Origin of the sequence: Aeromonas sp. R10-2 (assembly GCF_040908445.1) — a bacterium.
GTDB lineage: Bacteria > Pseudomonadota > Gammaproteobacteria > Enterobacterales > Aeromonadaceae > Aeromonas > Aeromonas veronii.
Window position 1 is genome coordinate 1 of sequence record NZ_JBFODS010000075.1, and the last position, 45292, is coordinate 45292.

Annotated in this window: 38 protein-coding genes, 1 tRNA gene and 1 riboswitch; of the genes, 16 read left to right on the top strand and 23 right to left on the bottom strand. The window is 59.9% G+C overall.

The features are described 5' to 3' along the window. The first annotated feature begins 71 nt into the window (after window positions 1–71). The 3 genes from AB5Y97_RS15100 (at window position 72) to AB5Y97_RS15110 (ending at window position 2776) form a co-directional block, all read left to right on the top strand. Window positions 72–1159 (top strand): IS3-like element ISAs22 family transposase gene (locus tag AB5Y97_RS15100; RefSeq protein ID WP_088821966.1). Its coding sequence is split into 2 segments (ribosomal slippage): window positions 72–324 and window positions 324–1159, totalling 1089 coding nucleotides; the frame shifts between segments, so codons are not numbered across the junction. 244 nt (window positions 1160–1403) lie between these two features. Next, the gene (locus AB5Y97_RS15105) at window positions 1404–2168 is read left to right on the top strand and encodes an EAL domain-containing protein (RefSeq protein ID WP_368158336.1); all 765 of its coding nucleotides are present in this window, start codon (window positions 1404–1406) and stop codon (window positions 2166–2168) included. A gap of 113 nt (window positions 2169–2281) precedes the next feature. Beyond that, window positions 2282–2776, top strand: coding sequence for a DM13 domain-containing protein (locus AB5Y97_RS15110; RefSeq protein ID WP_368158338.1), 495 nt, complete (start codon window positions 2282–2284; stop codon window positions 2774–2776). A 73-nt stretch (window positions 2777–2849) separates the two neighbouring features. Here the strand turns inward: AB5Y97_RS15110 and AB5Y97_RS15115 are convergent, their stop codons facing one another. Together AB5Y97_RS15115 and AB5Y97_RS15120 are read right to left on the bottom strand one after the other, a co-directional pair. Beyond that, complete coding sequence (locus tag AB5Y97_RS15115; RefSeq protein ID WP_368158340.1) at window positions 2850–5114, bottom strand: methyl-accepting chemotaxis protein; 2265 nt, start codon at window positions 5112–5114, stop codon at window positions 2850–2852. Window positions 5115–5365: 251 nt separating this feature from the next. Further along, on the bottom strand, window positions 5366–6370 hold the full coding sequence (locus tag AB5Y97_RS15120) for a substrate-binding domain-containing protein (protein ID WP_005355925.1): 1005 nt from the start codon (window positions 6368–6370) through the stop codon (window positions 5366–5368). A 434-nt stretch (window positions 6371–6804) separates the two neighbouring features. Here AB5Y97_RS15120 and AB5Y97_RS15125 point away from each other — a divergent pair, with 434 nt between their 5' ends. The 8 genes from AB5Y97_RS15125 to AB5Y97_RS15160 all read left to right on the top strand — a co-directional run bounded on the left by AB5Y97_RS15125 (window position 6805) and on the right by AB5Y97_RS15160 (window position 13344). Beyond that, a complete protein-coding gene (locus AB5Y97_RS15125; RefSeq protein WP_005339442.1) occupies window positions 6805–7926 on the top strand; it encodes a branched-chain amino acid ABC transporter substrate-binding protein in 1122 nt (373 codons plus the stop codon). A 66-nt stretch (window positions 7927–7992) separates the two neighbouring features. Beyond that, entirely contained in the window at window positions 7993–8919 is a 927-nt protein-coding gene (gene livH / locus AB5Y97_RS15130) for a high-affinity branched-chain amino acid ABC transporter permease LivH (protein ID WP_005339439.1), read from the top strand. Beyond that, window positions 8919–10187: a high-affinity branched-chain amino acid ABC transporter permease LivM gene (locus AB5Y97_RS15135; RefSeq protein ID WP_005355922.1), complete on the top strand. Its 1269-nt coding sequence runs from the start codon at window positions 8919–8921 to the stop codon at window positions 10185–10187. The genes livH and AB5Y97_RS15135 overlap by 1 nt, the downstream gene beginning before the upstream one ends. Further along, complete coding sequence (livG, locus tag AB5Y97_RS15140; protein ID WP_005357323.1) at window positions 10184–10957, top strand: high-affinity branched-chain amino acid ABC transporter ATP-binding protein LivG; 774 nt, start codon at window positions 10184–10186, stop codon at window positions 10955–10957. Before AB5Y97_RS15135 ends, livG begins: the two co-directional genes overlap by 4 nt. A 10-nt stretch (window positions 10958–10967) precedes the next feature. Next, the gene (locus AB5Y97_RS15145; protein ID WP_368158342.1) at window positions 10968–11669 is read left to right on the top strand and encodes an ABC transporter ATP-binding protein; all 702 of its coding nucleotides are present in this window, start codon (window positions 10968–10970) and stop codon (window positions 11667–11669) included. A gap of 122 nt (window positions 11670–11791) precedes the next feature. Beyond that, window positions 11792–12115 (top strand): thiosulfate sulfurtransferase GlpE, encoded by a 324-nt coding sequence (glpE, locus tag AB5Y97_RS15150; RefSeq protein WP_005355913.1) that lies wholly within the window; start codon window positions 11792–11794, stop codon window positions 12113–12115. Next, on the top strand, window positions 12112–12945 hold the full coding sequence (glpG, locus tag AB5Y97_RS15155) for a rhomboid family intramembrane serine protease GlpG (protein ID WP_368158344.1): 834 nt from the start codon (window positions 12112–12114) through the stop codon (window positions 12943–12945). Before glpE ends, glpG begins: the two co-directional genes overlap by 4 nt. A 141-nt stretch (window positions 12946–13086) precedes the next feature. Continuing rightward, window positions 13087–13344: an accessory factor UbiK family protein gene (locus AB5Y97_RS15160; protein WP_005339429.1), complete on the top strand. Its 258-nt coding sequence runs from the start codon at window positions 13087–13089 to the stop codon at window positions 13342–13344. 54 nt (window positions 13345–13398) lie between these two features. On the opposite strand, the gene AB5Y97_RS15165 is transcribed toward AB5Y97_RS15160, so the two are convergent. The 6 genes from AB5Y97_RS15165 to trxA all read right to left on the bottom strand — a co-directional run bounded on the left by AB5Y97_RS15165 (window position 13399) and on the right by trxA (window position 19875). Continuing rightward, window positions 13399–14412 carry a GGDEF domain-containing protein gene (locus AB5Y97_RS15165; RefSeq protein ID WP_368158346.1) on the bottom strand — a complete coding sequence of 338 codons (1014 nt, stop codon included), beginning with the start codon at window positions 14410–14412 and terminating at the stop codon, window positions 13399–13401. Window positions 14413–14629: 217 nt separating this feature from the next. After that, window positions 14630–15328 (bottom strand): NAD(P)H-flavin reductase, encoded by a 699-nt coding sequence (gene fre / locus AB5Y97_RS15170; protein ID WP_368158348.1) that lies wholly within the window; start codon window positions 15326–15328, stop codon window positions 14630–14632. A gap of 146 nt (window positions 15329–15474) precedes the next feature. Next, window positions 15475–16944 (bottom strand): 4-hydroxy-3-polyprenylbenzoate decarboxylase, encoded by a 1470-nt coding sequence (gene ubiD, locus AB5Y97_RS15175; RefSeq protein ID WP_005357294.1) that lies wholly within the window; start codon window positions 16942–16944, stop codon window positions 15475–15477. 33 nt (window positions 16945–16977) lie between these two features. Beyond that, entirely contained in the window at window positions 16978–17970 is a 993-nt protein-coding gene (locus AB5Y97_RS15180; RefSeq protein ID WP_151286472.1) for a hypothetical protein, read from the bottom strand. Window positions 17971–18078: 108 nt separating this feature from the next. Next, window positions 18079–19344 (bottom strand): transcription termination factor Rho, encoded by a 1266-nt coding sequence (rho, locus tag AB5Y97_RS15185; protein WP_005339417.1) that lies wholly within the window; start codon window positions 19342–19344, stop codon window positions 18079–18081. A gap of 204 nt (window positions 19345–19548) precedes the next feature. Further along, window positions 19549–19875: a thioredoxin TrxA gene (trxA, locus tag AB5Y97_RS15190; protein ID WP_005339416.1), complete on the bottom strand. Its 327-nt coding sequence runs from the start codon at window positions 19873–19875 to the stop codon at window positions 19549–19551. Between the two features lie 113 nt (window positions 19876–19988). Here trxA and rhlB point away from each other — a divergent pair, with 113 nt between their 5' ends. From rhlB to AB5Y97_RS15205, 3 genes are read left to right on the top strand one after another with little or no spacing between them, the layout of a single operon-like run. Beyond that, window positions 19989–21278 (top strand): ATP-dependent RNA helicase RhlB, encoded by a 1290-nt coding sequence (gene rhlB / locus AB5Y97_RS15195; protein ID WP_005339414.1) that lies wholly within the window; start codon window positions 19989–19991, stop codon window positions 21276–21278. Between the two features lie 12 nt (window positions 21279–21290). Then, window positions 21291–22781 carry a guanosine-5'-triphosphate,3'-diphosphate diphosphatase gene (gppA, locus tag AB5Y97_RS15200; protein ID WP_005355894.1) on the top strand — a complete coding sequence of 497 codons (1491 nt, stop codon included), beginning with the start codon at window positions 21291–21293 and terminating at the stop codon, window positions 22779–22781. A gap of 30 nt (window positions 22782–22811) precedes the next feature. After that, window positions 22812–23066, top strand: a complete 255-nt coding sequence (locus AB5Y97_RS15205; RefSeq protein ID WP_368158351.1) for a Rho-binding antiterminator — start codon at window positions 22812–22814, stop codon at window positions 23064–23066. 70 nt (window positions 23067–23136) lie between these two features. On the opposite strand, the gene AB5Y97_RS15210 is transcribed toward AB5Y97_RS15205, so the two are convergent. From AB5Y97_RS15210 to prlC, 3 genes are all read right to left on the bottom strand, one after another. Beyond that, window positions 23137–23889: a class I SAM-dependent methyltransferase gene (locus tag AB5Y97_RS15210; protein WP_368158366.1), complete on the bottom strand. Its 753-nt coding sequence runs from the start codon at window positions 23887–23889 to the stop codon at window positions 23137–23139. A gap of 63 nt (window positions 23890–23952) precedes the next feature. After that, window positions 23953–26502, bottom strand: coding sequence for a putative bifunctional diguanylate cyclase/phosphodiesterase (locus AB5Y97_RS15215; protein WP_368158354.1), 2550 nt, complete (start codon window positions 26500–26502; stop codon window positions 23953–23955). 207 nt (window positions 26503–26709) lie between these two features. Further along, window positions 26710–28752 (bottom strand): oligopeptidase A, encoded by a 2043-nt coding sequence (gene prlC / locus AB5Y97_RS15220; RefSeq protein WP_368158357.1) that lies wholly within the window; start codon window positions 28750–28752, stop codon window positions 26710–26712. 438 nt (window positions 28753–29190) lie between these two features. Continuing rightward, window positions 29191–29276: riboswitch (cyclic di-GMP riboswitch) on the top strand. Between the two features lie 50 nt (window positions 29277–29326). Between prlC and AB5Y97_RS15225 the strand changes: the two genes are divergently transcribed. Both AB5Y97_RS15225 and AB5Y97_RS15230 read left to right on the top strand, forming a co-directional pair. Next, window positions 29327–31516, top strand: a complete 2190-nt coding sequence (locus tag AB5Y97_RS15225) for an immunoglobulin-like domain-containing protein (RefSeq protein ID WP_368158359.1) — start codon at window positions 29327–29329, stop codon at window positions 31514–31516. Window positions 31517–31684: 168 nt separating this feature from the next. Beyond that, entirely contained in the window at window positions 31685–35191 is a 3507-nt protein-coding gene (locus AB5Y97_RS15230; RefSeq protein WP_368158360.1) for a hypothetical protein, read from the top strand. An 82-nt stretch (window positions 35192–35273) separates the two neighbouring features. On the opposite strand, the gene hemB is transcribed toward AB5Y97_RS15230, so the two are convergent. The 12 genes from hemB to AB5Y97_RS15290 form a co-directional block, all read right to left on the bottom strand. Then, window positions 35274–36290: a porphobilinogen synthase gene (gene hemB, locus AB5Y97_RS15235; RefSeq protein WP_201948271.1), complete on the bottom strand. Its 1017-nt coding sequence runs from the start codon at window positions 36288–36290 to the stop codon at window positions 35274–35276. Window positions 36291–36293: 3 nt separating this feature from the next. Then, window positions 36294–37079 carry a TatD family hydrolase gene (locus AB5Y97_RS15240; protein WP_179902839.1) on the bottom strand — a complete coding sequence of 262 codons (786 nt, stop codon included), beginning with the start codon at window positions 37077–37079 and terminating at the stop codon, window positions 36294–36296. A 188-nt stretch (window positions 37080–37267) separates the two neighbouring features. Then, on the bottom strand, window positions 37268–38023 hold the full coding sequence (gene tatC, locus AB5Y97_RS15245) for a twin-arginine translocase subunit TatC (protein WP_201948272.1): 756 nt from the start codon (window positions 38021–38023) through the stop codon (window positions 37268–37270). Next, window positions 38020–38484 carry a Sec-independent protein translocase protein TatB gene (tatB, locus tag AB5Y97_RS15250; RefSeq protein WP_201948274.1) on the bottom strand — a complete coding sequence of 155 codons (465 nt, stop codon included), beginning with the start codon at window positions 38482–38484 and terminating at the stop codon, window positions 38020–38022. Before tatB ends, tatC begins: the two co-directional genes overlap by 4 nt. Before the next feature lie 3 nt (window positions 38485–38487). Then, window positions 38488–38739 carry a Sec-independent protein translocase subunit TatA gene (tatA, locus tag AB5Y97_RS15255; protein ID WP_005339385.1) on the bottom strand — a complete coding sequence of 84 codons (252 nt, stop codon included), beginning with the start codon at window positions 38737–38739 and terminating at the stop codon, window positions 38488–38490. Window positions 38740–38781: 42 nt separating this feature from the next. Further along, on the bottom strand, window positions 38782–40422 hold the full coding sequence (gene ubiB / locus AB5Y97_RS15260; RefSeq protein ID WP_201948276.1) for a ubiquinone biosynthesis regulatory protein kinase UbiB: 1641 nt from the start codon (window positions 40420–40422) through the stop codon (window positions 38782–38784). Next, window positions 40422–41030 (bottom strand): SCP2 domain-containing protein, encoded by a 609-nt coding sequence (locus AB5Y97_RS15265; RefSeq protein ID WP_005339380.1) that lies wholly within the window; start codon window positions 41028–41030, stop codon window positions 40422–40424. Before AB5Y97_RS15265 ends, ubiB begins: the two co-directional genes overlap by 1 nt. 8 nt (window positions 41031–41038) lie before the next feature. After that, the gene (gene ubiE, locus AB5Y97_RS15270; RefSeq protein WP_005342396.1) at window positions 41039–41791 is read right to left on the bottom strand and encodes a bifunctional demethylmenaquinone methyltransferase/2-methoxy-6-polyprenyl-1,4-benzoquinol methylase UbiE; all 753 of its coding nucleotides are present in this window, start codon (window positions 41789–41791) and stop codon (window positions 41039–41041) included. A gap of 65 nt (window positions 41792–41856) precedes the next feature. After that, window positions 41857–42234, bottom strand: a complete 378-nt coding sequence (gene crcB, locus AB5Y97_RS15275) for a fluoride efflux transporter CrcB (RefSeq protein ID WP_005339378.1) — start codon at window positions 42232–42234, stop codon at window positions 41857–41859. Between the two features lie 95 nt (window positions 42235–42329). Then, window positions 42330–43595, bottom strand: coding sequence for a cytosine deaminase (locus AB5Y97_RS15280; protein WP_201948277.1), 1266 nt, complete (start codon window positions 43593–43595; stop codon window positions 42330–42332). Then, entirely contained in the window at window positions 43589–44833 is a 1245-nt protein-coding gene (codB, locus tag AB5Y97_RS15285) for a cytosine permease (protein ID WP_042054700.1), read from the bottom strand. Before codB ends, AB5Y97_RS15280 begins: the two co-directional genes overlap by 7 nt. A gap of 251 nt (window positions 44834–45084) precedes the next feature. Beyond that, window positions 45085–45160, bottom strand: a tRNA-Thr gene (locus AB5Y97_RS15290). Window positions 45161–45292: the final 132 nt, after the last annotated feature.

Sequence of the window (45292 nt, forward strand, 5' to 3'; positions counted from 1 at the left end):
GGTAATCCCCCCGAAAAACTGAGGTGCTCATAAGTAGAATTTTCTCGTATCTTGAACGCAGGAGGTTCTACATGAAAACATCACGCTTTAGCGATGCACAGATCATCGCCATCCTCAAGCAGGCCGAGTCTGGTTCACCCGTCCCTGAGCTCTGCCGTGAGCATGGCATCAGCTCCGCCACCTTCTACAAGTGGCGCTCCAAATTCGGTGGCATGGATGCCTCTCTCATGGCGCGCCTCAAAGAGCTGGAAGAGGAAAATCGTCGCCTTAAGAAGATGTATGCCGAGGAGCGCCTAAAGGCTGAGATCATCTCCGAGGCGATGGCAAAAAAGTGGTGACGCCATCTGCCCGCAGGGAGATGGCGACCAAGGCTGTGGCTCATTACGCCATTTCTATCCGTCTGGCTTGCCAGGTGTTCAAGGTGAGCGAGGGTTGCTACCGTTATCAGCCCGTGCTGGCTGATGAAAACCAGGAGATTGCCGACTGGCTACTGCGCCTCACCGCCAACCAGCGCAACTGGGGTTTCGGACTGTGCTTCCTGTACCTGCGTAACGTCAAAGGCTTTGGCTGGAACCACAAGCGGGTCTACCGGATCTATCGGGCGCTAGAGCTCAATCTGCGGATAAAACCCAAGAAGCGGCTAGTACGCGCCAAGCCGGAGCCGTTGGCAGTCCCTGACCAACCGAATCACTGTTGGTCGATGGACTTTATGCATGACCAGCTCAGCGATGGTCGTTCGGTGCGGTTGTTTAATGTGATCGATGACTTCAATCGCGAAGCACTGTGCATCGAGGTGGATTTTTCCTTGCCTGCCTCGCGAGTCAAACGGGTGCTGGAGCAGGTCATCGAGTGGCGGGGCAAACCAGCCGCAATCCGCTGTGATAATGGTCCGGAATACATCAGCGAAGAGCTCAAGCAATGGGCGCAGCAGAAGAGGATTGCGCTGAGGTATATCCAGCCAGGCAACCCGCAGCAGAATGCCTACATAGAGCGATTTAACCGCACTGTGCGTTACGACTGGTTGGGCCATTACCTGTTTGAGTCACTGAATGAGTTACAGGAATTTGCCACGAACTGGCTGTGGGTTTATAACCATGAGCGGCCCAATATGGCGCTGGGCGGCTACACGCCGAAACAGCGCTTGGCACAGGCCGCATGACCTCTACTTTTGAGTGCTCCAAAAAATGGGGGGATTACCATCGGACGTTCGCGTCAATGGACTCTCCCACCATAACGGCCAGCCGCACTTCCCCCTCCAGCTGGCCGATCCTGTTTCACGGCAACAACCGTAATCAAAGCCTCTCGTTCGTCCGATTACGCTTCGCTAATCGAACCTACAGGGGGGTGATCAGCTGTTATCATTTGAGTCAGTCCCCAGCGCCACCACGCCCAAGAGGAAAGTCATGGATATACCTGCCGCCCCGTCCCCCGCCATCTGCCAGCAGTGTCAGGAGCAGGTCGATCTCGACTTCGACTTCACCATGGCCTTTCAGCCCATCGTCGATTGCAGCCAGCACACCGTCTTCGGCTACGAGGCGCTGGTGCGGGGGATCAACAACGAACCGGCGCAGAGCGTGATTGCCCGGGTCAACGATGGCAATCGCTACCGCTTCGATCAGCTGTGCCGGATCAAGGCCATCGCGCTGGCCGCCCGGCTCGGGATGAAGGGGATGCTGAGCATCAATTTTCTGCCCAACGCGGTCTACCGCCCGGAGCGCTGCATCCGCACCACTCTGCAGGCGGCCCGCGAGCATCTCTTTCCCATCGAGCAGATCATGTTCGAGCTGACCGAGGTGGAGCAGGTGCAGGACAGCCAGCATCTTCGCGGCATCGTCGATCACTATCAGGCGCTCGGCTTCAAGACGGCAATCGATGACTTTGGCGCCGGTTACTCGGGCCTCAACCTGCTGGCCGATTTTCACCCCAACATCGTCAAACTCGATATGCACCTGCTGCGGGGCATCGACCATGACCCGACCCGACAAGCCATAGTGCGCCACTGTCTGGCACTGTTTGCCGAGTTGCAGATAACCCCGCTGGCGGAAGGGATCGAGACCCGCGAAGAGATGGCCTGCCTGCGGGAGATGGGCATCAGCCTGATGCAGGGCTATCTGTTTGCCCGCCCCGGCTTTGAAACCCTGCCCGAGGTGGATTTCGCCAGCCTCTAAGCCATATCGGCCAGGGCTGCGCAAACATCCGGCTCCATAGCGCTGGACGACAAGCAGTTTAGCCAGCACCACTGCTATGATGCTGGCACCTGTTCATCAACGACCGAGATATCATGAAGCGCAAAACCATGGCCCTGCTGCTGGGCACCCATCTGCTGGTCGCGGCGGCAGGCTTTGCCGCCGGTGTCTACACCCTGCCGATCCTGATCGCGCCACCCGCCCCTGATACCGAGCAGGTAGCGGCCAGCCAGCAGCAAGCGAGATTCCACGGCACCTTTCGCCGGGATCTGAAAGACAGCGATCGGCTGCACTGGGGGGAAGGCAAGGTGAGCATAGGGCCGGATGCCGTCAGCCTGATGGGCAAGCTGGCCCCCGGGCCGGACTACCAGCTCTACCTCTCCCCCGAGTTTGTCGAAACCGAAGCCGATTTTGCCCGTCTCAAGGATCAAATGGTGCGAGTCGGGCCGGTGAAGACCTTCGACAACTTTATCGTGCCGCTGCCCGCCACCATCGATCCGGCCCGCTACAGCAGCGTGATCGTCTGGTGTGAAACCTTCGGCAAGTTCATCACCGCCGCCCGTTATCAGGATCTGCGTCCGGAGCAGTAACCTCGCCCCAGACCCGCACCATGAAAAAGGGCTGACATCGCTGTCAGCCCTTTGGCTATCCGCCTGCTCGTCATTAACGCTCCGGCTTGGTCATCTCCCGCAGCAACTGATCGATGCAGCCCACTACCTGCTCTGAGTTCTGCTCGATCTCGCGGTAGAGCGCCTCCGCCTCTTCATGCTTGTGCTGATTTTTCAGCTCGATAATCTGCTGGATCACCTGATGCAATCTGGCGTGGGGGGCGGCCATCGCCCTGAAGGCGGGTTGATCGCCACAGCATGCCTGCCCTTCGCTAAAGTACCAGTGGCCAAGGCGGCACTCCTTGTCACTGACCGCCTCGCTGCGCGACAGCCCCTCCTGCCCATCCAGATAGGAGCGCACCCGGGTCTTCCAGCCCATGTGAGCGGCGCGGGCGCGACTCAGCACCATCCGCACGTTGGAACCATCCTGGAACTGCCCGGCCAGATCCCCCAGCTTGTCCACCAGGGTCGCCACATGGCTGGCGATATGGGCGGTATCCCGCGCCACCAGCGTGGTGGCCTGGGAGATCTCGTGGACGCTGACGATATTGCGGGTGATCTCGTCGCTCACCGACGATTGCTCCTCCGAAGCGGCAGCGATCTGGGTGTTCATGTCGCGAATGCTGTTGACCGCCCCCTTGATCCGGCCGAGGGCTTCTCCCGCCTGATTAGCCCGCTCCACCGACTCCCCCGCTCGCGAGACGCTGTGTTCGATCATGGTCACCGTGGTGCCCACCGCCCGCTGCAACTGCTCTATGGTGCCGCGGATCTCGGCGGTGGAGTGCTGGGTGCGCCCGGCCAGCGAGCGCACCTCGTCGGCCACCACCGCAAAACCGCGACCCTGTTCACCGGCCCGGGCCGCCTCGATGGCGGCGTTGAGAGCCAGCAGGTTGGTCTGCTCGGCGATGGACTGGATCACCGCCAGCACAGAGCCAATCTGCTCGCTGGCCTTGGCGACCTCTTTCACCGTGTTGCCCGCGCTGGCGATCTCCTCGGCCAGCTGTTCGATCATGTTGACGCTCTGCTGCACCACCTCATCGCCGGTGACCGCCTGATTGTCCGCTTCGTTGGCCGCTTCGGCCGCCTGTGCCGTGTTGTTGGCCACCTCGTGTACCGTGCTGGTCATCTCGGTCATGGCGGTGGCGAGCTGGGTGGTCTGCTCCTGCTGGCGCGTCATGCTGCCAAGGTTGCCCGCCGCACTGCGCGACAGCCGCTCGCTCTCGCCAGCCAGTTCGCCCAGAGTGGCGGTGAGCTGGCTGATGGTGTCGCGGATCTTGGCAACAAAGCCATTGAACGCCGACCCGAGGCGGCGGATCTCCTCTGGCCCCGCCACCGGCAGCTTGCTGCCGAGATCGCCAGAGCCATTGGCCAGCGCCTCCAGCGCCTTGACGCTGTCGAACAGCGGTCGATTAATGCGATTGAGTGCAAACGCCATCACCATGGCAATCACCAGAACCCCGACCAGAGAGATGATCGCCATCTGCCAACCCTGACGCGCCAGATCGGCCGCGACCAGACTGTGATCCCGGGTCAACTCGATGATACCGACCACCTTGCCGGAGTAATCGCGCAGGGGCGCCGCCATCAAAAGCAAATCACTCCCCTGCTGCGTCATATTGACGAAACGTTCCTCACCGGCCAGTACCGGCTGATACCACTCCATCGCCTCACCAAGCCGGGATGTGCCAACCAGCGTCACCAGTTTGCCCTGCTCAAACAGATAGATGGCGAGCTGCACCTGCTTGTCCAGCAGTTGGCCAAACAGCTTTTCATCCAGAGCACGACCGAACTCCACCGAACCGACCGGCTGCCCGCTGAAGGTGACCGGCACGACCCCGCGCAAACCGGTACCAGCCACGCCAATCTCCAGCCCGCCAACGGCATGATGCTCACGATTCACCTCAACCACAGTGGGGCGAATGGCAGAGAGGTCATCACCGTGTTTTTCCGGCTTGTGTACCCGATAGAGGGAAGTGGCTGGCGGCAGGTGGAACTGGAACTGCTCGATCCCCTGCGCCTTGATGGCGGGCCAGAGCGGATCAAACAGATTGGCGAGGGTCTGCCAATCCTTGTCGGCCACCGCCCTGGCTGCATCCGGCCGCTGGGCGATCAGGGTCGCCGCCAGCACGGTTTCATGGCTGGTGTTTTTGATCACCGCTTCCACGTTCTGGAGCTGGCTCCGCAGTGCAGCCTGCTCGGCCGCGAGCGCCCGCTGGCGATTTTCAAACAGATTAAAGGTAAGCAGCACCACGGCGAGCAATACGATGCCGCCAATTGCCAGCAGCGTGATCTGGTGACCCAGCTTGCGAGGGGGGAACATAAGACACCATCCTTGACAGTCATACCCAACCTACAGGATGGAACGGTTAAGTCGGGAGTCCATCAGAACTTAACCCTTTGTTGATATTGATCAAACGATTAACAAGCAAAATGCGAGGTGGGTCAAACGGGGGGAATATTCACTCACAAGGCCGAGATCGGCACTGCGAGCCACAGGTTGAAAGTAACCCGCCCATAAACAAAAACCCCCTCGTGACAGAGGGGGTTTTTCGTGTTGGCAACGGGTGCGGATTAACGCAGCGGTTTGACCGAGCGACGGACGATCAGCTCGGGCTGTACCGTCATCGATTCCACTTCCAGCTCCTTGTTGCGGATCCGGCTGACCAGATGCTTCACCGCCAGCTGGCCCAGTTCGGCCTTCGGGTGACGGATGGTGGTCAGCGGCGGGCTGGAGAAGCGCGCCATCTCCACATCGTCGTAGCCGATGATGGAGATATCGTCCGGCACCTTGACTCCCGCTTCCCAGGCAGCGCAAATAGCGCCGATCGCCATGGGATCGTCGAAGGCAAAGACCGCGGTCGGACGAGGCTGCAGGGCCAGGATGCGCTGCATAGCATCGAAGCCGCTCTGGCTCTCGTAGTCCCCTTCAAAGACCTGTTCATCTTTGAGGGTCAGACCGTGCTCGCCCAGCGCATCACGTACCCCGTCCAGTCGCTGTTGAGTGGTCGGCTTGGAGAGCTGGCCAGTGATGCAGACGATGTCGCGGTGCCCCAGCTCCAGCAGATGGCGAACGGCCATGCGGGCGCCGATGCGGGCGTTGTCGTTGATGACGTTGGCGAAATCGCACTCCGTGCCCCAATCCAGTACCACCTGCGGCACATTCTTGTGGATGCGCAGCATGTCGCGCAACGGGGTGTCGATATCGGTACCCAATACCAGCAGGCCATCCACCCGTTTTTCCATCAGCATTCTCAGGTAATGCTGTTGGCGAGGCGGCTGGTTTTCGGTGTTGCAGAGGATCAGGCTGTAGCCCTGTTCGAAGCAGTACGCTTCAACCCCTTGCACCACTTCTGCGAAGAAGGGGTTTACGCTGGTGGTGACCAGCATGCCAATGGTCTTGGTCGAATTTATTTTAAGACTGCGCGCTACCGAGTTGGGCGCGTAGTTGAGTTCTGCCACCGCCTCAATCACTTTCTGGGTCGCGTCTTCGCTGACCCGCCGAGTGTGGTTGAGCACATGTGAGACGGTGGAGATGGATACGCCTGCGCGCGAGGCGACATCCTTGATAGTGGCCATCTCTGTCTCCTGACTGTCAAAGGCGGAACATTAGCAGATTTCCCGAATAAAGGCTTGGTTTTAACGAGCTCTGCCACGGAATTGTCAATGCCGGCTAATTTAGGCGCTCATTTCTGTTTGCGCAAATGGATTGTGGTCAAAATGGGAGCGCTGTCAGAGTAAAATATCGCCAGATTAATCCTCTGGCGTTTGTCAGAATCGCATCTCGTTACCAAGATGTTAAGTCAACAAATCAAAATTAAGCTCTGATTAGCTGAAAATAACAGGTCATTTATTTCAAAATCCGCCCATCCAACCCCCTCTGGTTAGTATCTTTAACAGCTTGTTATTGCCCCGTGAGGAATGATAGAACCATACCTATAGCCGGATGCACGGGATGTAGATCCGGAATGGCACACGGAAATGAAACAATCCACTGATTAAGGGACGAATCAATGCATAAGTTGAGCAAAATCACAGTTGGCGCAGCGGTTTCTTTGGCTCTGTTTGGATCGATCTCCATCGCTCACGCGGCAGACACCATCAAGATCGGTATCGCAGGCCCGGTCACCGGTCCGGTAGCCCAGTACGGGGACATGCAGTTCACCGGCGGCAAGATGGCGGTCGAGCAGATCAACAAGGCTGGCGGCATCAATGGCAAGCAGATCGAAGCGGTCGTCTATGACGATGCCTGCGATCCCAAACAGGCGGTGGCCGTCGCCAACAAGGTGGTGAACGATGGCGTCAAGTTCGTGGTCGGCCACCTCTGCTCCGACAACACCCTGCCCGCCTCCGACATCTATGAAGACGAGGGGATCCTGATGGTCACCCCCGCCTCCACCAACCCCAAGATCACCGAGCGCGGTTACCAGCTGACCCTGCGCACCATCGGCCTGGATAGCGATCAGGGCCCGACTGCCGCCAAGTACATCATCGAGCAGGTCAAACCCCAACGCGTGGCCGTTATCCACGACAAGAAGCAGTACGGCGAAGGGATCGCCTCCAGCGTCAAAGCGGCGCTCGACAAGGCTGGCGTGAAAGTGGTGGCCTTTGAAGGGATCACCGCCGGTGACAAGGACTTCTCCGCCCTGATCGCCAAACTGCAGAAAGAGAACGTCGATTTCGTCTACTACGGCGGCTACCACCCGGAGCTGGGTCTGATCCTGCGTCAGGCTGGCGAGAAGGGGCTGAAAGCCAAGTTCATGGGCCCGGAAGGAGTGGGTAACAAGGATATCTCCGCCATCGGTGGCCCGGCTTCCGAAGGCCTGCTGGTGACCCTGCCGAACAAATACGATCTGGTACCTGCCAACGCCCCGCTGGTCGCTGCGTTCAAGGCCAAGGGTCAGGACTCCTCCGGCCCGTTCGTCTGGACTACCTATGCCGCGGTGCAAACCCTGGCAGCCGGTATCGCCAAGGCGGGTGAAGATGACCCGGCCGCCGTGGCCGCCGCCATCAAGGCTGCGCCGATCGATACCGTGATGGGCCCCCTGACCTGGGCACCGAACGGTGACCTGAAAGGCTTCGAATTCGGTGTGTTCCAGTGGCACGCTGACGGTACTTCCAGCCAAGTCAAATAATCTGCCGATCGGGGGTGAGTACGCTCACCCCCTCCTCTCTTTGCGGGCAAGTACAGGGAACGCAGTATGTCCGAACACCTCCTCTATCTGGTTCAGCAACTGCTGAACGGATTAACCATAGGCAGCACCTATGCGTTGATCGCCATTGGCTACACCATGGTCTATGGCATCATCGGCATGATCAACTTCGCCCACGGCGAGGTGTACATGATCGGCTCCTATGTCGCGTTTATGGTGATGGCGGGGCTCATGATGATGGGCATCGACAGCACCTTTCTACTGCTGGGAGGCGCCTTCCTGGTCAGTATTATCATCACCGGCACCTATGGCTGGAGCATCGAGCGGGTCGCCTACCGGCCACTGCGCGGTGGCAACCGGCTGATCCCCCTCATCTCCGCCATCGGCATGTCGATCTTCCTGCAGAACATGATGCGGATGGCACAGGGCTCACGGGATATCGCCATGCCCAGCCTGATCTCAGGTGGCTGGACCCTGGGGGGTGAGGATGGTTTTCAGGCCAGCCTCTCCTATATGCAGCTGATTATCTTCGTGGTGACTTTCATCACCATGCTGGCGCTGACCCAGTTCATCGGCCGCTCCCGCATGGGCCGCGCCTGCCGCGCCTGTTCGGAAGATATCAAGATGGCCAACCTGCTGGGCATCGACACCCACGTAGTCATCTCCATCACCTTCGTGCTGGGGGCCGCGCTGGCTGCCGTCGCCGGGGTGCTGCTCGGCATGTATTACGGCGTCATCAACCCCTACCTCGGCTTTATGGCCGGTCTGAAGGCCTTCACTGCCGCTGTATTGGGCGGTATCGGCAGCATTCCGGGCGCCGTACTGGGCGGCCTGCTGCTCGGCGTGGTTGAAGCGCTCACCGCCGGTTATCTCAGCACCGAGTACAAGGATGTGATGGCGTTTGCCCTGCTCATTTTTGTGCTGCTCTTTATGCCGACCGGCATTCTGGGTCGTCCGGAAGTGGAGAAAGTGTGATGAAACATCAATTTATCCACGCCTGTATCGCCAGCCTGGTGCTGCTGGTGCTCTCTTTCTGGCTGCTCGGCTTCAAGCTGGAGACCGATGGCTCCAGCCTGCAGGTAGTGAGCCGCCTCGATGTGTCGCTGGCCTGGCTACTGGGGGGCGCCACCCTCGTTTTCTGGTTCCAGATGCTGCGCGGCCAGATCGCCAAGCTGTTTCAGGCCTCCATCAGCGGCTTCTCGGTCGGCTTTACCAAGCTGGTGCTACCGAGCCCGGAAGAGGCGCCCAAGCTCTATAACCTCACCGCCGTGCTGGTGCTGCTGTTCGCGGTGAGCTGGCCCTTTATGGCCTCCCGCGGCGCCATCGATCTCGCCACCCTCACCCTGATTTACATCATGCTGGGGCTGGGGCTGAACGTGGTGGTCGGCCTCGCCGGCCTGCTCGATCTCGGCTATGTCGGCTTCTACGCGGTCGGTGCCTACAGCTATGCCCTGCTCAACACCTACTTCGGACTGAGCTTCTGGGAGTGCCTGCCCATCGCCGGGCTGATGGCCGCTACCTTCGGCTTCCTGCTCGGTTTCCCGGTGCTGCGGCTGCGGGGGGACTATCTGGCCATCGTCACCCTGGGTTTTGGCGAGATCATCCGCATCCTGCTCAACAACATGACCACCCTGACCGGCGGCCCGAACGGGATCTCCGGCATTCCCAAACCGACCCTGGGGGGGCTGGAGTTCAACCGCACCGTCAAGGATGGGGGCTTTGATACCTTCCACAACTTCTTCGGCATTACCTACAACGCCAACCACAAGGTGATCTTCCTCTACCTGATGGCGCTGGTGCTGGTGGTGGTGACCCTGTTTGTCATCAACCGTCTGCTGCGCATGCCCCTTGGCCGCGCCTGGGAAGCGCTGCGGGAAGATGAGATCGCCTGCAAATCGCTGGGGCTCAACCCCACCATCATCAAGCTGACCGCCTTCACCATAGGCGCCACCTTCGCGGGCTTTGCCGGCAGCTTCTTTGCCTCCCGGCAGGGCTTTATCAGCCCGGAATCCTTCGTCTTTATCGAGTCGGCCATAGTGCTGGCGATTGTGGTGCTGGGCGGTATGGGCTCCCAGATCGGGGTGGTGCTGGCTGCCATCGTGATGACGGTGCTGCCGGAGCTGGCCCGCGAATTCAACGAGTACCGCATGCTGATGTTCGGCCTCTTGATGGTGTTCATGATGATCTGGCGGCCACAAGGATTGCTGCCGATGACCCGTCCGCATCTGGAGTTGAAGAAATGAGTACACATCAGAAGTTAATGGAAGTCTCTGATCTGTCGATGCGCTTTGGCGGCCTGCTGGCCGTCAACGGGGTCAAACTGGATATCGACAAGGGCGAGGTGATCTCCATCATCGGCCCCAACGGCGCGGGCAAGACCACCATCTTCAACTGCCTGACCGGCTTCTACAGCCCGAGCGGCGGCACCATCCGCTACAAGGGTGAGGAGATCCAGGGGCTGCCCGGCCACCTCATCGCCCGCAAGGGGATTGTGCGTACCTTCCAGCACGTGCGGCTGTTCAAGGAGATGACGGCGGTGGAGAACCTGCTGGTTGCCCAGCACCAGCACCTCAACACCAGCTTTATCGCCGGTCTGTTCAAGACCCCGGCCTTCCGCCGTGCGGAGCAGGAGGGACTGGAGCGGGCCGCCTTCTGGCTGGATAAAGTGGGCCTCAAGGATCTCGCCAACCGCGCCGCCGGTAATCTGGCCTATGGTCAGCAGCGTAGACTCGAGATCGCCCGCTGCATGGCGACCCGTCCCGAGCTGCTGATGCTGGACGAACCGGCCGCCGGTCTCAACCCGAAGGAGACCGACGAGCTGGACGAGCTGATCATGAGCCTGCGGGACGAATTCGGGGTCTCGGTGCTGCTGATCGAACACGATATGAAGCTGGTGATGGGCATCTCCAACCGTATCTTCGTGGTCAGCCAGGGCACCCCGCTGGCCCATGGCAAGCCGGATGAGATCCGCAATAATCCGGCAGTGATCAAGGCCTATCTGGGCGAGTCGTAAGGACAAAAAGATGTTAGAACTTCGCAACGTATCGACCCACTACGGCAAAATTCAGGCACTGCACGATGTCAGCGTCGAGGTGAAAGAGGGGGAAATCGTCACCCTGATCGGCGCCAACGGCGCTGGCAAAACCACCCTGCTGATGACCCTCTGCGGTGAACCCAAGCCCAGCAGCGGCTCCATCTGGTTTGAGGGGGAACAGATCAGCTCCCTCACCACCGCCCGCATCATGCGCAAGGATATCGCCGTAGTGCCGGAGGGGCGTCGCATCTTCGCCCGCCTGACGGTGGAGGAGAACCTGCTGATGGGCGCCTTTTTCGTCGACAAGGCAGAGCAGCATGGCCTGCTGGATCAGGTGTTTACCCTGTTCCCACGCCTGCACGAGCGGCTGGAACAGCGCGCGGGCACCATGTCCGGCGGCGAGCAGCAGATGCTGGCCATCGGCCGTGCCCTGATGAGCAAACCGCGCCTGCTGCTGCTGGATGAACCCTCGCTGGGGCTGGCCCCCATCGTCATCCAGCAGATCTTCGACACCATAGAGCTGTTGCGGCAGAAGGGGATGACCATCTTTCTGGTGGAGCAGAACGCCAACCAGGCGCTCAAGCTGGCCGACCGCGGCTATGTGCTGGAGAACGGCCACGTGGTGCTGCAAGACACAGGAGCCGCCCTGCTGGCCAACCCGGCAGTGCGGCAGGCCTATCTGGGCGGTTAACCCACTGACCAGCATGCCATATCGACAAGGGAGCCGCAGGCTCCCTTATCTTTTGTGGGGTTAGTTTGCGCCCAAGCTTGCGGTACACTGGCCCGTAATCAACCTATTCGCAGGACATCCCGATGGACCAGTTTGCCCATATCAATGCCCATGATGCCCACCAGAAACTGAGCGCGGGTGAAGCCCGTCTGGTGGATATTCGCGACCCGCAATCCTTTGAAGCGGCCCACGCGGTCGGCGCCTTCCACCTCACCAATGGCACGCTGGTGCGCTTTATGAATGAAGTGGATTTCGATACCCCGGTCATCGTGATGTGCTATCACGGCAACAGCAGTCAGGGGGCGGCCCAATACCTGCTGCAACAGGGTTATGACGAGGTCTACAGTCTGGATGGCGGCTTCGAGGCGTGGCGCCGGGAGTTTCCCATCGAGGCAGGCGAGGCATGATCCAGCTGCTGGTGCTCGACAACGCCCGCATGGCGCAGGCGCTGGTGGACTATCTGGCGACCCTGGGCATCTCCTGCGAGCTGACCCAGTCCGAGCTGGGGGTCACCATCTGGCTGGCGGACGAGCAGCGCCTCGCGCAGGCCCAGCTGGAGGTGAAGCGCTTTCTGGCCGAGCCTGGCCACCCGCGCTATATGGAAGCCTCCTGGCAATCCGGCCGCGCCGATGCCCGCATCGACTACAGCAAGGGGATGACGGATCCCATCACCGATTTCCTTCATCAGGCGGGGCCACTGACGCTGGTGGTGATCATCGCCTGTCTCGCCATCTACGGGCTCGATGCCATCGGCCTGCCAATCTACGATGAACTGGCATTCCACCCGACGCTGGCCCAGTTCACCGACTGGCAGGCGTGGCGTTATTTCACCCCCGCCCTGATCCACTTCTCGGTACTCCATCTGGTGTTCAACTTGCTGTGGTGGTGGTATCTCGGCGGCCAGATCGAGCAGCGCCTCGGCAGCGGCAAGCTGCTGATCCTGCTGCTGGTGGGCGCCGCCCTGCCCAATATCGCCGAGTTCTTTGCCAGCGGCCCGCTGTTTGGCGGCCTCTCCGGCGTGGTCTATGCCCTGCTAGGCTACTGCTGGCTGCGCAGCAAGCTGCAACCGGCCTGCGGCCTGACTCTGCCACCGGCGCTGATGGGCTTTATGCTGTTCTGGATGGTGCTCGGCTTCTTCGACATGCTCGGCACCAGCACCGCCAACATCGCCCACCTGACCGGCCTGCTGGTCGGCCTGCTGCAAGGCTGGCTGGATCGCAACCACCAACCGGACTGATTTTTCAGCAGCCGCAGAAACGAGAACGCCGCCCCGAAGGGCGGCGTTTGCTTGCCAGCACAAATGGTAAAAAGCCGCCGCGATCTCGGCAAAGTGAGGGAATTGTCGGTAGAATGTCCGCCAACGCTTAAGGAGGACATCATGATCGACCCGAAGAAACTGGAAGAGATCGCCAAGCAGGTGCACAACTCCCTGCCGCCCGGCATTCGCAGCATGGGTGAAGAGGCCGAGAAGAAGATGCGTCAGGTATTGCAGGCCCAGCTGGGCAAGCTGGATCTGGTCAGCCGCGAAGAGTTCGACGTGCAGACCAAGGTGCTGCTGCGTACCCGTGAAAAACTGGCCGCCCTCGAAAGCAAGCTGGCTCAGCTCGAGCAGCAGCTCGGCGCCAAAGGCGAATAACGAAAACCCCAGCTCGGCTGGGGTTTTTGCTTTGAATTGAACCTGTAAAAAGCATCACACCTGAAGCAGATACCAGGCTCGCTTGCCGCGTGCCTTGGCCTCATACATGGCACGGTCGGCCACCTCCAATGCCTGCCGGAAGCTCAATGGCTCCTCCTCCCACAGGGCGATTCCGATACTCAGCCCCACCCGTTGCGGGCAACCGGGTTTGGGCACATAGCCGTGCATCCGGCTGATCAGGGCGTCAGCCAGTTGCACCAGGCCATGGCTCGACACATCCCGGTGCAGATGCACCACAAACTCGTCGCCGCCGTAACGGCCACATAGCGCCGAGCCAGGCATAATAAGGCGCAGCCAGTCCGCCATCTGCTGCAACACCAGATCGCCGCAGGCGTGGCCCAGCTGGTCGTTGATCCCCTTGAAATCATCCAGATCGATAAAGAGCAGCGCCCCCGCTCCTTGCGGCTGCAGCTGGGCAAACGCCTTGCCAAACCCCTGCCGGTTGAGCAAGCCGGTCAGCGCGTCGCTGTTGGCACGCTCCGCCAGTCGCTGCTCATAAGCCTTGCGCTGGGTGATATCGATATGGGAGCCCATGATCCGCAGCGGCTTGCCATCGCCATCCCGATCGACGACCCGTCCCCTATCCCACAGCCAGGTGACCTCGCCTTGCGGATTGATGGTGCGGTATTCGGCTTCATAGAAGGGGGTTTTCCCCTCAAGGTGGGCAAAGTAGCTGCCCATGGCATGGGCGCGATCGTCGGGATGGAGCTTGGCGCTCCACTGATCGAAATGAGGGGCCATGTCACCGGCCTGAAAGTTCTGCAGATTGAAGACCCGCAGCTCGCCGGTGGGAATGGTGCCCTGCCAGAGACAGATGCCGGTGCCATCGAGGGCGGCATTGAGCTTCTCCTGCAACAGGCCGTTTTCATGCTGCAAAGCGGCGATCTCTGCCTGCAAACGAGCCATTTCACCGCCATGAGGGGACGGGATCAGCGTTGCGACCCGCTCGACAGAGCCGGTCTCTCCCCTGTCATCCTCCGCAGATGCCCTGCCCTCTTCACTCAACACTGCGCCTCCTTGTGCTTGCTCTATGGATGCTCTTGTCAATCTCTCACAAAGATGCCATCAGCTACGTTTGATTAGTAGCCATTCATAGTCAAAATATTGAAAAATAATGGGATAACGCCGCGATAATCCAACCATTCAGGGCGATCCGATACTGCGGCAGCCACAAAAAAAAGCCCCCGGCAAAACCGGGGGCTGCGTCATCCAAGCGGGGATCCCGTCAGATAAATTCGTAGGCATCACCAAAGATGCGCTCCGGCTCGGCGCCGAGGATCTTGAACTCCTCCCGCGCGGCACCCGCCATCTCGAAACGGCCGGCGACATAGATGTCGTAGTCGTGGAGGCTGACGAAGTCATCCATGATCGCCTTGTGCACCAGCCCGCTCTTGCCAGTCCAGTCAGCGTCAGGCTCCTGCACCACCGGGATAAAGGTGAGCGGCGCATAGTCACGCTCCCACTGCTGCATCTGCTCCAGTTCGTAGAGCCAGTGAGTCTGACGCACACCCCAGTAGAAGAACACCGGACGCTTGCTGCCCGTGTCGATCAGGTACTCCAGAATGGAGCGGGCGTAAGAGAAGCCGGTGCCGCCCGCCATCAGGATCAGCGGACGGGGAGATTCATCGCGCAGGAACGCCTTGCCAGCCGGCAATTCGACCTCGATCTCCCCCTGCTCGCGCATGCGGGCAAGCACCTGACCGGCGTAGGCGTTTTCGGGAGTGGCACCAATTTGCAGCTCCAGCACGCCCGGGCGGGTCGGCGAGTTGGCGATGGAGAAGGGGCGCTTGTCCGAATCGCTCATCACCACCAGCAGATACTGGCCCGGCTTGAAGCTGATAGCTTGCTGCGGCGTCAGGGCCACATGCCAGATGGTGTCGACATATTCGCGCAGTTCCTCTACGCGGCATTTGATACGTTGCATTCTTGTCCTTGTGGCGGGCTCGCTCGGCCCGCTTCGCTCATTGTTTCACTATGGAGTGACGACCAGCAGCCCTGGCCCCGTCAGTCGAGAATACTCAAATCAGTGCGGATCGCATCACTTTTTGCAGCAAAGCTGTCATGTTTGCCTCATCCGAGGATATTGAGCTCATCCCAGATGGCATCAACCTTCTGCTTCACCGCCTCATCCTGAACTATGGGCTGACCCCACTCCCGATTGGTCTCGCCCGGCCACTTGTTGGTGGCATCCAGCCCCATCTTGGAGCCGAGGCCGGAGACCGGCGAGGCGAAGTCCAGATAGTCGATCGGGGTGTGCTCGATCAAGGTGGTGTCCCGTGCCGGGTCCATCCGGGTGGTAATGGCCCAGATCACATCCTTCCAGTCGCGGGCGTTGACGTCGTCATCACACACCACCACGAACTTGGTGTACATGAACTGGCGCAGGAAGGACCAGACCCCCAGCATCACCCGCTTGGCGTGGCCCGGGTAACGCTTCTTGATGGTCACCACCGCCATCCGGTAGGAGCACCCCTCCGGCGGCAGATAGAAGTCCACAATCTCGGGAAACTGCTTCTGCAGCAGCGGCACGAACACCTCGTTCAGCGCCAGACCCAGCACCGCCGGTTCATCGGGCGGACGGCCGGTGTAGGTGCTGTGATAGATGGCATCGCGCCGCTTGGTGATGTGGGTGATGGTGAAGACTGGGAACTCGTCCACCTCGTTATAGTAACCGGTGTGGTCGCCATAGGGGCCTTCCGGCGCCATCTCACCCGGCTCCAGATACCCTTCCAGCACAATCTCGGCGCTGGCGGGTACCTCCAAATCGCAGCTGATGGCCTTGATCACTTCGGTACGGCTGCCGCGCAGCAGACCGGCAAAGGCATATTCGGAGAGAGTATCCGGCACCGGCGTCACCGCGCCGAGAATGGTCGCCGGATCGGCACCGAGCGCCACCACCACCGGGAATCGCTCACCGGGATGGGCCTCCTGCCACTCGCGAAAATCGATGGCACCGCCACGGTGATCCAGCCAGCGCATGATCAGCTTGTTTTTGGCGATCTTCTGCTGGCGATAGATGCCGAGGTTCTGGCGCTTCTTGTAGGGGCCGCGGGTGATGGTGAGGCCCCAGGTGACCAGCGGCGCCACATCGCCGGGCCAGCAGTGCTGGATCGGGATCTGGTCGAGATCGACCGCCTCTCCCTCCTGCACCACCTGCTGGCAGGGGGCGGAAGAGAGGCGCTTGGTCGGCATGTTGAGCACCTGCTTGAAGATCGGCAGCTTCTCCATCAGCTCCTTGAATCCCTTGGGCGGCTCGGGCTCCTTGAGATAGGAGAGCCAGACCCCGACCTGACGCAGGGCGCCCACATCGGGCTGGCCCATGCCCATGGCAACCCGATCCGGGGTACCGAACAGGTTGGTCAGCACCGGCATGGTGTAGCCTTTGGGATTTTCGAACAGCAGAGCCGGGCCACCCGCACGCAGGGTGCGATCGCTGATCTCGGTCATCTCCAGATAGGGATCTATCTCGCGGGTGATCCGCTTGAGTTGTCCGTTTTGTTCCAGCTGCGCGATGAAATCACGCAAATCCTTGTATTTCATGCAAGTTCCCAACCGGGTTCAGGAGGTCACGCATTATAACCCTGGCTGCCCATCGGGTGTACCCGAATCGGGTAGCAGACTCGGTGCAATGGGTGGCACGTCACGATGGCCGAGGCGTCTGGCCAGTGCAGAGAGCAGCTGGGGCTCGTCCACCTCCATCAACAGACCGGCCACCAGCGCCCCGTATTGACGGTTGGAGAGTTCCGCCAGCAGGTATTTCTGGGCTTGCGGCGGCAAGGGGGAGAGTGCGCTCAGCTGCCGCAGGGCGGCTCCCTTCAACCCCTCGTTGCCACTGGCGGCAATCAGCAGATCGCTGGCAGCACTGCCGTGATGAAAGCGGTTAATGGTGGAGAGTGCGCGCAGCGCATCCTGATCTGCCGGCCGCCGCCACAGCATGCTATAGAGCGCCGGTTCGCCGGTGCGCTGCAACAGATGGAACAACAGGTGATTGTCGGGCAGATAGATATTCTGGCTGGCCAGCGCTTGCGCCTCCCGCATCCAGATCGGCTGCGGCAAGGTGTCGAGGGCCAGCAACAGGGCTTGCTGCTGCATGGCGAGATCGGGGTTACTGCTGTAGTAGATGGACTTTAGCTGGAAGCTGCCCTGGGCAAGCAGCTGCCGATAGCGATGCATCAGTGATTGCAACTGCCACTCCCCCAGCAACTGACGGGCCTGCGCGGCAAAATCATAGACAGGTTGCTGCACCAGAAAACCGTCGACCTGCTGCTCCATGAGCCACTCGGGGGCCTTGTCGGCCTGAGCCTCGACCCACTGTTGCAACGCAGGGGATGCAGGGGTGGTAGCGGGAATATCCCGCAGCAGCTGCAACAGCAGGAACTCCCGCCGCTCGCGACTCAGGGTCGCCAGCAGAGAGTCGATGGCTGCAAATTGCCCCTCCTGCAGACGGCCCGCCAGATAGCGCTGGTGCGTCTGCAACGTCTCGGCTGTCACCCCGACCGGTGCACTCTGCGCGCAGGCTGGCATTGCACTCAGCAACCCCAGCAATAACCAGAAAACAGGCTTCATGACGTCTCCATCCATGTGACATCGGGATCTCATACTACTAGGGCGACCGGAAAACAGATAAACAAAAACCGCGACCAGGGCCGCGGTTTCGTCATTTTCTGACCGGACTTACTTCTGCTGGCGCCGCATGGCGTCGAAGAACTCGTCGTTGGTCTTGGTCATCGCCAGCTTGTCGATGAGGAACTCGATACCGTCGATCTCGCCCATCGGGTGGACAATCTTGCGCAGGATCCACATCTTCTGCAGCTCGTCACCGGAGGTGAGCAACTCTTCCTTACGGGTGCCTGAGCGGGTGATGTCGATAGCCGGGTAGACGCGCTTCTCGGCAATCTTGCGCGAGAGGTGCAGTTCCATGTTGCCGGTACCCTTGAACTCTTCGTAGATAACCTCGTCCATCTTGGAGCCGGTATCGATCAGCGCGGTGGCGATGATGGTCAGGCTGCCGCCCTCTTCAACATTACGCGCGGCGCCGAAGAAGCGCTTGGGACGGTGCAGGGCGTTGGCATCCACACCACCGGTCAGTACCTTGCCGGATGACGGGATAACTGTGTTGTAGGCGCGAGCAAGACGGGTGATGGAGTCCAGCAGGATCACCACATCTTTCTTGTGCTCGACCAGACGCTTGGCCTTCTCGATCACCATTTCGGCAACCTGAACGTGACGGGAAGCAGGTTCGTCAAAGGTGGAAGCGATCACTTCACCTTTCACCATGCGCTGCATCTCGGTCACTTCTTCCGGACGCTCGTCGATCAGCAGAACGATCAGTTCACAGTCCGGGTGGTTGTAGGCGATGCTCTGGGCGATGTTCTGCAGCAGCATGGTCTTACCGGCCTTGGGCGGCGCCACGATCAGGCCACGCTGGCCTTTACCGATGGGGGAAGCCAGATCCAGTACACGGGCGGTGATATCTTCAGTAGAGCCGTTACCCCGTTCCATACGCAGACGTTCGTTGGCATGCAGGGGGGTAAGGTTTTCAAACAGGATCTTGTTGCGGGAGTTTTCCGGACGGTCGTAGTTGACCTCATTGACCTTGAGCAGTGCGAAGTAGCGTTCGCCCTCTTTCGGTGGCCGGATCTTGCCGGAGATGGTATCGCCGGTACGCAGGTTGAAGCGGCGGATCTGGCTCGGGGAGACGTAGATATCGTCAGGGCCTGCCAGATAGGAGCCGTCTGCACTGCGCAGGAAGCCGAAACCATCGGTCAGGATTTCCAGCACACCGTCGCCAAAGATATCTTCACCACCCTTGGCGTGCGCCTTGAGGATTGCAAAAATAATATCTTTCTTGTGCGCCCGAGCCAGATTTTCCAACCCCATGGATTCGCCAAGCTTGACCAGCTCGGACACAGGAGTGTTCTTTAATTCAGTCAGATTCATAGTGGTGAAAGTCTGTAAGCAAGGATTGAAATGAGGAGACAGTCTGCTGGATTGATGCTGATCGGATTTGATTGCCAGGCTGTGGTTAGCAAAGAGTCAGGCAAAAAGGTTAGCAAACGAGCGATAAACTAGCACCAATCGGGATGAGCGTCTAGGTGATAAAACACAAGGAGCGCATTATTGCAATGCGCTCCTCTTTAATTATTACAGGTTGCCGTCCAGGAACTCTTTCAGCTGAGTCTTGGACAGTGCACCGACCTTGGTCGCTGCCACTTCGCCATTCTTGAACAGCAAGAGGGTCGGGATACCACGAATGCCGTACTTGGGCGGAGTATCAGAGTTATGGTCGATGTTCAGTTTGGCTACGGTCACGCGACCTTCGTACTCTTGGGCAACTTCTTCCAAGATCGGGGCAATCATCTTGCACGGACCACACCACTCGGCCCAGAAGTCGACCAGAACGGCGCCATCGGCTTTGATTACATCTGCCTCGAAGCTGGCATCGCTCAGCTGAACAATCTTGTCACTCATCTCCAACTCCAGTCAGTAATTAAGGCTTTATTGACATATCAACAAAGGCAATAGTTGCCCTATTTGAAATGATCCTGTTTATTATTGCAAGCCTAACCTGATAACCTACCGCCATGAGCAAAACACACTTAACGACCGACAAATTCGCCCAAATGGGCCTCGAACCCGAAGTTCTGGCTGGTCTGGAATCAAAGGGATTTCACTATTGCACGCCCATCCAGGCACTGTCTCTGCCACTGCTGGTAGAAGGTCATGACCTCGCCGGTCAGGCCCAGACAGGAACCGGCAAGACCATTGCCTTCCTGGCCGCGACATTCAACTATTTGCTGACTCACCCGCTGACCAAGCCCCGTCTGGTTAACCAACCCAGAGCCATCATCATGGCACCCACCCGGGAGCTGGCAGTACAGATCTATAACGATGCCGACAGCATCGCCGCCTCTACCGGCCTGAAACTCGGCCTCGCCTACGGCGGCGAAGGTTACGACAAGCAGCTGGCCGTGCTGGAGCAGGGTGTCGACATCCTGATCGGCACCACTGGCCGCATCATCGACTACTTCAAGTCCAAGGTGATCGATCTGAGCAACATTCAGGTCGTGGTACTGGACGAAGCGGATCGCATGTTCGATCTGGGCTTCATCAAGGACATCCGCTTCCTGTTCCGCCGCATGCCGCCCGCGACCGAGCGTCTGAGCATGCTGTTTTCCGCAACCCTCTCCCTGCGCGTGCAGGAGCTGGCCTACGAACATATGAACCACCCGGAACATGTGCAGGTAGAGCCGGAGCAGATGACCGGCGTGCGGATCAAGGAGGAGCTGTTCTACCCCTCCAATGAAGACAAGATGTTGCTGCTGCTCTCCCTGATGGAAGAGGAGTGGCCGGAAAAAGCGATCGTCTTCGCCAACACCAAGCATGTCTGTGAAGACGTTCACGCCTGGCTGGAAAACGACGGCCATCGCGTCGGTCTGCTGACCGGTGATGTGCCACAGAAGAAGCGGATGAAGATCCTCGAGGATTTCACCAAGGGTGCGCTCGATATTCTGGTCGCCACCGACGTGGCCGCCCGTGGTCTGCACATCCCTGACGTGACCCACGTCTTCAACTATGACCTGCCCGACGACGCCGAAGACTATGTACACCGTATCGGTCGTACCGGTCGTGCCGGCAAGAGCGGTCACTCCATCAGCCTGGCCTGTGAAGACTATGCCTTCAACCTGCCGGCCATCGAGGAGTACATCCACCATGCCATTCCGGTCAGCAAGTACGACCGTGAAGCGCTGCTGGATGACGTGACCCCGCCGAAACGGGTGTTCCGCAACCGTCAGCCGGTGAACCGCAACATGCGGGATCGTCAGGGCGGTGGCAACAGCAACAACCGTCGTCGTCCGCCGCGCAAGAGCTAAGGACAGGCCCAGTTGCACAACTCGCCTCTCTATGCCGCTATCGACCTCGGCTCCAACAGCTTTCATATGCTGGTGGTGCGCGAGGTCGCCGGTGCCCTGCGCACCGTCGCCAAGGTCAAGCGCAAGGTTCGCCTCGCCGCCGGGCTCGATCCGGAATTTCGTCTCAGCCGTGCCGCCATGGAGCGGGGCTGGGACTGTTTGCGTCTCTTCTCCGAACAGTTGCAGGACATCCCGGCCGACAATATCCGGGTGGTGGGCACCGCCACCTTGCGGCTTGCCACCAATGTCGACGAGTTCCTCAGCGAAGCGGAACGGGTGCTCAACCACAGCATCGAGATCATCTCGGGCGAGGAAGAGGCCAAGACCATCTATGAAGGGGTCTCCTGGACCTCTGCCGGGGAAGGCAACCGACTGGTGATCGACATCGGCGGTGCCAGTACCGAACTGGTGATCGGCGAACATAGCGAAGCAAAACTGCTCAATAGCTTGCACATGGGCTGCGTCACCTGGCTCAATAATCACTTTGGTGATGGCGAGCTCTCCGAAGCCCGTTTCGAGCAGGCGATTGCTGCCGCCAAGGCGGTGCTGGAGAAGGTGGCGGAAGATTACCGCGCCCTCGGCTGGCGCACCTGCGTCGGCGCCTCCGGCACGGTGCAGGCGCTGCAAGAGATCATGCTGGCGCAAGGGAAGAGCGAGCGGGTCACCCTGCCGAAACTGCAGGAGCTGATGGGTCAGGCCATCGCCTGCGGCAAGCTCGACCGGCTGCAACTGGAAGGGCTGGCGGCCGAGCGGCTGACCGTGTTCCCCTCCGGCCTCGCCATCCTGATCGCCATCTTCGAAACCCTCGATATCGAGAGCATGACCCTCGCGGGTGGCGCCCTGCGTGAAGGACTGATCTACGGTCTGCTTGGCAACAATCACGACTGTGATGCCCGGGATCGCACCGCCGACAGCCTGATCAGCCGCTATCAGCTGGATAAAGAGCACGCCGAACGGGTGCGCGATACCGCCGTCGAGGCGTTCAACCAGCTGCAACCGGCCTGGCGACTCTCCAAACGCTACGGTCGCCCAATCTTGCGTTATGCCGCCCTGCTGCACGAGATCGGCCTCTGTATCGAATACAAGAAGGCGCCGCAACACGCCGCCTACATCATCGACAACATAGACATGCCGGGCTTTACCCCTGCGCAAAAGAAGCTGTTGTCGGCCCTGCTGTTCAACCAGCGGGACGAATTCAAGCTGGAACCACTGGAGAAACAGGGTGCAGTCACCGGTCGTCAGGCGATCCGGCTGGCCCGTATCCTGCGCATCGCGCTGATCCTCTGCATGCGCCGTACCCAGGGCACAGTGCCCAGCTTCACCCTGCAGGCAGAAGAGGAGTCACTGACTCTGACCCTGCCCAAGGGCTGGATGGATGAACACTACCTGCGCGCCAGCGAGCTGCGCTTTGAAGTGGAACGCCAGCAGAAGATGGGCTGGCCGACCCGCGTACAGGAAGCCTGACTCAGCAACCTGCCTGTTTTGGAGCCGATCATGCCAGATTATCAACCCATCAGCTGCGATCTCTACGACTGGCTCGAAATTGCTGCCAGCTGGCAACTACCGGTGACCCTCACCAGCCGCGATGATCGCCAATGGGATGACAAGATCCGCACTATCGAAGCCAGCGAAGGGGTCGAGTATCTGCTGCTGCACAGTGGCGAGCGGCTCAGTCTGGCGGATCTGGCGACCCTGCGCCTGAACTGGCAAGGGGAAGAAAAGCTGATCCGCTTCTCGCCAACCAACTGAATCCAATACGAAAAAGGAGGGCCAACATGACGTTGGCCCTCCTTTTTGCATCTGCGGCTCACACCGGCCGTTAACCCGCTGCCAGCGCCGCCATCACATAGACATCGAAGCGGTTGCTCTTGGTTTCGATGGCCATGCTGGGCTTCTGTTCATTGAGCCAGCCGGCGTAGTCGGGGCGTTTCACCACCACCCGCTTGTTCGCCATCTTGAGCGCGGCAGGCAGCAGGGCATCCGCATCAAGATCCGGCCCCACCAGCGACTGGAACACCCGCATCTCCTTTTTCACCAGCGCCGACTTCTGCTTGTGGGGGAACATGGGGTCGAGGTAGATCACCTCGGGCCGCTCCGGCAGCGCCAGCAAGTTGTCCACCGCCGGGCCTTGCAGCAGGTGCATCCGCTCGCTGACCCAGGGGCCAATCTCGGGATCCTGTGCCGCCCGCACCAGCCCGTCCTGCAACAGAGCAGCCACCACAGGGCTGCGTTCGATCAGGGTCACCTTGCAACCGAGAGAGGCGAGTACGAAGGCATCGCGCCCCAGCCCGGCGGTAGCATCCACCACGGTTGGTGTGGCACCGGCCTTGAGCCCCACCGCCTTGGCGATGGATTGACCGCGACCGCCACCAAACTTGCGACGATGTGCCACCGCCCCTTCCACGAAGTCCACATAGACGGCACCCAGCTTGGGCTCGTCCAGCTTGCGCAGTTCCAGTCTATCTTCAGTCAGTACCAGCGCAAACGGAGCCGGAAACTCCACGTCGGCAAGGCGTAAACGCAGGGCGTCGAGCTCGCCATCACGGGCGGGGACTTCACTGAAAACCTGAATATGGGGCATAGGAGACAGACTCATGGCACGTACAGAAGCGGCCATGATAACAGAAGCGGTGGATCAGCTCACGACAGTGAGGTTCATCCCCTGACGGTTGAGAGCGAGGTAATCAATGAGATCGTCATAGGCCAGCGGGCGGCTGAGCAGATAACCCTGGGTGAAGGCACACCCCTTCTGGCAGAGGAAGTTGAGCTGCTCGCGGGTCTCAACCCCCTCGATCACCACCTGCATGCCCAGGTTGTGCACTATGTTGATGATGCCGTCGAGCAACATCCTATCCTGCTCGTTGAAGGGGATATGGCGCACGAAGGAGCGGTCGATCTTGACCAGATCGACCGGGAAGGTGCGCAGATAGTTGAGGGCCGAGTAGCCGGTACCGAAATCGTCGATGGCCAGCTTGCAGCCCGCCTCGCGCAGGGCATCGATCCGCACTCTGTGCTGATCGCTGCTCTCCATCAGCAGAGATTCGGTGATTTCGATGACGATGTCGGCAGGATCGAGCCCGAAGTGCTGGATCACCTTAAGCCACTCACTCGCCTCGGGGTCGATGGTCTGGAACTCCATGGTGGAGCGGTTGATCGACATCTGCAGATCAGGGAAGCCGGATTGCTGCAACCGCGCCAGATCCCGGCACGATTGCCACAATACCAGCGCACCCAGCCCCTGAATCAATCCCGCCTCTTCCGCCAGCGGAATAAACTCGGCAGGGGATACCTGCCCCCAGTGGGGGTGATACCAGCGCACCAGCGCCTCCAGCTTGGCGACCCGTCCGCTGCGATTGTCCCAGATGGGCTGGTAGGCCATGGTCAGCTGCTCCAGCTTGATCGCTTCGGCCAAATCCTGCTGCATCTGGTGGCGCTGGCGCACCTCTTCCCGCATGGATGAGCAGTAGGCACCGAGCAACCGTCCCTGTCGCTTGGCCGCAAACAGCGCCTGTTCGGCATTGCGCAGCAGCTCGTCGCTCTCGCTGCCATCGACCGGACAGAGAGTCATGCCGATGGTCGCGGTCACATAGAGGTGCTGGTTAGCCAGCATAAAGGGCCGGGCGAAACTGCCGATCACCTGCTTGGCAAACACCTCGGCCTGACGGCGGGTGACGATGCCGGGCACCAGGAACGCGAACTCGTCGCCACCGATGCGGGCCACCAGATCTTCGGTGCGCACCCGGCTCACCAGTCGATCCGACACCTCCCGCAGCAGGGCATCGCCAGCATGGTGATCCATGCTGTTATTGACCGCCTTGAAGTTGTTGAGGTCGAGCACCATGAGCGCGAAGCGCTCGCCCCGCTCGCAGAAGCGGGTGAGGCAGCGGCCAAACAGCCAGCGGTTGGGCAGGCTGGTAAGGTTGTCGTAGTTGGCCTGGGTCGCGATCTTCTGCTCGGCCACCTTGGTCTGGGAAAGATCGCTGAAAATGGCGATATATTGCTGGATTTTGCCAGCTTCGCGCAGGGTGCTGATCATCAGCTGCTGCGGATAGAGCTTGCCGTTCTTGCGCTTGTTCCACACTTCGCCACGCCACACCCCCACCCGCTCCAGCGCGTGGTACATGTCGGCATAGAAGGTCTGATCGTGCAGCCCGGACTTGAGCATGCTGGGACGCTGGCCCCGCACCTCGTCGCTGCTGTAGCCAGTGATCTGCTCGAAGGCCGGGTTGACCGAGATGATGCGGCTGTCGGCATCGCACACCAGAATGGCCTCGGAGAGGTTGTCGTAGACCCGGTGAGAGAGCTTGAGCTGCTCCGCATGACGCTTGAGGGGATCGATATTCTCCAGCAGCACCATCAGGTAGTCCGGCTGCTGCTGCTCGTCGCGGATCAGGGTGACAGTTACCCGCCCCCACAGGATCTCGCCCCCCTTGCAGAAGTAGCGCTTCTCCTGGGTGAAACTGCTGCGCTCGCCGCGCCGGATCTCTTCGTAGCACTCAAGGCTGCGCTGCCAATCCTCCGGGTGATTGATGTCGGAGATGGAGCGATGAAGCAGCTCGTCGAGGGGATAACCCAGCATCTTCTCGATGGCCGGGTTGGCCCAGAGAATACGGCCGGTGAGATCGAGTTTGCCGATCCCCACCGGGGCCTGAAACAGCATGCTCTGCAGCACATGAGGGGTATCAGGCAAGAGTTGCGGCAGCTGGCGTTGCAGCATCAGCGCCAGTTCGCGACCGGCCAGCGGCCCCAGTAACCGGAGCAGCCCCATCACCTTGGTCATTTTGGCCTGCGGCTGACGATAGAGCAGACAGCAGATACCTATGGTCTCGCCATCCGCATCCTTGAGGGCGATCCCGGCGTAGGCCTGGGCTTGCCACGCATCGGCAAGCGGCATCGCGGGGAATAGCTGCAACAGACGATCGCTGAACCAGGCTTCCCCCTCCTGCCAGGTAACGGCATCGGGAGAGTCAGTGATTGGCAGTGTCAGGGTATCGGGGTCAAGAGAGGAGGGATGGGCAGCCTGAACCGTCAGGTGGGTAGCATTTGATTCCCTGCTGGCGATCAGGACGACATCAGCCATCACAGCAGCGGCGATTTCACTCACAAAGGTATCGAAATATCCCTGGCCGCTCGAATGAGCCAGACTTGAGATGATTTGATAGACGGAATCGAGTGCTCGCCTCATGGCAAGTGGCTTTCTCTCCTTGAAGGTTAGAACACGACTCTACTGAAGAGCCGTGAGCAGTGCAAATATGCAATCAGCAAGATATTAAAAAGCCTTGAAAAAAGGGACCAAAAGGTCCCTTTTTGTCGCAGAAATCACGACTCGATCCCACTATGCCGCAAAACAGTGTACCTGCATGAAGCTCACACAGGCGGCGGGTCAGGAATCTCAGGCGGCGATCCCGCTATGTCGCAGCAGTGCATCCACCTTGGGCTCACGACCACGGAAGGCTCGGAACAGCTCCATCGGCTCCTTCGAGCCTCCCTTCTCCAGAATATTCTTCAGGAAGGATTGGCCGGTCGCCGGGTTGAAGATCCCCTCCTCCTCGAAGCGGGAGAAGGCATCGGCAGAGAGCACCTCGGCCCACTTGTAGCTGTAGTAGCCCGCCGCATAGCCGCCCGCGAAGATGTGGGAGAAGCTGTGCTGGAAGCGATTGAACGCCGGTGGCGTCATCACTGCCACCTGACTGCGTACCTCATCCAGCAGCGCCGGAAGCTGCGCCGGATTGGCCGGGTCAAACTCCTGATGGAGACGGAAGTCGAACAGAGCGAACTCCAGCTGGCGCAGCATCTGCATGGCCGCCTGGAAGTTGCGGGCGGTCAGCATCTTCTCCAGCAGATCGGCAGGCAGCGGCTCGCCGGTCTCGTAGTGGCCGGAGATAAAGGCCAGCGCCTCGGACTCCCAGCACCAGTTCTCGAGGAACTGGCTCGGCAGCTCCACCGCATCCCAGGCCACGCCGTTGATACCGGCGACACCGGCCACGTCGATGCGGGTCAGCATGTGGTGAATGCCGTGACCGAACTCGTGGAACAGAGTGACCACTTCGTTATGGGTGAACAGTGCCGGTTTGCCATCCACCGGGCCGTTGAAGTTGCAGGTCAGGTAGGCCACCGGCTTTTGCAGTGAGCCATCCTGACGATAGCGACGACCCAGGCAGACATCCATCCAGGCGCCGCCCTGCTTGTGCTCGCGGGCGTAGAGGTCGAGGTAGAAGCTGCCGCGCAGCTCATCCTCGGCATCGAAGATATCGTAGAAGCGCACGTCAGGGTGCCAGGTGTCGATGCCGAGGCGCTCGCGCACCTTCATGCCGAACACCCGCTTCACCACCTCGAACAGTCCCTTCACCACCTTGCTGGCGGGGAAGTAGGGGCGCAACTGCTCGTCGGAGATGGAGAACTTGTGCTGCTTGAGCTTCTCGGCGTAGTAGGCGAGATCCCAGGCGGCCAGCTCACTCTGACCATGCTGCTCGGTGGCAAATGCGCGGATCTCCTCCAGCTCGGCTTTGCCTTGCGGCAGGGATTTGGCCGCCAGATCGGTGAGGAAGCTCACCACCTGTTCGGTCTTGTCCGCCATCTTGGTCGCCAGCGACAGCTCGGCATAGTTGGCAAAGCCCAGCAGCTGGGCCAGTTCGCGGCGCAGGGTGAGCAGCTCGCTCATGATGGCGGAGTTGTCCCACTTGCCCGCATTGGGGCCCTGATCGGAGGCGCGGGTGGTGAAGGCCTCATACATCTCGGCGCGCAGCTCGCGGTTGTCCGCGTACATCATCACCGGCAGGTAGGAAGGGATATCCAGAGTGAACAGCCACCCCTCTTTGCCTTTAAGTTCAGCCATCTGACGGGCAGCGGCACGCACGCTGTCGGGCAGACCGGCCAGTTCGGCTTCATCGGCCACCAGCTTGTGCCAGCCCTGGGTGGCATCCAGCACGTTGTTGCTGAAACGGGATGCCAGCTCGGAGAGGCGGGCCTGAATTTCGCCGTAGCGCTGCTGCGCCTCGGCAGGCAGACCGATGCCGGAGAGGCGGAAGTCACGCAGGGTATTCTGGATCTCCTTGCGCTGGGCACCGCTCAGCAGCGGGAAATCATCGCTCTGGGAGAGGGCCAGATAGGCCTGATAGAGCCCTTCATGCTGACCGACATAGGTCTGGAATTCGGAGAGCAGCGGCAAGCAGGCGTCATGGGCCTCGCGCAGCGCTTCGCTGTTGAGTACGGAGTTGAGGTGGCTGACCGGTGACCAGATCCGTGACAGACGGTCATTTACCTCTTCCAGCGGGGCAATCAGGCTATCCCAGGTATGGGGATCACGCTGGGCCAGCACATCGCTGATCTTCTGCTTGCAGTCAGCAATCGCCTGCATCACGGCAGGCTGAACCTGCTCCGGCTTGATCTGGCTGAAAGGGGGCAGTGAATCCATTGTCAGCAAAGGGTTATTCATCCCGGTTACCTCTTGTTTGGTCTTGAACAGACCGCTTTAGCAGCTCTGTATGGCTTTCTAACATGTGGCCAAGCCACGCAATAATCAAGCGGGAATCCGCCGCAACCCTGTACTTTTCCAGCCATTGCGACCCGGATCTCTGCCGTTGCTGCAGTTTTGCCATCAACAGCCAGTAACAGGATGAATCTGTGGGCCTTTTTTGGCTCTTATCGCTACTTTCAAGGGGCAAAAAGCCGCCATTTACCGGCGCCACAGCTGCCAGCCAAGTACCCTCATGCTCAATCATGGAAACGGATAAAATGTGGGGGCGTGTAACAAATTATCAATATTTTTCAGTTAATTAGAATCAAAACCAACTATTGATTAATTTATTTTCAAGCATCTATCATAGGCAACCTGCCATGCAGGTCACTTGATTCTCTGTGCTGCACAGAAATCGGGTGAAAAAGGCAAAGTGACCCGAAAGGGCGCGACGCAAAGCCACCGGTCTAAGGGAAAACACCTATGACAGCGGGGCTGCCCCCGGGGACGTCCGATCACAATCGACGCCCCATTTGCACCGTACGGAGAGACGATGAACAAACTCAAATTATCCCTGCTTGGCTGCCTGCTCGGCATGGGCGCCCCCATGGCATATGCCGCCAGTGCCGGTCAGGCGATGGTCAACCCCCAGTCCGGCGTAGTAGTCGGCTATTGGCACAACTGGTGTGACGGCTCGGGCTACAAGGGCGGTATCGCCCCCTGCGTCAAGCTCGATCAGGTCAACCCGCAATACAACGTGGTCGATGTCTCCTTCATGAAGGTCTATGGCAGCGATCCCATCCCCACCTTCAAGCTCGACCCGGCCATCGGCATGAGCGAAAGCCAGTTTATCGAGCAGATTGCCGAGCTGAACCGTCAGGGCCGTGCCGTGCTGCTGGCGCTGGGCGGTGCCGATGCACACATCGAGCTGCGCAAGGGTCAGGAGCAGGCCTTTGCCGACGAGATCATCCGTCTGGTGGAGACCTATGGCTTCGACGGGCTGGATATCGATCTGGAACAGGCCGCCATCACCGCCGCCGACAACCAGACCGTGATCCCGGCGGCTCTGCGTCTGGTCAAGGATCACTACCGCGCCCAGGGGAAAAACTTCCTCATCACCATGGCGCCGGAGTTCCCCTATCTGACCCAGACTGGCGCCTACATCCCCTATATCCGCAATCTGGAAGGCTACTACGACTGGATCAACCCCCAGTTCTACAACCAGGGTGGCGACGGTATCTACATCGATGGCATCGGCTGGATTGCCCAGAACAACGATGCCCTGAAAGAAGAGTTCATCTACTACATGGCGGATTCGCTGAGCAACGGAACCCGCGGCTTCTACAAGATCCCCCATGACAAGCTGGTGTTCGGCATTCCGACCAACATCAACGCCGCCGCCACCGGCTATGTGCAGGATCCGCAGAAGCTCTACAACGCCTTCAACCGCCTGAAGAGCGAGGGACAACCGCTGCGTGGCGTGATGACTTGGTCCATCAACTGGGACATGGGCCGCAACGCCGCCGGTCAGTCCTACAACGAATCCTTCATCAAGAGCTACGGCCCCTTCATCCACGATCAGGAGATCACGCCCCCGGTCGACAACGGCAAGCCGGTGTTCAGCGGCCTGAGCGATACCCGCATCAAGCAGGGTACCGCCTTTGATCCGCTGGCAGGTGTCAGCGCCAACGACAAGGAAGATGGCGACCTGACTGGCCAGATCCAGGTAGAAGGCTCGGTAGACAGCCAGCGCATCGGCCTCTACCCCCTAACCTACAAGGTGAGCGATCGCGACAACAACGTCACCGAGCAGGTACGCACCATCGAGGTCTACAGCATGAAGCCGGTGTTCAGCGGTGTTACCGACACCACGCTGGAACTGGGTACCGCTTTCGATCCGATGACCGGCGTCAGCGCCCATGATGAAGAAGATGGCGACCTGACCGCCCAAATCAAGGTCAGCGGCAGCGTCGACAGCAGCAAGGTCGGCCGCTACACCCTCACCTATCAGGTGAGCGACAGCGCCGGTCAGCAGGTAACCCAGCAGCGCAACGTGACCGTCAGGGAGCAGGGCGCCGTCTGTGAAAACAGCTGGGATGCCAAGAAGGTCTACGTGGGCGGCGACATCGTCAGCCACAACGGCAAGAACTGGCTGGCAAGCTGGTGGACCCAGAACGAAGAGCCGGGCACCACGGGTGACTGGGGCGTCTGGCGCGTACAGGGCGACAGCGACTGCGGCGGGACAACGCCACCCGCCGAAGGCAGCAGCGACTTCACTGTCAGCGCCATGGGTTCCGACTACACCATAGTTAACGGTCAGGTCTCCATCCGCTTCAACATCACCACCGCCAACCCGGTGCAGATCTCTGCCACGCTGGAGCAGAACGGCCACAGCTATGGCAACACCACCAGTCTGGTGAACGGCACCAGCGCGCTGGTTTTGCAGGGCAGCAATGTGACCGATGGCAGCTATGAAGTAGTGATCAACGGTCTGGCAGATGGCCAGCAGCCGGTGGTACAGCGCTTCTCGGTTGCGCTGACCGAAGAGAGCAGCGGCGGTGGCGAGGGTGACTACCCGGCCTACGCCCCCAACACCAGCTATCAGGCCGGTGATCGGGTCAGCAATGCCGGTGGCAACTACGAGTGCAAACCCTGGCCCTACAGCGGCTGGTGTGGCGGCTCGACCAGCCACTATGCACCGGGTACCGGCTCTGCCTGGAGCGATGCCTGGATCAAGCTCTGACCTTGCCCCAACCACTAACGGGGGCTGACAGGCCCCCGCCCATATCCTGCCCGTCGGCCACGCTGCCGATGGGCAGGATGCACTGACCCGGACGGGTTAGCCCCTCTCTTTTACATGCTTGCCAACCACCAAAAAACGTCCAACAACAACCAAGATAAGGAAATCACCATGCCAAGAACCACCAAGCTTGCCACCCTGCTCGGTCTGCTGCTGTCGGCCCATGTCGTGGCCGATGAACGCGAACAAGCCTATTTCAAACAAACCTATCAGGAGCACTACGAGCAGATGACGGCGCGCCTCGCCGCGCTGCATCAGAGTGCGGCTGACGAGCAGAACGTGATCATCAAGGATGGCAAGCGCCACCTTGCCATCAACGGCCTGCTCTACCCGCTGACAGCGGATAACCACATCCTGTTCGATCTGCCCAAACCCCACTTTTTCGACGAAACAGCCATTCGTAACGTCTTTGATTTCTTCGATGAGGAGTGGGAGCTGACCTGGTACGACGGTGGGGTCGTAGCAGTCAACAAACGCTTTGGCAACTATGACTACGGCAACGGCTGTCTGCTGGAGTACTTCCCCCACGGCCAGATCCAGAATGGCGAACGCACCCGGGTGGTGATGGAGACCAGCTCCTGCAGCGTCAACTCGTTTGCCACCTCGCTGCAATATCTGGACAAAGGCGAGGAGCTGACGGCCGACCAGCTGAGGCTGGACGCCAGCCTGATCACGGCGGTCGAGCGCTATCAGGATCGGCTCTATGTCAGCCAGAACGGCAATCCGGGCCATGTGGCCATTATCGATATCCCGAGCCGCCAGCAGATTGGCGAGATCCGCGGCACAGCAACCGGCAGTGCCACGGCCTACAACCAGGTCAGTGAACTGTTTGTCCGCAACAACCTGCTCTACGTGGTCTCGCGCTACTCGCACCGGGTCGATATCTTCGATCTGGCCGATGAACATCGCCATGTCACCACCCTGGGAACCGGTCGGGATTCCGGCAGCAACAGCCTGCACCGCGCCCAGGCCGTCTTTGCCAATCAGGATTACGTGCTGGTGGCCGATGCGCTGAGCGAGATCAAGGTCTACCGCCAGCAGGATGTGACGCCGGAGAACAGCTTCAAGACCCCCATCGCCGGTCGGCTCGCCTTTGAAGGAAAATACAGCCACCGTCTGGTGCAACTCCATCAGGTGGGTGACTATCTCCTGGCCCATACCGCCGGCAAAAACTACTACATCTATGACTTGCGCAAACTGGCTGATGCCATCGCCAGCAACACACTGCTGGCGCCTGAGCAGGTGATCGCAGACAGCAATCTGCAAAAAATCGACATGGATGGCGATCGGCTGGTGGTGAACTTCAAGGACCGCATCGAGTGGCATGATGCCGATACCCTGATCGCCAACGACTTTCAGTTCAAGAACCCGACTTTTACTGTCCGGGAGATCAACCAGCAGCCCGTGGCGGCGCTGAAAGATCTCCAGCTGGCGGGCTCGGCGCTTGTCACCGCCAACGAGCGCGGCCTGGGTTTCAACCAGCTGCTGAGCAAGGAGATCAGCTTCACGGCCGACGAGCAGTTGCCGGCTCGCCCGCTGATCTTCGATCAGCTGATGCCGGCCACAGTCAGCTACATACTGCGCAATGACGAACCCTACGAGGTGCTGATCGATCGCGCCCAGCGTTCGGTCAACATCAATTCGCTGGTCAAGACCGAGCTGCTTGATAACGACACGGTGCGCATCACCAACTATGCCGCCAGAGAGCTGCATGACATCAATATCGAGTCACGCCTGAACGGTATCAACAAGTGGCTGATCCTGGGCCAGCTCGATCGCCTGCCCGCCTATGCCCAAATCACCCTGCCACTGAGCGCCTTTGGCGAGCAGGGACGCTTCAACAGCGCCAGCCGCGATGGCGTGTTTGATCTCAACAACCTGCTCGACAACAGCATCAATCTGCCTGCCCAGTTCGAGCACAGGTTCAGCTCCAACTCGGATCCGTTTGCCCAGAAGCTGGCACGCCTCAAGCCAAGCTGGAACGTGCGCTTCGCCACCAACACCAGCGGCTCCTGGCGCCCCATCAATGCCCTCTACGCCCGCGAGTGGCTGATCATCGCCACCAACCTGGCCTACATGGTCTCGACCGAGGAGTTCAAACACGTCTGGTACAACTTCAAGGCGGTGAACGGCTACGAGATGTTCGGTAATGGCGGCAACAGCTATGTGCCGAACGGGATCTTTACGGCCGCCGATTATGACTACTACTACCACAGCCTGATGAAGCGCCCCTACCTCAACCTGGGGATCACCGCCATGGGGGGCGGGCTGGGGAGTGGTGGCATCACCGGGGTCGATACCTTTAACTTTGTCAGCCACTACTACGGCGGCTGGGGCATCATTGCCCACGAATTTGGCCACGGCTTCGATGGGAAGTCCTACAGCCATGAGAGCGCGTTTGCCCGTGGCAGCCACGGCTGGCATCCCCTGATGACGGGTATGGCCAACTACCATATCCGCAAGGGCGACCTGCCCTATCTGGACGATGATCTCAACGGTTTCCACAAGCCGGAAAACGACATCTATCGCTACAACTCGGTCAGCCAGGGGGCTCGCAAGCACCGCGCTGACAGCCACATGTACTATACCGACCACTACTTCATGCAATTCTCCACCATGCCGCAAGGCTGGGTAGCCAACGGCAGCGACTTCAGTGCCGGGCAGCTGGCGGCCCTGACCAATCAGGAGCGACTGCTGATGGGCTGGATCCCCAAGGAGTCGGAGAAAGGCAATCTCTGCCGGTTCACCTTCCAGGATGACGAACAGTACTACGGCTACGTCGAACAGCGGGCTGATGGTCTGCTCTGTGATGCCGGATCCCTGATCCGTTATCGTCAGCCCGATGGCCAGTTTGTGCCGCTGGTCTCGGCCATCAACCAGTTTGACTGGCTGTCACTCCACCACAAGGGCAAGCTGGATCAGCCAGTGCTGCACCAGAATGGTCGCCAGCTCTGCTACAAGAATGTGGCGGGCTTTTACGGTATCGGCTTCGTCAATGACAACAAACAGTGCACCCAGTTGCCCAACGTCTATCAGACCAATGGCAAGCACTGGCTGACCAGCTCCGGCTGGACCGGTCTGACCTACCTGAGCGGAGACTTCATCCTGCCCACGACCGGTAGCAGCAGTGACTTCACCGTCACCGATCTGGCGGCCGAATATCTCATCGTCAACGGCGCGATCGACTTCAGCCTGACGCTGACCACCGCCAACCCGGTGACCGTCACCGCGACCCTGTTGCAAGATGGCAATCCGGTCGCCACCGGCAGCGCCCTGATCGATGGTCAGGGTTCCCTGCAGCTGGCACAGTCTGGCCTAGCGGCTGGCAGTTACGAGCTGTTGCTGGCGGGCATGGCTGAGGGGAGCAAGCAGGGCTTCGAGCGCCGCTTCACCCTGGCGTTGGTGGAACAGGCACCGGGTGGTGACAGTGACGGTGGTAACGGCAGCTACCCGACCTATGTTGCGGGCACCGCTTATCAGAGTGGCGAACGGGTCAGCAATGCCGGTGGCGACTACGAGTGCAAACCCTGGCCCTACAGCGGCTGGTGTGGCGGCTCGACCGGCCACTATGCACCGGGTACCGGCAGCCACTGGAGCGATGCCTGGATCAAGCTGTAATCATCCGCTCGTGACCAAAAGAGAGCCATAACGACAGAGGGGAGCCATCGGCTCCCCCTCTCGTTTATCTCTTCAACCCGGCTTAACGGGCATCTTCCTTCAGCCACTGCGCTACGCGCTTGGCGAAGTAGGTGAGGATGCCATCGGCCCCGGCCCGCTTGAAGCAGAGTAGAGACTCCATGATGGTCTCCTTCTCTTTCAGCCAGCCGTTCTGGATCGCCGCCATGTGCATGGCGTACTCACCACTCACCTGATAGGCAAAGGTCGGCACGCCGAACTGATCCTTCACCTGACGGATCACGTCCAGATAGGGCATGCCCGGCTTGACCATCACGCTGTCAGCCCCTTCCTGAATATCCAGCGCCACTTCGTGCAGGGCTTCGTTGCTGTTGGCCGGGTCCATCTGATAGGTGGCCTTGTTGCTCTTGCCAAGGTTGCCGGCAGAGCCAACCGCGTCGCGGAACGGGCCGTAGTAGCAGGAGGCGTACTTGGCGGAGTAGGCCATGATCTGGGTGTTGATGAAGCCGTTCTCTTCCAGCGCAGCGCGGATGGCGCCGATGCGGCCATCCATCATGTCGGACGGCGCGACTATATCGACCCCGGCTTCGGCGTGGGAGAGTGCCTGCTTGATCAGGATCTCGGTGGTGATGTCGTTCAGCACATAGCCTTCGTCATCTATGATGCCGTCCTGACCGTGGGTGGTGAACGGATCGAGCGCCACGTCGGTGATGACCCCCAGCTCCGGGAAGCGGGCCTTGAGGGCACGCACGGTACGCTGGGCCAGTCCATTCGGGTTGTAGGCCTCTTCCGCCATCAGGCTCTTGCTCTCCAGCGGGGTCACCGGGAACAGGGCAATGGCAGGCACGCCCAGCTCCACCAACTCGGCAGCCTCTTCCAACAGCAGATCGATGGAGAGACGCTCTACCCCCGGCATGGAGGGAACGGCTTCCCGACGGTTCTCCCCCTCCAGCACGAACACCGGATAGATGAGATCGTTGACGGTCAGTACGTTCTCGCGCACCAGACGACGGCTGAAATCATGTTTGCGCAGACGGCGCAGGCGGCGGCCCGGAAAGGCGCCCGGAAGAGTTGTAGCCATGAATCACTCCTGGAGAGGAAGTTGGAAGAACGCGGCGGAGGTGGCCCGGGTATGGGCCAGCAAGGCCTCGGGCGCTTCACCACGACAGGCCGCCACCACCTGGGCGATGTGCGGCAAAAAAGCAGGTTCGTTGCGTTTCGGGCGCGGTTTCAGATCTCGCGGCACCAGATAGGGGGCATCGGTCTCGATCATCAGCCGACCGGCCGGAATACGCGCTACCTGTTCGCGCAGCAGCTGACCACGGCGCTCATCGCAGAGCCAGCCGGTCACCCCGATATGCAGCCCCAGCGCCAGACACTCGTCCAGCTCCTCGTCGGAGCCGGTGAAGCAGTGCAGCACGGCACCCGGCAGCTTCGGCAACCAGGGACGGAGGATCTCGATAAAACGGGCGTGGGCATCGCGGCAGTGGAGAAACACCGGCATCCCGAGCTCGGCAGCCAGCGCCAGCTGGGCGTCGAATACCGCATCCTGCACCGGACGGGGGGAGAAATCGCGGTTGTAGTCGAGACCGCACTCGCCGATGGCGACCACCTGCGGCAAGGCTGCCAGTTCGCGCAGGGCGGGCAGGGTCGCCGCATCGACACTCTTGGCGTCGTGGGGATGGACCCCGGCGGTGGAGAAGCAGTAGCCCGGCCAGCGGGCGGCCAACTCAGCGCTCTCGCGGCTGCCGTCCAGATCGGTACCGGTGAGGATCAGCGCCTCCACTCCGGCGGCACGGGCACGGGCCACCAGCTCAGGTTGTTCACCGACGAACTGGCTGCTGGTCAGGTTTAAACCGATATCGATCATGGGATGAGACGTTCCGAACAAAAGGAATACATATCAGGTAATTGAAAACCATCTACCGAATGGGGTCTTACCATACGCCTCGAACGGGAGCATGAAAAGAGGAAGGGAGCCTCAGCTCCCCTCGTTCTGCTATTCCTGCGGACGTCGTCATCCTCTCGCCGTCCGGCAAACAGGTGACGAACAGAGCCTCAGCTCTCCCCATCCGGTTGTTCCTGTTGTTCCTCATCCTCTTTCTTCACGTAGAAGCGGGCGAAGAACAGACCTATCTCCCACAGCGCCCACATCGGGATGGCGAGCAGGGTCTGGGAGAAGACATCAGGCGGCGTCAGCAGCATGCCGACCACAAACACCCCGACAACGACGTAGGGACGTTTCTCCTTCAGCTTTTGCGGTGTGGTCACGCCGGTCCAGCAGAGCAGTATGGTCGCCACCGGAATTTCGAACGCCACCCCGAACGCGAAGAACAGGGTCAGTACGAAGTCCAGATAGCTGGCGATGTCGGTCGCCACCGTCACCCCGGCAGGGGCGGTACTGGTGAAGAAACCGAACACCAGCGGGAACACCACGTAGTAGGCGAACGCCATCCCCGCATAGAACAACAGGGCACTGGAGACCACCAACGGCATGATCAGGCGCCGCTCATGCTGGTACAGACCGGGGGCGATAAAGGCCCAGGCCTGATAGAGCAGATAGGGGATCGCCACGAAGAAGGAGACCACCAGCGTCAACTTGATCGGCGTCAGGAAGGGGGTCGCCACATCCGTCGCTATCATGCTGGTCCCTTCCGGCAGCTGGCTGAGCAGCGGCTGGGCCACGAAGTCGTAGATGTTGTTGGAGAAGTAGATCAGCGCCAGAAACACCACGAGGATGGCGGTAATGGAGCGCAGCAAGCGGGTTCTCAGCTCAACCAGATGGCTGATCAGGGGTTGTTCGGCCTGACTCATGGCTTCACCTCCCCTTTTACTGCAGAGTCGCTGACTGGCACCGGCTCGCTCTCCCGCTGGCTGTTAACCGGCGGCACGTCGTGGCTCAGTTGCACCGCAGGCTCCACCGGCGTGACAGGGTCAGCCTGGGCGACCGGCTCGGGGCGCGGCGGACGGATCTCGTTCTCCACCTGATAGGGGCGATTGACCGACTGGGCCGCCGCTTTGAGCTGTTCGATGGACTCCTGCAGCTCGGGGCTCAGGTTGCTCATCTGCAACTGTTCGGCCTTCTTGAGGTCGTTATGCAGCTCTTGCAACTTGAGCTCCTGCTCCAGCTCGGACTTGACCGAGTTCGCGGTCGAACGAATGAGGCGGATCCAGTGGGTAGCCGTGCGGATGGCAACCGGCAGCCGCTCGGGCCCCAGTACCACCAGTGCTACCACACCGATAACGACCAGCTCCCAAAAACCGATATCGAACATGGCTTAGGCCTGGTCTTTGTCTTTCTGTTTGGCGGTCTCACTGCTCTGAGTGGCCGCTTCGTTCAGCTGTTTCGGGGGAAACTCGGCATCTTTCTGCTCGGCCTTGGCATCAGCCGGCTCGTCGGAGAGGGCTTTCTTGAACCCTTTGACCGCCGCGCCCAGATCACCGCCAATGCCGCGCAGTTTCTTGGTACCGAACAGCAGCACGACGATGACTGCGATGATCAACAATTGCCAAATACTGATACCACCCATGATTTTCTCTCCAGAACAGGCGCCTGACGGCGCGGTTGTTGATTAATGGGAACGGGTTCGCAACCAGCCGACCAGCCAGCAGAGGGCTGCACCGGCGAGACTGGCTTGTCCCCACTCAATGTGTTGTTTTTGGGTCAGCAAGAATACACCCGCCAATAGCAGGCTGGCTCCAACCCCTAAGAGGTAGCGGGCCTGCCCCTGCCGACGGCTGTGACGGCGGAACTCGGCAAACATCTGGTCGAAATGACGCTGCTGATGACGAGTCTGACGCAGAGTCTCATAGACCAGCTCCGGCAGCTCCGGCAGCTTCTCCGCCCAGAATGGCGCCTTCTCCTTGATGGCGTTCAATACCGACTTGGGCCCTACCTGTTCGTGCATCCAGTTTTCGAGGAACGGCTTGGCGGTCTGCCACAAATCGAGCTGCGGGTAGAGCTGACGCCCCAACCCTTCCACATAAAGCAGGGTCTTTTGCAGCAGCACCAGCTGCGGCTGCACCGTCATATGGAAGCGACGCGCGGTGTTGAACAGGTTGAGCAGCACGTGACCAAACGAGATCTCGGAGAGCGGCTTCTCGAAGATGGGCTCCAGCACGGTGCGAATGGCGAACTCGAACTCGTCCACCTTGGTGTCTGCCGGTACCCAGCCCGACTCCACGTGCAGCTCCGCCACCCTACGATAGTCTCGGTTGAAGAAGGCAAGGAAGTTCTCCGCCAGATAGCGTTTGTCTTCCCGATTGAGGGTACCGACGATGCCGCAGTCGATGCCGATCCAGAGCGGGTTTTCCGGGTGTTCGTAAGAGACGAAGATGTTGCCCGGGTGCATATCGGCGTGGAAGAAGCTGTCGCGGAACACCTGGGTGAAGAACACCTCCACCCCGCGCTCGGCCAGCAGCTTCATGTTGGTACCGTTGGCCTCCAGCGCCGGTATATCGGAGACCGGAATACCGTAGATCCGCTCCATCACCAGCACCTGCTCGCGGCAGAGGTCGGTAATGATTTCAGGCACATAGAGCGCATCGGAGCCGGTGAAATTGCGCCGTAGCTGGATGGCGTTGGCCGCTTCGCGCATCAGATTGAGCTCGTCGAGGATAGTCTTGCGATACTCCTCCACCACCTCGATGGGGCGCAGCCGCGCACTCTGGGGCACAAAACGGGCAACCAGACGGGCCAGCGCCTGCATCAGTCTCAGGTCGGCCTCGATGACAGGCTCGATGTCGGGACGGATCACCTTGATGACGATCTCGCGGCCACTCTCCTTCAGGCGGGCAGTATGCACCTGCGCGATGGAGGCCGACGCCAGCGGCGTCTCGTCGAAGTCGTCAAACAGGGTTTCGATGGGACAACCCAGGCTCAGCTCGATCTGCTGGCGCGCCGCCTGACCACAGAAGGGGGGCACCCTGTCTTGCAGCAGGGCCAGCTCCTCGGCGATATCCGGCGGCAGCAGGTCGCGGCGGGTCGAGAGCATCTGGCCAAACTTGATGAAGATGGGGCCAAGAGCCTCGAAGGCGAGGCGAATGCGGGCACCGCGGCTGAGATCCGGTTGCTTGTTCTTGAGCCAGAACAGGGAGCGACGGGCCAGACGACCCGGCCAGGGTTGATAGCGGGCGGGCACCAGTTCATCGATGCCCTGCTCCAGCAGGATGGTGATGATGCGATAGAGGCGTTTGAACTCCTTCGGGGTCATCAGGTCACCTGCTGTTCGAAGCGGGCCAGCCGCAGTTCGACGGCCTTGAGCTGCTGGGCCAGCACCTCGACGTCATCGTTGAAACTCGCCACTTCCAGCGGGCCGGGGGCTAGGCGGGCCTCTTCGGTCAGATATTCCGCCAGCTGGCTGCGGGTGCGGCACAGCTCGCGGCCGACCAGACGACGCGCCTGACGGGCACCGCTGAACAGGGTGTGGGCCAGCACGTCGCCGGTATAGCGCGACAGCTCCTCTTCCCAGTCGATATCCAGCTCACCCAATAGCACGCTGAATGCCTGTACCAGCTGGGGATCACCGCTCAGATCCAGCTTCTCCTCGCGGATATAGCGGGTCAGAGCGGACGGGTCTTTCAGCAGACCGAGGGCGGTCAGCGACAGGCTGAGCACCGCATCGGCCTCCCCTTCATGCTGGGCCAGCACATCCAGCCGACGCTCGGAGAAGACAAACCAGAGCGGCTTGAGTTCACGCAGCTCCAACTTGAGCACCTTGCCCACCAGTTTGCGCAGCCGCTCCGGGCTCTGTTTGTCCAGCGCCAGCAACTGGTTGAGGCTGGTTTCGATCACCGCGGTGACCATGGCATCCATCGGCATAGGCAACCTTAAAACTTGTAACCGCGGTGCAGGGCGACCACACCCTGAGTCAGATTGAAGTACTCCACCTGCTCGAAACCGACATTTTCCATCATGCCAGCCAGGGTTTGCTGATCCGGGTGCATACGGATGGACTCTGCCAGATATTTGTAGCTTTCACTGTCGTTCGCGACGATTTCGCCCATTTTCGGCAGCAGTTTGAAGGAGTAGAGGTCATAGAGCTTGGCGATCACTTCACTGACCGGCTTGGAGAACTCCAGCACCAGCAGACGGCCACCCGGCTTGAGCACCCGGAACATGGAGGCGAGCGCCTTGTCCTTGTCGGTGACGTTGCGCAGGCCGAAGCCGATGGTAATCACATCGAAGTGGTTATCCGGGAAGGGGAGCGCCTCGGCATTGGCCTGCACGTAGGAGACGTTGTTGGCGACCCCCAGATTGCGCAGCTTGTCGCGGCCCACTTTCAGCATGGAGTCGTTGATATCTGCCAGTACCACCTGGCCGGTCTCGCCGACGATGCGGGAGAACTTGGCGGTCAAGTCACCGGTACCACCGGCCAGATCCAGCACCTTCTGGCCCTTGCGCACACCGGAACAGTCGATGGTGAAGCGCTTCCACAGGCGGTGGATGCCGAACGACATCAGATCGTTCATCAGATCATACTTGGCTGCCACCGAATGGAAGACACCTGCTACCAGAGTTTCCTTCTCGGTCGCGGCCACGGTTTTAAAGCCAAAATGCGTTGTCGTTGCTTGTTCTGACATCCCTTAAACACCCATAGAGCAAAGAATGGCCGCCAGTTTACCAGAGCCACTGGCGTCCGGACACCTTAAACCCGGCTCGCAACCAACTGCATGCCCAGCACCACCATGGCCAGACAGAGGAAGAGATTGAGACCGATATTGAGCAGCGCTTTCAGATAGGCTCCATGTTGAGCCAGCACTACCGTATCGAGGGCAAAGGAAGAGAAAGTAGTCAGGGCACCGAGGATCCCCACCATCAGCAGCGGCTTCATCGGGTGTTCTACCACATGACCATGACTGATGAGGGCAAATGCCACCCCCATGATGAAAGAGCCCACCACGTTGACCACCAGAGTCCCGTAAGGAAAGTGGCGCCCCAGCAGCAAGGCCATCAGTTCGGCAATCCCAAAACGAAGGCAGGCGCCGATGGCGCCCCCTGCAGCAACATAAAACCAGGTTTGCATGGTGTCACTCCCTCAGGGTCAGGCCGCCATTATGTCGCAATGGCGGCCCTTGTGCCCAGAGGCGGAACTAATCGACATCAAGCCTGATTGAAATCTCAGCGGCGAAAATCGATGGGCTCTGGCTGACCCAGCACGATTTCGGTCTGGGCCGGGCGGGTCTGGGCAATCACCTTGCCGTGGCGGATCGAGTAACGCACCGGCACCTGACGGCGCACCGCATCGAAGCCGTTGTCGGCAGGCAGGATCAACAGGTTGGCCGGTTTGCCCACCTCTATGCCATAACGATCCTGCACGTTCAGGGTGCGGGCGCTGTGGCTGCTGATCAGCTTCAGACCGTCGTTGATCTGCTCGTAGCCCATGATCTGGCAGACATGCAGCCCCATGTGCAACACCTGCAACATGTTGGCGGTGCCCATGGGGTACCAGGGATCGAACACGTCGTCGTGACCGAAGCAGACGTTGATGTTCGCCTCCAGCATCTCCTTCACCCGGGTAATGCCGCGGCGTTTGGGATAGGTATCGAACCGCCCCTGCAGGTGAATGTTCACCAGCGGATTGGCCACGAAGTTGATGTCCGCCATCTTGAGCAACCGGAACAGGCGGGACGCATAAGCGCCGTTGTAGGAATGCATGGCAGTAGTGTGGCTGGCGGTGACTCTATGGCCGATACCGCGCGCGTAGGCGAGAGTTGCCAGCGTCTCGATGAAACGGGACTGCTCGTCATCGATTTCGTCACAGTGCACATCGACCAGAACCTGATACTTCTCGGCAAGATCGAAGATGTAGTGCAGACTTTCGACGCCATATTCCCGGGTAAACTCGAAATGGGGAATAGCACCGATTACATCAGCCCCCAGCTTGAGCGCCTCCTCCAGCAATGCCTTGCCATTGGGGTAGGAGAGGATCCCCTCCTGCGGGAAGGCGACGATCTGCAGCTCCACCCACTCCTTCATCTCTTCCCGCACTTCCAGCATCGCCTTGAGCGCGACCAGATTGGGATCGGAGACATCGACGTGAGTACGCACAAACTGGATGCCGTTGGCGATCTGCCACTTCAGCGTCTGGATGGCACGCTGTTTCACATCCTCATGGGTCAGCAGCGCCTTGCGCTCAGCCCAACGCTCGATCCCCTCGAACAGGGTGCCGGAGAGATTCCAGCTCGGCTCGCCCGCCGTCTGGGTGGTATCGAGGTGAATATGGGGTTCAATAAAGGGGGCGATCGCCAAACCGCCCTCCCCGTCCAGCACCCGACCGGCGACGGCATGCTCGTTATGGGGTTCGATGGCGGTGATGACCCCATCCTGACAGCGGATCTGCCACAACCCTTCCCGATCGGCCAAACGAATATGTTGAATCAGCATTTGCTAGCTTCCTGTACCAGAACCGGCCGCTGGGTGAGGCGAACCAGAATGAAATAGGTGAAGGCGGCGCCCAATACCGCGTTGAGTGGCACTATGCCCGGCAGCCACTTGCCGACAGCTACCCCGACTGCCGTTGCTACCAGCGCCTGCCAGCGCACCGTCTCGAACTGCTGATCGGCAAATTGACGGTAACGCTCACGATTGAGCAGGAAATCCATGATGATAATGCCACCGATCGGCGGAATTGCCGTACTCAAAAAGGCCAGCCAGCCGACAAAGTTGTTGTAAAGCCAGAGGGCACAAGCCGTACCGATGAGGCCGTTGATCACGCTGAGTGGCTTGCTCTTGAGACCGGTAATGTTGGCAAAACCGAGGCCGGAGGCATAGAGCGCGTTGTCGTTGGTAGTCCAGATATTGAGGCCCAGCACCAGAATGGCGGGGATCAACAGCCCCTGCATCAGCATCACTTCCGAGATATCGGCCTGACCGGTCACGGCCGCACCGGCAGCACCGAAGACGAACATTAGCGTGTTGCCCAAAAAAAACGCCACCATGGTAATCATGACGGCGCCCCAGGGTTTGCGACCAAAGCGAACAAAGTCGGCGGTCAGGGTTCCTGCACTGATAAAGGAACCGACCACCATGGTCAGCGCCGTAGTGAACTCGATGGGATTGCTTGGTTGTACCTGCTGCAGTGCAGCCATGCCACCGGTCGAGGTCACCGCCAGCCAGACCGAGTAGCCACCGAGCAGTGCAATGGCCGGTACGGCCACAAAGCTCAGCACCATCAGAGCAGAGATCCCGAAGTAGACGGTCACCGTCATCAAAATGCCCGAAATGGCGATCAGCCAGTTCACATCTATGCCGGTCGCCTTCTGCACCGGCAGGGCAAACATCGCCACGCCCACGCCAAACCAGCCGACCTGAGTACCGCCGAGCAGCAGGGATGGCAGCCAGGAACCTTTCACCCCAAAGGAGTAACGAGCCAGCAGATGGGTAGAGAGGCCGGTTGAGGCACCGATATAACCGAGACAAGCAGTGTAGATCCCCAGCAGCAAGTTGCCGAGCAGTACCGCCTTGATGAAGTCATCGAACACCAAGCCGGTGCCCAGCGCACCACCGGTCCACATGCTGGCAGAGAAGAAGGTCAGGCCTAGCATCACCAGCATCAGCGAAAGCACACCTTTGCGCCCTTTGGCGGGTACCGCCCCCAAACAGTATTCGTTATCCTGCGCCATGCTCTCTCTCCACGTAATAGGCAAAACGCGCCGGATTTTACATGTAAAACGTTTTACGTCAATCAATCATGGTTAAATCTCTGGATAAAACCATCAATAGCAGTCAAATGAGTAACACATTAGGACTCAAACCAGCAGATAAACAGTGTCGACTGCAAGCAGAGGGGGTTGCGGGAATGGGAATGTAAGGGGATATCACAAAAATGACAGATGCAAAAAAGCCTCCCTTTTCAGGGAGGCTTTCTATTTAATGGTGCTGATACCCAGAATCGAACTGGGGACCTCATCCTTACCAAGGATGCGCTCTACCGACTGAGCCATATCAGCACACTAACCGGTAAAGACCACGCTGGGCGTAATCTTGAAATTGGGTGCCTGGCAGTGTCCTACTCTCGCATGGCGAATGCCACACTACCATCGGCGCTACCGCGTTTCACTTCTGAGTTCGGCATGGGATCA

Coding starts and splice junctions, on each gene's coding strand:
- AB5Y97_RS15105 (WP_368158336.1), top strand. CDS start 1,404: ATGGATATACCTGCCGCCCCGTCCCCCGCCATCTGCCAGCAGTGTCAG.
- AB5Y97_RS15110 (WP_368158338.1), top strand. CDS start 2,282: ATGAAGCGCAAAACCATGGCCCTGCTGCTGGGCACCCATCTGCTGGTC.
- AB5Y97_RS15115 (WP_368158340.1), bottom strand. CDS start 5,114: ATGTTCCCCCCTCGCAAGCTGGGTCACCAGATCACGCTGCTGGCAATT.
- AB5Y97_RS15120 (WP_005355925.1), bottom strand. CDS start 6,370: ATGGCCACTATCAAGGATGTCGCCTCGCGCGCAGGCGTATCCATCTCC.
- AB5Y97_RS15125 (WP_005339442.1), top strand. CDS start 6,805: ATGCATAAGTTGAGCAAAATCACAGTTGGCGCAGCGGTTTCTTTGGCT.
- livH (WP_005339439.1), top strand. CDS start 7,993: ATGTCCGAACACCTCCTCTATCTGGTTCAGCAACTGCTGAACGGATTA.
- AB5Y97_RS15135 (WP_005355922.1), top strand. CDS start 8,919: ATGAAACATCAATTTATCCACGCCTGTATCGCCAGCCTGGTGCTGCTG.
- livG (WP_005357323.1), top strand. CDS start 10,184: ATGAGTACACATCAGAAGTTAATGGAAGTCTCTGATCTGTCGATGCGC.
- AB5Y97_RS15145 (WP_368158342.1), top strand. CDS start 10,968: ATGTTAGAACTTCGCAACGTATCGACCCACTACGGCAAAATTCAGGCA.
- glpE (WP_005355913.1), top strand. CDS start 11,792: ATGGACCAGTTTGCCCATATCAATGCCCATGATGCCCACCAGAAACTG.
- glpG (WP_368158344.1), top strand. CDS start 12,112: ATGATCCAGCTGCTGGTGCTCGACAACGCCCGCATGGCGCAGGCGCTG.
- AB5Y97_RS15160 (WP_005339429.1), top strand. CDS start 13,087: ATGATCGACCCGAAGAAACTGGAAGAGATCGCCAAGCAGGTGCACAAC.
- fre (WP_368158348.1), bottom strand. CDS start 15,328: ATGCAACGTATCAAATGCCGCGTAGAGGAACTGCGCGAATATGTCGAC.
- ubiD (WP_005357294.1), bottom strand. CDS start 16,944: ATGAAATACAAGGATTTGCGTGATTTCATCGCGCAGCTGGAACAAAAC.
- AB5Y97_RS15180 (WP_151286472.1), bottom strand. CDS start 17,970: ATGAAGCCTGTTTTCTGGTTATTGCTGGGGTTGCTGAGTGCAATGCCA.
- rho (WP_005339417.1), bottom strand. CDS start 19,344: ATGAATCTGACTGAATTAAAGAACACTCCTGTGTCCGAGCTGGTCAAG.
- trxA (WP_005339416.1), bottom strand. CDS start 19,875: ATGAGTGACAAGATTGTTCAGCTGAGCGATGCCAGCTTCGAGGCAGAT.
- rhlB (WP_005339414.1), top strand. CDS start 19,989: ATGAGCAAAACACACTTAACGACCGACAAATTCGCCCAAATGGGCCTC.
- AB5Y97_RS15205 (WP_368158351.1), top strand. CDS start 22,812: ATGCCAGATTATCAACCCATCAGCTGCGATCTCTACGACTGGCTCGAA.
- AB5Y97_RS15215 (WP_368158354.1), bottom strand. CDS start 26,502: ATGAGGCGAGCACTCGATTCCGTCTATCAAATCATCTCAAGTCTGGCT.
- prlC (WP_368158357.1), bottom strand. CDS start 28,752: ATGAATAACCCTTTGCTGACAATGGATTCACTGCCCCCTTTCAGCCAG.
- AB5Y97_RS15225 (WP_368158359.1), top strand. CDS start 29,327: ATGAACAAACTCAAATTATCCCTGCTTGGCTGCCTGCTCGGCATGGGC.
- AB5Y97_RS15230 (WP_368158360.1), top strand. CDS start 31,685: ATGCCAAGAACCACCAAGCTTGCCACCCTGCTCGGTCTGCTGCTGTCG.
- hemB (WP_201948271.1), bottom strand. CDS start 36,290: ATGGCTACAACTCTTCCGGGCGCCTTTCCGGGCCGCCGCCTGCGCCGT.
- AB5Y97_RS15240 (WP_179902839.1), bottom strand. CDS start 37,079: ATGATCGATATCGGTTTAAACCTGACCAGCAGCCAGTTCGTCGGTGAA.
- tatC (WP_201948272.1), bottom strand. CDS start 38,023: ATGAGTCAGGCCGAACAACCCCTGATCAGCCATCTGGTTGAGCTGAGA.
- tatB (WP_201948274.1), bottom strand. CDS start 38,484: ATGTTCGATATCGGTTTTTGGGAGCTGGTCGTTATCGGTGTGGTAGCA.
- tatA (WP_005339385.1), bottom strand. CDS start 38,739: ATGGGTGGTATCAGTATTTGGCAATTGTTGATCATCGCAGTCATCGTC.
- ubiB (WP_201948276.1), bottom strand. CDS start 40,422: ATGACCCCGAAGGAGTTCAAACGCCTCTATCGCATCATCACCATCCTG.
- AB5Y97_RS15265 (WP_005339380.1), bottom strand. CDS start 41,030: ATGCCGATGGATGCCATGGTCACCGCGGTGATCGAAACCAGCCTCAAC.
- ubiE (WP_005342396.1), bottom strand. CDS start 41,791: ATGTCAGAACAAGCAACGACAACGCATTTTGGCTTTAAAACCGTGGCC.
- crcB (WP_005339378.1), bottom strand. CDS start 42,234: ATGCAAACCTGGTTTTATGTTGCTGCAGGGGGCGCCATCGGCGCCTGC.
- AB5Y97_RS15280 (WP_201948277.1), bottom strand. CDS start 43,595: ATGCTGATTCAACATATTCGTTTGGCCGATCGGGAAGGGTTGTGGCAG.
- codB (WP_042054700.1), bottom strand. CDS start 44,833: ATGGCGCAGGATAACGAATACTGTTTGGGGGCGGTACCCGCCAAAGGG.